Source organism: Streptomyces sp. NPDC042002, assembly GCF_055588305.1.
The window spans coordinates 1-54,883 of record NZ_JBVJCT010000039.1 but is presented as its reverse complement, the minus strand read 5'-3'; the positions used below and the strand labels follow the sequence as shown (position 1 = coordinate 54,883).

The window sequence follows — 54,883 nt, the reverse complement described above, 5'->3', positions numbered from 1 at the left end:
GCCGGCCATGTAGCGCGGGGAGACCATGACCCGGTCGTCGGGTGCGTACGGGCTCACCGGCGTGCTCCCTGCGCCGCGGCCAGTTTGGCGGAGGCTTTCGCAGGTGTCGCGGCCGTGGCGGTGGGGCGCGGCTTAGCCAGGGCCTGTCGGCCTTGCTCAGTGACGGTGATCTTCTGTCCGTGGAACAGGGAGGTGCTGGTGTCCCGGTCAACGTACCCGCGCTTTTCCAGGGCCCGGAAGGTGGCGATGGAGACGCGGGTGCCGTCGTCGGTGGCGACGCGGGTGACCCCCAGACCTCGCTGGGAACTCTCGTACAGCAGCCCTCCGTCGCGTGCGAAGGACTTGAGGGCGTCGTACTGGGTGCTGGTCAGTGCAGTGCCGGCAGCCCGCCGCGCGGAGACTGCTCGATCGTTCGTGGCGGCCAGGTCGCGGGTGATACCGGTGGCGACGTAGTGGCATCCAGTCGCACTCAGCTCGAGCCGGTCGGCGGCAGCGGCGAGGTGGCCGGTCATCTTGGGGATGGCCTCGGCGTGGCGAGCGCTGCGCATCGAAGCGTCGTCCGCGGGATAGCCGGGGAACGGCGCACCTTCGTAGGGGTTGGCGTACAGCGCGCCGGCGAGGTCGTTGCCGGCCAGCGAGGAGGCGACCACGACCGAGGCCAGGCAGTCCAGGCTGGCGCGGCTGCCGGCGATGCTGGTGTACGCGCTGGAGTCGAGTGCGCCCAGGCGGACGAGGACGGTTGCCGTCAGGTCCTGGGTCTTGAGCAGGAGCGGGCTGATCCGGCACAGCGCGTCGGTTCCGGGGGTGTAGGAGACGCCCCGAACGCGGGCGTGCAGGGCCTCGAAGTCGCGCGCCAGAGAGCGGAGTTGCTGTACTTGTTCCGCCAGGTCGAGCAGGGGCATGGGGTCGTGTGGCTCCGGGAGGATCGGTCAGCGGCTTTGGGCGGCTGCCTTGGCGGGGGCGGGGGCGGGGGTGGGCGCGGGTGTTGTACTGGGTGCGGTGGTGGCGGGCGGGCGGCTGATGCGGGCGGCCAGGGCGGTGGTGCCGGCGGCGGTGAGACGGACTCGGTCTTGAAGCGGTCCGCCCACGTAGGCGGAGGGCGCGGAGTTCGGGACGCGCTCGGCCAGACCGTCCGCCTCCAGCGACCGCAGCGTGCCGATGAGCACGCGCTCGTCGCGGTAGTGGACGTACTGCCGTCCCAGGGAGTTGGTGGCCACGACGTGCCCGCAGGCGATCTCCCACAGGGCGGTGTGCTGCGTGGCGGTCAGCTGGTGCTGGTGTTCTGGAGCGCCGGTGGTGTTCCAGCGTCGGCGTCGGATCTCGTGGGCGACGCTGTCGGCGCAGCCCATGGCGGCTTCGGGGGCCAGGGCGGTCAGCGTGGCCGGCGCTCTGGCCGAGGGTCTCGGCGGGCGGGAGGTCGCCGATGTTCGGGGCGATCTGGTATTCGACATCGGCAGCCATGCGGGCGGCCAGGTGGCAGAGCAGGCCGATGTGGCGTGTGGCGTTGAACAGGCCGGTGCTGTCCGCGGTGATGTGGTGGTCGCGGATGTCCGCGGTCACGGCGTCTACGGCTCGGCGCGGGGACATGTCGTCGAGGTCGGTGGGTTCGTAGGTGTGCAGGGCGACTCCAGGTGTGTGGTGCAGGGGGCTTGCCACAGGAAGCGGGCGACGTGGTCGTTGCGGTGGCCGGCCCGCGGGCGGGACGGGGTGTGCCATCCGGCCCGGGGAGGGCGGCTGGCGATCAGGTGCCATCCCGCGCCGCGCAGGGACGCGCCGCTCTCGCCCTCCTGGGTGAAGGTGATCAGGCGCCGGTAACCGAGGGCCTTCGTCGCGCGCCACGATGCCTCGTACAGAAGCGAGTTGGCGTTGCGTGCGCCGTCGCTGGCGGTCCGGGTGACTTCGAGGGTGGCGCCGTCGTCGAGGTGGCGGGCCACCGGCCGGCCGACAATCGCCACGGCGCGCAACGTGCCGGTCTCGTCGGCGGCTCCGACGGCGAAGATCTGACCTGCGGGCGGCGGGTGGTGACGGTGCCAGGCGCGCACGAAAGTCCTTCGCCTCACGTGAGCGGACCGGCACCAGGTGCAGCCGGACGTCGCTTACACGGCCTTCCCGACGTCGGACTGGGTCGGCGCGTGCTTCTCCACGGCGCGGGCGGTGATCGCCTTGGACGCGCGGGCGGACGCCGCGGACAGCTCCTCGGCTCCGGGCTCTAGGTACCACGGGCGCAGGTCGAGCATGGCGGCCCGCATGCCGGTGGCGAAGCAGAGCGCGGTGCCCTTGGGGAGGGCGCGGATGGCGTCGGCGGGCAGGATCCGCTCCTGCCGCATGCTGACCGAGGTCGACTTGCCGGACTCGGAGTGCGAGATGGACGTGGTCTCGACGTCGTGGTCGCCGATCAAACGGCTGAGCTTGTCCGCGAAGTCCGGGTCGTCGATACCGGAGCCGATGACCTTGACGGTCGAGGCGGACCACATGGCGTCCATGCCGGCGTCCGACCAGACCTTCTGGCCCTGGCGGTAGGACTGCAGGATGGTGATCGGGATGATCCCGCGCGACCCGAGGTGCGAGTACAGGTCCGGCAGGTCCGAGATCTTGCAGACGTTGGCGGCCTCGTCGAGGATCGCGAGCATGGGCGGGTCCAGGCGTCCGCCGGCGCGCTCGGCCTGCGCGGTCGCGGCCCGCATCACCGAGTCCGCGCACGCCGCGATCAGTGCGGAGGCGCCGCCGCCGCCGTCCTTGCTGAGCAGATACAGCGTGTCGGTGGAGGTCACGAACGTCGGCGGCCTGAACTCGGCGGTGTCCTTCTGTGGGGTGACCCAGGCGGCGATCTCGCTGTTCAGCAGCGCGGAGGCGTACTGGCGGGCGGTCTCGTAGATGCCGTCCCGGGTTTCCGGCGGTCCTTCCACCGTTCCCTTGAGCTGGGCGGCGACGGCGGCGAATTGGTGGTCGCGGAGGATGTCGAGCGGGGTGCGGTCGGCGGGGAAGGCCAGCCACTGCATGACGTCGGTGATCGGCCGTTCGTCGAGGGCTGCGGCGAGGAAGAGCTGGGAGAGGATGTTGGATCCGGCCTTGGACCAGAAGTCGCCCTGCTGGGAGGCGTCGACGCTCGCGGCGAGGAAGTGGCCGGCCAACCGTCCGGCACCGTCCAGGGTTTTGGCGTCCGCCAAGGGGTTCCACCACATCTCGCGTGCGGCGTGCGCGATCTGCTGCGGGTCCATCGCCCACACCTGTCCGACGCGGGCACGGGCGTCGTAGGTGGCGGTGAAGGCGTCGCCGGCTGCTTTGTTCGAGGTCAGCAGGACCGGGCCGGGTGCGGCGAGGATGGAGGGGATGGCGAGGGAGGTGGTCTTGCCCGAGCGGGGCGCCATGATGGCGACGGCCACGTCCTCGTAGCCCATGCGTACCTCGTGACGGGTGCCCTGCAGGTTGCCGAGCAGGACGCCGGTGTCGCGGGCCTCGATGTGCTTGGCGTCCTTCAGGCTCGGGCGCAGGGAACGGGCCTTTTCGGTGATCGCCTTGGCCATCAGCGGTTGGATGTCCCGGGCCTTGGCCATGCCGGTGATCTTCTTCCGGCCGCCGCTGCGGTTCTTGTACCGGGCCCACAGGATGCCCGCGGCCGTCCCGAGGACAAGGAGGAGGAGAACGGGAACGATGCGTGCGCCGATCAGCAGGGACGTCGCTCCTGCGTCGGGCCAGACCTGCTCGGGGTGGAGCAGGGCGGTGGTCGGCTGGTAGGGGGCCCAGCGGGCGCCGGTGAGGTAGGCGGTGATGTTGCCGGACAGCCAGGCGAGGTGGGCCAGGGGGACGACGACGGCGAGCACGCCAATCAGGAGGCGCAGGACGAGGTCGTACCCGTCGGTGGAACTGGAGGAGGAAGGGGGCAAAGGGCTACCTGCTTCCGGGCGGGGACGGAGGGATCAGCGGCTGCGGCTGCTCTTGGCCGCCGAAGCCTGTCGTGGGGGGCTCGGTTTCGTGGGCGGGGTGGTGCGGCGGGCGGCGAGGGAGCGGACGCGTTCGTCCAGAGCGGAGGCGATGTGTACGGCGTGCACGTCCCGCGACTGGCGGGTGACGACGTCCGGGTCGCGGGTCGGAAAACTGTGCAGGCCGCCCGTGCGCTGGACGGGAGCCGGATCGGCGAGTGCGGTGGTGAACGCGGCGACCAGGCGTGCAGGAGTGTGCCCGTCGAAGATGGCTTGCCACACTGGCCGGTTCAGGCCGAGTGTGGCACTGACGAACCAGAGGCCTGGATCGTCTACGCCCACCGAACGTTGGAGGTACGCGGTGTCGTCCGGCGACGCGAGGCTGCCTTTCCCGTAGACATTCGACCAGCCGATCTGTCGGAGCGGGCCGTACGGGTCGGACGGTGCGCTCGATGCTGGGGCCGGGTCGGTGAGGGCGTCGGTGACGGCGCCGATGAGTTCGACCGGGGTGCGGGCGCCGAAGCTCGCGTACCAGGCGGGCCGGTCCGGTTCTGCAGCGTGGTGCAGTGTCCACCACTGTCCGTCGGGTTCGGGCTCCAGGCGCAGGAGGGCTTTCCGGTCGGGGCTGGAGAGCAGGACGCGGGGCATCAGGGGATCGTTGCCGTGGGTCCAGCCGCAGGCGCGGTGGAGGGGAACGGTGATCCAGGCGGGGTCACCGCCGCCGGCCAGGTGGCGCGGGGCGATGAAGTCGACCTCTACGGTCTCGGGAGCCGGGGGCATGGTCACTTCCGTGCAGGGGTTCGCCGGTCGGCTGGGGCCGGCGCCGTGGTCGGTGGCGGGGCCAGTGGCGAAGGGGCTTTTCGGGCGGCGGTGTTGATCTCGCGGAGGGCCTGGCCGTGGGTGGCCCAGTCGTCGAGGTAGCTCCACGACTGGGCGTGGTATTCGGCGAGGGCGTCATCGAAGGCCGGGGTGCCGGGCTGGGCGTTGGCGGGGAGGCTGTCGCGGGTCTCCAGCCACTGCTCGGTGAGTTCGTCGAGCCGGTCGATCGCGGCCCGCAGGACGCTCAAGTGGTAGACCCAGCGGTGTTGCACCGCGGCGGTGGGGAGGCTTGTGAGCTGCACGTCGGCCGTGGCCAGCAGGTGGCGGGCGCCGGTGCTGATGTTCTCGAACGCTTCGGCGGTGTCGGCATCTCGCTGACTTGCGCGTATGCCGTAGGCGTGGTCGTCGTAGGGCCAGCCGTCGAGGTCGGTGTGCTCTTCGGAGTAGGCGTCCCAGGCGTCGAGGATCTTCTTGCTGTCGCTCAGGTAGCCGTCGAGGTGGCGGAGGAACTCGCGGTGGGTGGTGTGATCGGCGGAGATGAGGGGTCCTGTCGGTTCAGCGGCGAGCGGCCGGCTGCGCGGTGCCGGCCGGTGCCGGTGCTGGGGCCGTCGCGGGTTTGGTCTGCTGCTTCCGGGCGGCGCGTGCTCTCGCGCGGAGGGCGTCGATGCGGGTGGTGTGCGCGTCGGCCACCTGCTGGGGGCGCAGCGGGCTGGGTTCCTGTGCGGCGTTGTAGTGGGCGGTGCGTTCGTACATGCCGCGTTGCAGCGGGGCGGGATCAGCGAGCCCGATGGCGAACGCGGTCACGAGGCGGGAGGGCGTGTGAGCGTCGAACCAGGCGTGCCAGATCCGGGGGCCCACAGGGTGTCCGTATCCGGGTTCGCGAGTCTCGATGTGCCAGGACGCTGTGTCGCGGTCGTCGATGTGGCGCCGTTCGGTGTGGCACATCGCGTCTGGGGACTGGGCCGTGTCCGGCGCGTTGAGCTGCCAGCCCGCCGAGGTCAACACATCGCAGGGGTTGGGCTGTTCATGTGACTGCTGGGTGAGGAGGGCGTCGGTGACATGGCTGAGGATCTCGGCGGGGACGAGTTCACCGAACTCGGCGTACCAGCCTGTCTCGCTGTCGGTGGGCTCGGCCCGTAGCCGCCACCATGCGGACGTGGCGGACTGCGGGTCGAACTGGAGCCGGTAGCGAAGGTCGGGACTGCGCAGGACGATCTCGGCACTGAGTGGATCGGAGGTGGAGGTCCATCCGGCTGCGGCCAAGCCGTGGGTGACGTGGCGGGCGTCTCCGGGGCCGGCGAGGTGGCGGGGGCTGGTGTCGAACGGGATCTGCCGGGCGAGCTTGTCGGCGAAGGCGGCGAGCTGCCGTTCGCTCAGAGGCACTGGCGGCACCCCTTCTTGCTTGCGGAGGCGTTCCCGTAGGGGTCGCGGAGATCGTCCGGGACGTAGTGGAGGGGGTGCTGGTCGGCCTGCTTCCACGCGGCGAGGCGCAACCTGGTGCTCCGGAGGTCGACCTGTGCGGCGCGCGGAGTGTCCGGGTGTTCCTGTACTGCGCGGGCGCGGGCGCGCAGGGTGTCGGTGATCGGGACGGGCATGCCGGTGCGTTCGTCGAGGAGGGGTTCGGCGAGGGCGAGCACGGCTTGCGGGTCGGGGTTCTCGCGCAGGTAGTCGATGAAGTCGGACGGGGTTTCGGTCGGGGTGCGGATGGTGTCTGGGGTGAGTGCGAGTGCGGGCATCAGGCTCCTCGGGACGGGGACGTCGGGGTCAGCGGCGGGTCCGTGCTCCGCCGGCGGGGGCGTGAGGGCGGGCGGCGACGCCTGGGCGGGTGCTTCGGGCGCTGTTGTGGGCCCAGGCGGCGGCTCGGGCGGCCGTGATCCGGGCTTGCTGCCACGCACTGAGCTGGGAGGGTTTGACAGAGACGGACCAGGTACGGATCTGCGCGCTCAGCGGCACGCGTCCGCGCGGGCGCATGACGGGATCGGGGCTGGCGAGTTCGGCCGAGAAGGCTTGCACCAGGTGCATCGGCGTGTTCGACGTGAAGCTGGCCGTCCAGCCATTGCCCTCCTGGTCTCTCGCTCCGGTCCACCACAGCGCCTCGCCGTCGGGGCTCTGGTGGTACTGCATCCATGCGCTGCCATCGGGGTTGGTCGCCTGGTAGTTCTGGCCTTCGAAGCGCATGTCCCAGTTCTGTTCCTCCAAGGGAGCCCAGACGTTGGGGGCGTGGGCGGAGCGGGGACGGGTGAGGGTGTCGGTCAGACCGGCGACGATCTCCACCGGGACCTGCCGGCCCAGGTGAGCTGACCACTCGCCGGTAAGGCCGTCCGCTCTGCTGTGGATGGTCCACCCGCCGGGAAGGACGTACGGGTCGTAGGCGACACGGACGGAACGGTCCGGGCTCTCCATAAACAAGGGGCCGCCCGTTTTGGACTTGTCCCGCCATCCCGTGGCGCGCAGGAATTCGGAGACGTGGTGGACGTCGCCGCCGCCGACGAGGGCGCGGGGGCCCGACAAGGTAGTGCTGCTCGGGCTGCTCGCCCGTTCCCCAGCCCTGCCGTTGCTGCTTCACCGGCGTCGCCGGACTACGAGCGGTGCGGGTGTCGGCGCCGTCGCCGCGGTCGTGGCGGGCTGAGTTCCGACGTGCTGCAGGGTGTCCTTGTGTTCGTCCAGGTCGAGGCTGATGTCGTGGAGTTCGTTCGAGGCGCGGCCCAGGGCGAGCCACACCTCCGGCGGGAGGGCTCCTCGTTCGGCCTGGTCCTTGGCGAACACGCTGCCGGTGACGACGAGGTGGGTGATGCCGCCGAGGACTCCGGTCTCCGGGTCCAGAACGCGGGCGATGACCTGCGCGGCCTGGGGCGGGGGAAGCTGGGCGAGGTGGTCGGCGAGCTGACCGAGCTGGCGGGTGATCTCGTCGGCCAGCCTCACGGGGTAGGGGGCGGGATGGGACATGCTCCTCCGAGGCGGTGGACGGTCAATGGTGGTGGCGGTGCCCGACGCGTTGCGTCTCGGTGAGGGCGTCCTCGGGGCGGGCGCCGACCGGCGGGGAGACGCGGTCACGGACAGTGGGGATGCAGGCCTGCAGATAGCGGCGGAACAGGGCTGTCGCGAGTCGGGGCTTGAGCCGGTGGGTGATCGGTGGTGGTGTGCGGGGCGCTACGGGGTCTCTCCGATGGATCGAACGGGGCGTCTGGTGGCCCGGCTTCTAGGGCGCCCGTCGGCGCGCACTCAGGCGGAAGGCGACAAGGCCAACGTTGCCCGATGCGGCGCTGTACTTGGGGTATGTCGTCGACCAGCGCATGTGGCCGCTGCCAGCCGACGGCCTTGGTACTCAGTTCAGGTTGAACGCGTAGAGATGCACCTGGCCCCTTGCTTTGCCGGCACCGGCCCACGCATCCTCAGGACATCGAGAGGAGCAACGTTGACCAACCCCGCTGACGACGCATTCGCCGTAGCAGCAGCTCAGACCCGCAACGCCCGCCAGGACTGGGAGGACCAGCAACGGCGACTGGCCGAACGCAAACAGGCCGACAATCCCGTGGCAGACGGCCTGCTCCGCCGCTTTGCTGAACGCATGCGGGGCACCGAGTCGACCGACATCATCGTCGGCGATGGGCCAGCCACGCTCACCTACCGCAAAGACGGCCTGTTCAAGCGCACCCCGGTCTACGAGTACCTCACGCCGGACAAGGTTCGCGGCTGGGTCTTCGCTACGGGCCGCAGCCAACCCCAATACGGCACGCAGATCAGCCGCTACGGCTCCGGGAGCTGGAATGATCCCCCGGACTCAACGGTGTACAAGGTTCTGGCGGTGGATACGTTCGGCCAGCTGTATTTGGTCCGCTGCTGGAAGCAGCCGAAGGCTTTCGGTCTGGTGCCGATTTCGAGCGTCAATGCTCGGGGGAACGCAAATCAGGACTATGGCGCGTCTGACGGCCCGTGGAATGGGGAAGGCCTAGAAGTACTGCATTGGTGCGGCCAGTCAGGAGGTGGGCACACGCTTTTGGAGGCGAACCTGGAGCGCCGCCGGCAACTGGAAGACTTGAATGCAGCCTTGTACAGCGACGCGCGGGAGATCGACAAGTTCCTCGCGCCGGGCCTTGCAGCTGCCCTGGAGCAGATGGGCCGCTGACTCGCCCCTCCCGGAGGGTCCTCCGGGTATGAATTGTCCGTGCCATAGGAGCCAGAACGCTCTCGCCAGTCACGGTGACCGCCCGGCTCCTGCGCCCCGATCGGTCCGTACCCGACGCAGCGCGGCCGCGTAGACCAAGCCGCACTCCACCTCACCGCCCTCAGACGGTCCTGGCTGAGCTGTTCCAGCAGGTCGTGGAGCCTGCCATCGGCGCCGGTGGGGGTGTCGGCATGGATGGTGGTACTCAGGGCCTTGGCGTAGATCTCGACGTCCGTGCCGTATTCGTCGGCCAGGTTGGCCATGAATGTCTCTCCGGGTTCAACGGCGTCGGGCGGCCGACGCGCGGGCGTCGGCCGGGGCAGGCGGCATAGTGGCTGGGGCGGAGGTGGGCGCGGTCCGGTCTGCGGGGTGCTGGAGGGCGGTGCCGATGCCGATGGCGTCGAGCTGGGGGCCGATCTCGCGCAGGGCGCGGGCCTGCGCTCTGGTGTCGTCGCTGCTGAGGCGATAGATGCCGCTCTGCGGGTCCTGGATGAAGCCGTGCGCTTCGAGGACGGCGCCAGCCCCATCGCCGATGGGGGCGGTGGCGACGCTGCCGTCCTGCTGCCAGATTAGGACGACCCGGTCCGGCTGGACGGGCTGGATGCCGCCCAGGGCGCTGTGCCGGACCTGGGCGAGCGCGCTGTCGTAGCGGGCGAGCAGGTCGCCGGCGACCTGCGCGGCGCCCAGGAACGGGTCGTCCGCGAGAGCGATGCCGTTGGGCTCAGGGACGGCGCGATATGCCTTGTCGGGCAGGGCGCGCGGGGCGACGGCGGCGATGAGGAATCCCTCGCGTTCGTCGTGCCGGTGAAGGATGACGAGCTGGGCGCCGTCCGGGCGGCTCAGGACGGCGGCCTGCTGCAGCGGGTGCTCGGCGAGGGAGGCGGTGACCAGGTCGAGGTCCCAGATGCGGTCGGCGAGTTCGGCAAGGTCGTCCTTGGCGTCCGGCGGGAGGTGGGAGCTGGTCCAGGTGTCGGGGAGTTCGCCGGCGAGGACGTCGGCGTACGAGGCGAGGCGCTCGGAGTGTTCGTGGTCGTGCATGGTGTCCTTGGGCGAGGTGAGGGTCAGTGGCGCAGTCCGGCGGCCACCGGGGGCGGCGGAGCCGGGAGCGTGCGGGGCGCAGGCGGGCAGGCGCACACCGCGGAACGCTCGCGTTCGGTAGCGGGGACCTCCCCGGTGCAGGTGCTGCGGCCGGGGTGTGGGGCGTGCCGGTCGGCGAGCCTGTTGCGGGTGTCGGCGAGGTCGGTGCGGATGACGCGAAGGTGCTCATCGGCGAGGTAGCGCAGCCGCCGGGCTATATAGGGGTCGGCCGCCTGGCCGAGCCCGTCGTGGAAGTCGGCGGCGGCGGTGAGGACTTCGTCCAACGCGGCGAGAATGCCGTCGTGGGCGGCGGTCAGCTCTGTCAGCGCGTCGGCTGCCTCCTCCGTGGTGGTGGCGTCGCGAATGCGCTCGGCGAGGCGGGTGACGGAGGAGCCCAGCGGCAGGTACCTGGCCGGACGGGCGTCGGTGTCGAAATCCTCGTCGCAGTCGACGTGATACCCGGCGACCCGGAGGCGGGCGACGGCTTCGGTAGCGAGACGGGACTCGTCGTCCTCGGCGAGGCCCGTGGGGGCGCGGTGATAGGTCTCGTGGACGCGGACGACGGCGACGAACCCGGCACGTTGGAGGATGCTGTGTGCCTCGGAGTCCCCGCCGCGGGCGAGGAGCTCGTCGGAGTGCGGGTCACGGCGGATGTCCAGGAAACGGTCGGAACGGGGCAACGAGACGTCTCTCCTACGGCGATCGAGGGGTGGTGCGCCGGACGGCGGCCGGGAAGGCGGCGACCCGGGGCTGGACCAGGTGCGCGGCGGTGCTGTCGAGGTCCTGCTGGATGGCGTGGAGGCGGCGGGCGATCAGCTCCAGGCGGTGCGCCGATTCGGCGGCGCCGGCCTGGTGGGCGATCCGGTGCGCGGTGTCCTCGACGAGTCCGCGGACTGCGGCCAGCGGGCCGGTCTGCTCGTCGGCGAGCTGTGTGAGGACGCTCGCGAGCTGGGCCGATGCCGTGGGCGCCGTGCGGAGGGCGGGCCGCGCCGTGGGCCCGGTGTGTACGGGGATCAGGCGGAGGTCCTGCTCGATGCGGCGCGCCTCGTCCGCAAGGCGCCGCACGATGTCTGCGGGCGGTGCGTGCCACGCGCCGTCGAGGTGGATCAGGTTGGCGATCAGGTCGAGGCGCCGGGGCTGCGCCTGCACAGCGATCCACCGGCAGCCGTGCTCCTTGCCGGGAATCTCGATACCGGCGGCCCGCGCGAGCCGGAAGGCGGCCTCGGCCCACTCGGAGCCGGTCAGCTCCCGGTCGTCCGGGTGAAGTTGGACGTCGACGTGGAGGATCGCCCGCCGGTCATCATCCGGGCCGGCGGCGAACGGATGCTCCAGGTACGGGTCTTCGAGGTGCTCGGCCCACTGGACGGACGTCCAGGTCCTCTGCTCGTCGTCCAGGGTGAAGTAGTCCAGGCCCGGCCAGTGGGCGACGACCGTATACTCCGTCAGGCCCTCGTTCGGCGAGACCGGCCGCCCCAGCGCCTCGGCGAGCCGGTCGTGCGGGGTGTGGGTCCGCTCATGGAGCCAGGGAATCACCTGCCGCCCCGGATGTCGGCGATGTGTACGAGCTGGTTGAGGACGGTGGTGGTGTACCAGCCGCAGTCGATCAGCTCGTCACGGCCGGCGAACCGCGGAAGAAGAACGTCCTCCATGGCCCGCAGGTGGATCAGGCAGTCCGGGCAGCGCCGCGAGAGATGCACGAGATAGCGGGGGTGGGCGGTGACGTAGGACTGGGCGCCGCCGGTCGCATCACGCAGCCGCCATCCGTCCTCGTCGGTCGGGGTGTGCCAGGACGGGGCGACGACACGCATCGCGTCTCCCCACAGTTCCCCGCCGGTCACCCCCTTGAGGACGACGACGCTGTCACCGGCCTGGAAGTGCTGGTGCGTGATGTCCCGGTGGGGGGTGAGCGGGTCGGGCATAGGCGCGAACGCCCAAGTGGGCGGGGGCTGGGACATGCGGTTCCTTCCACGCAATCGGTGGCGGGGCGGGAGGAACAATGGTCCGGAGGAACGCCGGTTTGGCTAACCGGCGATCACCGGCTATGTTCCGCCGCCGTCAGCGGAACGGGTTCTCCGTCCCGCGGTCCGCCTCGGTGGCCGCGTCGAGGAGTTCGAGCACGTCGGTGCCCTCTGCGTCCCGCTGGTCGATCCACCACCCGGCGCGGGAGACGGCACGGGCCTTCTCCTCCAGCTCCGCCCAGTCCGCCTCGTCCCAACTGCCCTCGACGACCAGCGCGGTGTGCGCGGCCGTCATCAGCTGGTGGCGGGATCGCTCACCCCAGTCCAGGGCCTTCTCCGGCCCCTCCAACTGCGGCATGTCGAACTGCTTCGCCCACGCGAGGGCCGCCTCCTGCTCCGCGGCGCGCTTGCCTGCGAGCCACTCCTCCTTGGACTCGGTGTCGGCGTCGCGCGCCGCCTTCCAGCAGTCGGTGCAGTCCTTGGCCGCGAGCCAGCGGGCGAAACCGGCCCGCTTGTCGGCGGGACGGTTGGACAGGTCATGGACGACCTGGTGGGAGCAGGAATGCTCGACGGTCCACTGTGTGCGGACGGCCATATGGGAACTCCTTAATAGGGTTGGAAAGTGGGTGGGGCTGCGCCCCTGATCAGGGCGTTTGTTGAACCTCGGGACGGACGATGGTGTCGGCCGTACTGGTCCAGGTGTCCGGCTGGACCGAAGCGTCGGCGCGGCGGGGCCACGAGAGCGAAGGCCGCGACGGCTGCGGGAGCGCACGCCGACCCGGGCTGCAACCAGGGACCGGTGCCTTCTCGGTGCTCAGCGATGGCGGGAGGGCGTGCTGGCGAGAGGCGGCGGCGTGGGGGGTGCGGTGTCCACGGCGGAGCGCGGGCGGGCCCGCAGCACGGGGGTGCGGTGGGGAGGCAGGACAGCGACGGTCGCGCCGAGGTCCTCAGCCGCTTCTTCGACTTCGCGGGTGAGGAACTCGACCTGCCGGCCGAGCGCGGTGAGACGGGCGGCGATCTGCCGGCCCTTCACGGTCTCCAGCGCGTCGGCGAACTGGCCGCTGGTTTGCAGGAGTTCCTGGAGGCGGACCATCGGCCCTGCGGCGTATCCGCGCTGGGTAGCGCTGAGGAGAGCGTTGGACGCGTCACCGGCGTGCTGGGCATCCACGACATCCCGGATGAGTTCCTGGAGCGAGATTTCAGGGGCGAGCTCGGGCCGGTTTAACCCTGAGACATCGGCGCGCAGCACACCTGGCGGGACCGGGGCTGGTAGTGCCTTCCCCGCCTCGTATTCGTGGGCGTAGTGCCCGATCACTTGCCAGCCCGGTGCGTCCGGGTCGCCTCGCAGCGCGACCAGCGTCGAGTCGTCGTCCTCGATCAGATGGGCGAGGGTGATCGGCTGTCCGTCGGCGGCGTACCACGACTCGGTCAGCTCCAGTTCGCCGCGCCTCTTCGCGGCCTGCGCCCTCTCGGTCCACCTCCGCTGGTCCTCTCCAGTCAGCGGGGCCTTGTGGTGCTGGCCATCGCTCTGGTCGGCGAGGTTGCTGACGATGAAGCTGTGATCCGCCCAGGCGGCAAAGTGTGGCCACAGGACCGCGTGCTGCATGGGTTCGGCTGCCGAGCCGGGGCTGGCCGGCCGGTCCAGCGCCCGGCGGATCTCGGCGGCGGAGACGGCCAGGCCGTCCAGCACTGCCCGCCACCCCGCCACGTGCCGGGCAGGTGGCAGCTCGTCGAGCGCGCGGCGGGCGGCATCGAGCAGAGAGTCGGCGTGCGGGGCGAGGTGGGTGGTGTATGCCTTCACGGCCGCTGTGCTGCGGTGGGCTCGTGCGGCTGCCGCGGCGCCTTCGTGAACGGTGCGGCCGTAGCGGTCGCGCGTGAGGTCGAGCGCGGCCTCGGTCTCGCGGTCGATGACCGCCATGCGCAGCCGGAAGTCGCGTGCACCGTCAGCGGGTTCGGGGGCAGCCGACAGGGCGCCGTCGGGGGCCGGGTTGCTTGCGGACGTCATCGAGGCCGCCCGCCGCCCCGGGGCCTCAGGTGGACGGTCGGTGCGTAAGCGGGCTCCGGTGGGACCGGCCGGCCCGACGGCGGGGAGGTGGTGGGCGGTGTGGCGCGCTGCGTGGTTCGGCCGGCGGCGGCCTGGGCGAGACGGCCGTGGCGCCCGTGGACTCTGTTCGGCTGGACCGGGTGTGGTGGGCTGGCGGAGACGGCCGGGTCGAGGCGAATGTCGGCCTGCACGGTGCAGCCTTGGCGACGGAGATCGTGGACGGCCTGGCGCGTGCGGCGTTGACCGTCGCGCTCGGGCTCGCTGAGCCGGTACAGGCCAGCTTCACCCGGGACGGGCTCGAACTGCTCGCGCTGCAGGTACCAGTGGGCGAGGTGCGTGGGCATGGCGGAGGTGAAGGAGGCGACGAATCCGTGCGTGTCGTGGGCGCCGAAGGCGAAGTGGGTGCCGGGTTGCAAGGGGGCGGTGTTCTCCTCACGTTGTCGGTGCGGAGCTGTCAGTGGCCGCGGTGCGCGGGACGGGCCGCGGCAAGGGAGCGGACCGGCGCGGAGACGGGGAGGACCGGGCGTCGGCGGGGTGCGCTCACGCGGGCTTGGCGCAGGAAGATCTCGCCGTCGGTGAGCCAGGTCTCGATGGCCGGCCATGCCCGGCTATTGCGCTCCTGCGACGGAAGGGGGCTGCCGTGGACGACGTCGTCCAGCAGGGACTCGGCGTCGGTCACAGCATCGGTCAGGCGGGACAGCGCTGCGGCGTCGTCGGGCCACGGGCTGCTGGCGGGGTGGCACCGGTCGATCAGTGTCGGTGCGTGGTCGATGACGGTGAGGAAACTGCGCCAGGAGTGGTCGAGGAACTCCTCGGTCGCCGCGCCGAGGACGGCGGCGCTGAGCGGGGTGGCGTCGCTGTAGCGGGCGGAGGCGATCACGGTCTGCCAGGTGTCGCGCTCGGAGCGGATGCTTTCGAGTGCGGCGGCGATGGCTGCGCTTTGGCGGGCGTGGACGGCCTGTTCGTAGGAGGGCAGGTACCGGTCGGCGACCGCCCGGGCTGCCCGTCCGGCGACCGGCGGCAGGACGATACTGCGCGGGGCGTGCGGATCGCCGTAGCCGGTTTCGAGGCTTTCCGGGGCGAAGGCGCCGACCAGATAGTCGAGTTGATGGCCGGGGCGTTCGACGAGCAGCAGCGTGGTGCCGTGCACCGTGTCGGTGAGCGTGGCGGCGTAGGGAATCCGCTCGCTCTGGACGGCACGGCCCAGTTCGCCGCTGTCCCAGATCCAGGGCACGAGGTCTTCCTGCCAGGCGGGGTGGGAGTAGATCTCGACCGACGCGCTCCACTGGCCGGGCAGGAGGCCGGCGAGGTCGCGGGCCGCGTCGCCGATGAAGCGCCGGCTGCTCGCGTGCACGCTGGTGCGGTGTCGTTTCGCGCACGTGACCAGATCGACCACTGTGGCTTCGCTGCCGCCTGCCGGCAGGTGGTAGACGCTCTCGTCGTCCCGGCGGAAGCCGGTCTCCGCGAGGGCGGTGTGCGCCCACGGGTACCGCTCGCCCGCGGCGATGGCGACCAGGCCCGAATCCCGGCTGCGCGACAGGATGATCTGTGCCTCAGCCATGGACCAGGTCCTCGCCGCGGCCCACGACAGCGCGGAGGCTGCGGCCGTACTGCCGGACATCTTCTCGGGCCTCCGCCGCCAGCGGGGTTTGACCGTGGACGAGTGCCGGATTCCGGGCGCAGTCGGCGCCGACCGGGCGGGGCAGAGCAAGAGTGCGGGTGCGGGGGTCCTGCGTGAGAGGGGCCGGCAGGTGGTCGGGTGTGGCACCGTCGAGTGCGATCAGGGCCTCCCACGGCACGGACTGTCGGGTGAGGCTGGTGTGCACGGCGGTCAGGGAGTCGAGCCGGTCTTCGTATAGGCGTCTGGCGATGACGACGGTGATCGGGGGCGTGGTGTGCTGGGGCAGGGGAGGCTCCGGGAAGACGAGGGGAATCTAGCGGCGTGTGGCGGGGCGCGTGGTGCTGGCCTTGGCCGGGGGTGCGGCGGGAACGCTCTGGGGCGGCGTGCTGCGCGGCGCCTGGATGGCCGGCGCGGGGTGGAGGGAGGACCAGGCTGCCGGGTGGTCGCTGAAGGCGGTGCGGGGGTCGGTGGCCCAGTCCACGACTGGTCCGACGTCCTCGTGGAGGAGGCTGATCACCTCGATTCCCTCTTCGCGAAGGATGTAGCCCCACTGCATGTCCTGCTCGTCGGCGGTCTCGTCGGTGACCGTCATGCGTACCGGCGGGAAGCCGTCCGGGGTGATCAGGCGGTCGAGGGTACGGCTGGGCCAGTGCTCGCCGCCGGTCAGTGCGGCCACGAGCGTGGGCGGGGCATCGTCGAGGAGATCGGTGCCCAGCTCGTCCCAGCCGACAGCGACATCGTCGATGAGGTGGCGGGACATGGCCTCCAGGTCGCGTCCGAACCGGTGCTGGTAGGCGGCCAGGAGGAGAGGCAGATGGTGGCTGGGTACGCCGTCGAGTTGGACGTGGATGCCGCTGTACCCCGTTCCGTCGGTGGGGCGGGCGATGAAGGAGCGTGTGGACAGGGAGTTCTCCGGATCGAGTAAGGGGCTGTGGGGGCGTTCGGCCGTCATCGCGGCGGTGTGTGGCTCGTGGGAGGGGACGCGTCTACGCAGGGTTTGACCAGGAGGGGACCGGGGGGCCGGAGGCGTCGGTGCGGGCGCAGGTGTAGCCGATCAGGTGAGACGGCCCGGACTTCGCGGGGACGGTGGCGGCGTCGTTGCACACGAACGTGTACGTGATGGAGGTGCGGGGCACGTCGTGGAGCCAGGTCCGGTCGTCCTTGCCGGGGTTGATCTGGAGTCCGGAGTGCGCGACGGCGTCGGTCTGGGTGTGCGTGTGGGAGAAGAGGATCAGCGCGCCGCCGTCGGTGGTCTTGAGGGCGTAGGCGTCCTTGTAGGGGTTATAGGCGCTGGCGAAGTCGGTGGTTGCCTGGTTGCCGTAGCGGGTGCCGGTCTTGTCGTGGACCTCGATCTGCCGCTTGCTCGCCTTGGTCGGCGCGAAGAGTTTCGTTCCGGTGTTCGTGCCTCCGGTGGCGAAGTTGTCGATTACACCTGTGCGCAGCAGGTCGGCGCCGGCCGCCAGCTGTTTGTTGCCGTTCGAGGCGACGGCCGTCGCGTACCCGTCCCGGTCGAGGGCGATGTCGGGCAGTTTCTGGCTGTCGAGGTCGACGACGGACACCAGCTCCCATCGCTGGTGCTGGGGTCGTTCGGCGAACACCCCCAGACGCGAGGGGGCCTTGCCCTTCTCGTCCGAGAGCGCGGCGGCGAACCAGCGGTCCTGCCCGGCGGCCAGGCGCGGGATGTACAGCTTGGCGTTCACCAAGTCGTAGGACCACGGCTTGTACGGCTTGCGGTCCGCCGCGGAAAGCCCTTCAGTCTCGGTGTAGTCGGAGAGGGACATCGCGTACAGCGGGCCGTCCTCGACGGTGTCGAGCAGGTGCCGGTTACGGTCGGCGTTGGCCTCGTTGTTGATCTTCGAGTAGTGGGTGATCACGTTGCGGGCCTGGGCGGCGCTGAGGCTCGGAGCGGGCTTCGGGGCGGTGCTGGCACTGGGCGTCTGATGGGCGCGGGCGGTGCCGTCGTCCTCAGCGCAGCCGGTGAGGGCCACGGCGAGGACGGTGGCGCCGACGAACAGCGGCAAGGTCGGGCGAGCGATGCGGATGGAGGCTCCAGGATGCGGAGGGGAGGGAATCAGCGTGTATGGCTGGTCGTTGGTGCGGTCTTCGGTGCCGTCGGCGGAAGGGCGGCGCTGGTGGTGGGCGCCTAGTGGCGCAGGTTCACGCCGATGCCCTTGGCCGTGAGCTGTTGGACCACGCCGTGGACGCGAAGGGCGCGACCGCTGTCCCCGTATGAGGTGGGCAGGAGGAACGCTGCTTGGTGCGGGTCGTACTGGAAGCCATGGGCGTACAGCGTCATGCGGGCATCGGCAGGCACGCTCTTGTACGGCGCGCCGAGGGCTCCGTCGCCGTACAGGGTCAGGGTGAGGACCTGGTCGACCTGCGGCGGGCCGGGCCTGTGCGGGGGGTCGGGCTGGTCCGCCGCGTTGGCGAGCACCTGTTGCAGGGCCTGTTCGTAGCGGGGCAGCACGCGCCGGGTGACTCGTGCCGCCGCCCGCGCGGGGTCCTTGGGAACGGCGATGCCGTTGGGTTCCTCGACCGCGGCGAAGTGGTGGGGCTTGATGTGCATGCCGTCTGGGGTGAGCGGGGCGACGACGAACTGGTGCGGGTCGCGGGGCCGGTCGGCCACGTACAGCCGCTGGTCGCCGGGCCCGTGGAGTACGGCGTCGTGGGTGAGGACGTACTGGCTGACGATGTAGTCGACGTAGCCGGTGTCCCAGAGCCGCTCGGTGCGGGGGAATCGGTCCGCATGCTGCGCGTGGCGCTGATACTTGCTGGTCCAAGTGCCGGGCAGACGGGCGGCCAGACCGGCAGCGAAGGCGGACAGGTCGGTGCGGGGTGAGGTCATGTGTTCCTGGAGGTAGGCGGTGGTCCGGAGTCAGTGCGTGTGCCGCGGCTGCGCCACCGGGAGGACTCGCGGGGAAAGGGACGGCGGACGGTCTGGGGCGGACGTGAGCTGAGGGGCGGGCACGAGCCGGGTTAGCGCCCGCATCCGGTCCTCGGCCACGTGCAGGACCTCCCCGAGGGCGCGGATCTCGGCGGCGGCGTCGGCGAGGTCGTGCGACAGATCGAAGCCGTCGACCTGCTCGGCTTCCTTGGCCTTCTTTCCGGCCGCCTCGAAGAAGTCGCTGAGTTGTTCCAGCAGGCCGTTGACCGGGTCCAGGATCTGGTGCAGGAGGGCGGCGGCGTCAGCGTGCGACTCGGTTGCGTTGAGCTGGTCGGTCAGCGCGCAAAGGGCGTCGCCGTAGACGTAGACGGTGGTGCCGTCCGCGGTGTCGCGGGTGTTCGGGGTCTCGGGTGCGTGAGGCGTTGGCGTCGCGGTGGACGCGAGCGCGCTTGCGGTGGGTGGGACGGGATGTGGCAGCAGCCCGAGCTGGGTGAGTCGCTGGTCGATTGCTTCGATCAGGGGCGCGGCGCTGCTGCCGTGCCGCGCCTCGGGGCGCTCAGGGACACTCGGGTCGGCAGAGGGTGCCGAGTCGTAGAACACCTCGAACGGTGCTTGGTCGTCGGGGTGCTCACGGGTTGCGATCCAGCCCTCCGGATTTCCGGGCGGGCGCTCGGAGGGGGGCTCCTGCGGCGGGCCGATGATCAGGTAGCTGTCGTCGGGGAGCGACACGCGCACGATGTAGGCGCTGAGGCCGAACTCGATGTCGCACTCCAGCCCGCGCTCTCGCAGTGGTGTGGTGATGTGCGCATGGCGGCGCCACAGCTCCTGCCACCACGGGGTGTCCACGTTGCGATGATCGGGAAGCGGTGCGAGCGGAGCCACGCGGCGGGCGTCTGGGGTACTTGTCTCGTCAGCGGCCACGGCTCCTCCTGCGGGAGGCCGACGTGGGGTGCGGCGCAGGTGTCTGGTGAGCGGGGTTGGCTTCCTGCTTCGGAACCGGACTGAAATCGAGTTCGGACTGGTCGTAAGTGGCGATCAGGTCGTGTTCCATCTGGGCTTCGCGGTCGGCGATCTGGGCCATGAGGTCGTGCTCTGCTTGGCGCTGTTGGTACGCGGTCCAGTCGGCGTCGCTGAAGTGGGCGGGGCGGTTCAGGGGACTCCTTGAAGGGGTGGGGGTCGGCCCAGGTCAGCGGTGGCGACCGCCCGGCCGGGGCGGCGGCACGGGGCTCTCGCTGTGGGAGGGCGCGGGGAAGAAGCGGTGGAAGTCGAGGTGGTCGTCGAGTTCCTTGGCGGCGTCACGGAGGGATTCCGATGTGCGCCGCAGGTAGGCGCGGGCCGTGGCGTGGTCGATGACCATGCGGTTCTTGAGGTAGCGCTGGTCGGTTGGGCTGGCGGCGCCCGGCAGGACGAGGGAGGCCTCCGCAGTCTCCGCGAAGTGCGATGCCGCGTGGGCCGACATGGTGCTCGCCGTTGCGAGGCGGGCCAGGGTGGCCCGGCCTGCTCGGTTCGTGCTGTGCGGGCTCGCGGCGAAGTCGCCAGTGAGCCGGACAACGTCGCGGGAGAGGTCCTGTGCGCCGGCGGCGTGCTGGAACAGTTCGGTGGAGGAGGGCTTGGCCGGCACGTCTCCGCTCTCGTCCAACAGCTGCCACTGCTGGGCGCTGTCGGCGAACTTGGCCTTCATCGCGTTGAGCGTGCCGATGAGGTGGAGAGTGTCGTTGCGAGGTATCAGTTCGCGCTGGATATCGGGTGTCATGAGCCTCTTGCGGTTCAGTGCATGCGAGCGTCGGTGTCGAAGAGCGCCAGCTCGTGCGCGTGCAGGAGGTGCTGCACGATGAAAGATCGTCCGGCGACCTTCCACAGGCCACGCCCTCGGTTGAGGTGGGCGATGGCATCCATTTCGACGGAGGTCAGGCCGAGCAGCGAGGCTGCGGCGTGGAGTTGGTCGGTCTCCTGGCGGTAGACGATGCGAGTGGAGCAGTCTGCGAGAAGCCCCTCGGCCAGGGCGCGCCCCTGCGATCCGGCGTCGCCGGCGGTGAGCAGGTCACTGAGCCGGTGGATCACCATGAGGTTCGCGATGCCGAGCCCGCGGCTCAGCTTCCACTGGGCCTGCATGCGCTGCAGCAGACCGACGTGTCTCATCAACCGCCATGCCTCGTCGTACACGATCCAGCGCCGGCCGCCGTTCGGGTCGGAGAGGGCGGATTCCATCCAGGCGGAGGCGCAGGTCATCGCCAGGACGAGGGCGGTGTCGTCGCCGGAGCCGCCGAGCTGGGACAGGTCGATGGTGAGCATCGGCGCGCGGGGATCGAATGTGACGGTGGAGGGGGCGTCGAACATGCCGGCCAGGTCACCGTGGACGAGGCGGCGCATCGCGTGGGCGAGGTCGCGGGCGGCGTCGCCGAGTCGGCCCGACATCATCGCGGCGGCCTCGTCGAGCGCGCCGGGGTTGTTGAGGGTGGCGGCGATGTCGCCGAGGAGCGGGGTGCGGCCGGCGTTGACGGCGCGGGTGACGACGCTGTCCAGGGCGACGTCCAGGGCGGTGTGCTCCATGGGCATCAAGTCCCGGCCCAGCACGGTCCGGGCCAGCGAGCCGAGCAGGAGCAGGCGCCGTTTGCGGATCTCGCCGACCCAGTCGGCCTCGGAGACGCTCTCCGGGCGCGGGGCCGCGTCCAGCGGGTTCAGCCTGCCGGGAAGTCCCGGGCCGAGGGCGACGGACCGGCCGCCGAGGGCTTCCGCCACCGGCGTCCACTCACCCTTCGGATCGCACGGCACGTAGACGCGGTATCCGAAGGCCACCGAACGCAGGGCGAAGCTCTTGGCGAGCGCGCTCTTGCCCTGGCCGATCACTCCGGCGAGCAAGAGGTTCGGGTTGGTGAAGCCTTCGATCTTGCCGTACAGGGCGAACGGATCGAAGACGAACGACGCCTCGGCGTGGACGTCGCGCCCGATGTAGATGCCCTCGGCGCCGAGTCCGCCTTCGGCCAGGAAGGGGTAGGCGCCGGCGGCCACGGCGGTCGTCATGCGGTGGGCGGGCAGCTTCAGCCGGTTCTGGCGGGCGGAGGCGGGACCGGGACGTCCGCTCGGAGGGTAGAGCGCGGCGGGCATCTTATGCTCGGTGGAGGTGCTTTCGGCCTGGTGGGCGCTGGCTTTCGCGCGGGCCGTGACGGTGGCTTCGGCGAGCCGGCGGCGGGCGGCCTTGCGGCTGGCACGGTCGGTGCCGTGGGGGGTGAAGAGCGGGCTGGCGGAGGCGCGTCGGGGGCCGTCGTTTCTGCGGGTGGTGCTCATCGCACGCAGGCCGTGGTGTGCGGGCGGAGGTCGGCGGGGGTGGTCTTGCGACGGATGATGTGCCCGGCGGCGAGGTGACGCTGGCAGATCGTCAGCACGGGCAGCCCCTCGGGCAGCCGCTCGGGATGGCATGCGCTCAGCTCGGCTTCTGCTGCGATGTCGCTGGGTAGCAGGTGGAAGGCGGAGTGGACCTCGCTGGTGGCCTGCCAGAGGCGGGTGTGCGCGGTGGCGAGGCGGCGGCCGGCGGCGGGATGCTCAGGCCGGGTGTTCTCGGCGAGCCGATCCAGGAGCTGGAGCAGGGCGCTGAGGTGGGCGTGCAGCACGTCAAGGTGCAGGCGGTCCGCCGACCGCGGCGGGTTCACTTCCGACGGCGCCAGTGCCCGCGTGTGGTGGCGGACTCCGGCGCTCGCGGCGCGGAGGTAGGGGTGCGCGTCGCCCGGACGCGTGCGAGAGGTCAAAGGTGGCTGGTCCTTCCTGCCCGGAGGCAGGGGCGGCGACGAGTGTTTCGTCGCGGATGATCGAAGAACGGTGCGCGGGCCCGGGTCACAGCGCGGTGCGGGCGAGCGGGAGCGCGGCGAGGGCGAAGGCGTCGGGCTGCTGGTAGTTGAGCCGTCGCAGGTCGACGCCCGAGGTGACGGCATGGGTCTCGATCTGCGCGCAAGCGGCGTCCAGGAGGGCGTCGGTCTCGGCCGTGACGGTGACCAGGCCCGTCAGGGCCACGTCCGCGTGCCCGGCGATGAGCTGGCGCTCACGCGTCTTGACGTCGGCGTACTCGACGGAATCCTCTTCGGAGTCGACCTGCCCCCGGCGGGCGCGTTCGTTGGCGTCGGCGATGATCGCGGCCTTCTTCCGCTGGACGTCCCGCAGCGCGGACTCCAGTCCCTGCGGCACGTAGATGAGGGAGAGGCTGCGGCGCACGCCGGCCGTGAACATGATCCCGTGCAGGAACCCGGCTCCCATTTCGGTGCGCGGCCAGTTCTCCACCCAGTACGTCGCGTGCCGTGCGCTGTCCGTGGCGAGGCGGTCGTACTCCTCGAACTGGACGACAGGCCCGGCGGCGGCGGGGTCGGCCTCGGCGCGACCGGTCTCGGACCACTGCTGGAGCGCGGCGAGCGCCTTCGGGTCGTAGGCGGTGCGGATGACGGCGGCGATCTCCCGCGCGGTCAGCCAGCCCGTGACCATAAGTCCGGCGTTGCGGGCGGCCTGGGCGACGGACGCGGTGGTCTGCACCATGACGGTGAACGCCCCGGGCAGCCCTCCGCCGGCCTGCGAGATCAGGCGCCGGGCGGCCTTCAGGTCGAGGGAGATGGCGAGGTAGCTCTCGTGCGGGGCTGCGGCAGGTCCTGCGGAGGCGACCAGTTCGGAGTAGATCTGTCCGGCGACCGGGGTCTGGGGCTGCCCGTTGTGGGTCCAGTGTCGGATGAGGGTGTCGCCGCTGTCGGGGACGGTACGTTCCAGCACCTGCACGGTGGCGATGTGCCCGGTGCGGGCGATGCCCGCCAGGGCCCGTCCCCAGCTGGCGACGTTGTGGTTCTGGGTGGCTGGGTCGAGGAGGGCGAACGCGCGGGAGGTGACGCGTGCGACGGCGGTCAGGGTCTGCCGGTGCGGGTCGTGCACGGCCCCGGCCTGGTTGGCGGAGTCGCCGGGGGTGACCACCTTGAGGGAGACGGCGGTGCCGGGCAGGTGCAGGACACCGTCCTGCCGGGGCCGGGTGACGGGCCGGGCGAGCCAGAGGCTCTGGCCGGTACGGCGGCGGTGTGCGTAGCGGGCGACGATCGGAGCCCAGTCGATGAGAGAACGGCCGTGCCGCCGGATCGCGACGAGCGCACCGGATGCCGCCCACAGCGGTGTCAGGGCGACGGCGCCGAGCAGCCCGGTGGAGATCACCGTCATCAGCAACAGCGTCAACATGCCGGACGAAAGGACGAGTTGGGGCAGAGAGAGACCGAGGAGGATGCCACGGCGGGACCGGTGCGGGAACTTCACCGTGACCGGGGCGACGGAGAAATCAGTCAAGGGGCGGGTCCTGGAGACGCGGGCGGAACCCGGGGGCGGGAGGCAGCGTGCACGTCCCGCCCCCGGGAGTCGGGCAGGGGATCAGCGACCGGTCGGTGGCAGCGGCGGTGAGGCCGACCCGCTGGACGTGGCGTTCTGCGAGCCGGAGGGCGGCGGTGCACCCTGCGGTGGCGGGGTTGTGGTCGGCGCCGTGGACCGCCATCTGTCACTTTGGCCGGACGCGGCGCTCGCGCCGGATCCGCCCGGCCCCGGGCTGCCGCCCACCTGGCCGCTGGTGTCGTTGGACACGCGCGTCGGCGCGGGCTGGACGGCCCTCTCCAGACCGGAAGAGACGCCCGTTCCACCACCGTGCGAGCCTTCCTTGCCCTCTCCTCCGCCGGTCGGGTTGGCGGCGATGTCGCCGGGAAAGCCGCCCCCGCCACCGGCGTCGGGACCCTGCGGGGCGGCGCCCGCTCCGGCTGCCGCGCCACCGGTTCCGGCGGTGGCCGCAGCCGCGGCGGCCTTACGCGCGGCCTTCTCGGCATGGGCCTTGGCGATCTGCGCTCCGGCGCCGCCGGCCCGGTGGATGGACTCGCCGTCAGTGCCGTCGGCTGCCCAGTGCACGAACTTGAAGACGGCGTACGGGCAGAGCAGCACCAGGACCATGATCACGATGCCGGACATGACGTCGGCCAGAGCGGCGATGCCGTCCTTGGCCTCGGTCTTGCCCATGGCGGCGATGCCGAGTACGAAGATCACGGTCATCAGGAGCTTGGAGACGACGAGGGTGGCGGTGGCCTCGATCCAGCCCTTGCGCCAGCGTCTGGCGACCTCCCAGCCGCCGCCGGCGGACGCGAAGACGGCCAGCGTGACCATGACGAGGATGCCGACCTTGCGGACCATCATGACGCACCAGTAGAGGAAGGCGCCGATGGCGGCGCCGAGGCCGGCGACGACCGGGACGAGCCAGCCCAGGCCGGCCAGTGACCCGATCTGATTGACCTTCACGATGCGGCGTACGGCCGACTCGATGTTCAGGTGCGCCGTCTTGAACAGGCCGTCGGAGACGGCGTCGACCACCTCGACGGCGACCGTGGTGAAGGCGATGGCGCAGAAGGCGAACAGGACGCCGCTCATGGTGCCGGTGAACGCCTGTGCCAGGGCTTGTCCGTCGCGTCTGACGGCGGCCCGGACCAGCTGCGCGCAGAACGTCGCGACCAGCATGGTCAGGCCCAACGGCAACAGCATCTCGTAGTTGTCGACGAACCATGCGGCGTTCAGGTCGACCTTCGTGGTGGTGTCGACCGCCTCGGCAGCCAAGTCGGCTGCGGCGGCTGCCAGTTCACCTGCGGACTTCGCCATCCAGTCACCGATGGCCTTGCCGGGGTCCGAGGCGAAATCCACCGCGTCACCGACCGCACACAGTTTGTCGGCCAGGGGGTAATCACAGAAACCCACGGGGGAGTTACTTCTCCAATCTTGGGTCAGAAGCGGGTCACTGCGTGACGCTCGGAGCGATGGCGGCGAGAGTGCAGTCGTGGTCGGGACGGCACTGCACGGCGAGGGTCACCGCGCGTTCCTCGGCTCCGACGCCGCCCTTCTTCCAGACGATCTGCTGCTTGCCGTTGACGGTGACGACGTAGATGTACGCCTCGGTGATCGCGGACGGGTCGTCGGCCAGGGCCTCCTTGAAAGCCGAGGGGTAGTGGCCCTCGGTGACGCCGGCACTGGCGTGCTGGTCCTGGTCGGCCATCCGCGACCACAGCACCGGATCGGGAACCTGGCCGGAGACGGAGGCCCAGTCGGCGTACCTGGTCTCGCTGGTCATCCAGGCCCGCATGCCGGCGAGCTGCTGGTCGCGGCTGGTGTCGCGGGTGTCGTAGGACCACAGCATCTGGGCCGCCGCCTTGGCGTAGGCGACCGGCTCGGCGATCTGCGGCGGCTTGGGAACCGACCCCGATCTGGTGGCGGACTCCGGCGCGGCCTCGGAGGAGGACGGGCTGTGCGCCGGAGCTGACGCGGCGCTGTCCGGGGCCTGCTGGCTACGTCCGCCGCCGGACAGCAAGGCGACGACGCCGGCGCTGGCGAGCAGGGCGGCGACGATCAGAGCGACGATCGCGATGCGCCGGTTGGCCGACCAGCCCATGCCGTACGAGGACAGCGAGAGGGAGGGGAATCGTGTCCGCATCAGTGGACCTGCGACCCGAGGGCCGAGAAGAAGCTCACGATGCCGTTGGCGGCACCGAGGCCGAGGGCGGCGCCCGCGGCGACGACGGCGCCCTTCTTGCCGTTGGCCTCGGCCTGGTGGCCGCCGGTGTGGTGGCCCCAGGCCCATACGCCGAGCGAGACGGCGAGGGCGCCGACGACGGCGATGATCCCGAACAGGTTGATGCTGTTGACGACGTTCTTCAGCACGGCGAGGCCGGGCAGGCCGCCGCCCTTGGGCGAGATTCCTGGGTCGTAGGCGAGCTGGATGACGCGGTCTGCGAGGGGGAGGGGCATGGCTGTGGCGGGACTCCTTGGTGGCTCGCCCGGAGCGGTGCCGGGCGGGGGCGGCGTCAGAGGACGCGGCGGGCGGCGAGGATGGCCCAGTCCTTGATCGGGGTGATCCGGACCGGCTTGGTGGTGCGTGGCGCCTCGATGACGAGGCCCTCGCCCATGTACATGCCGACGTGCTCGGGACGGGCGGCGCTGCCGCGGCTGAAGATCAGGTCACCGGGCTGGAGTTGGCCGGGCGAGACCGCCTTGCCCTCGTTGACCTGCGTGTACGTGGTGCGGGTGAGGGTGACGTCGGCGTGCGCGTATGCCTGCTGCATCAGGCTGGAGCAGTCGCAGCGGCCCATGGGGTCGGGGCCGTGCGCGTTGGTGCAGGATCCGCCCCACTGGTAGAGCGTGCCGAGCTGGTGCATCGCCCATTCGATGGCCTTGCGTGCCTTCGGGTCGGCGTCCTTGGGGATCGTGTATCCCTTCGGAACGCTCCCTTCGGGGATGCGGCCGAAGCCGGAGCCGTCCTGAGTGCAGGTGGTGCCGGTCACGGGCGGCCTGTCCTGGCTTGGATCCTTGCCGTCCGGGTTGTTGCCGTTGCCGGGGAAGGTCTTGGCGATGGCTTCCTGTAGCGCGGTGGCCAGGTTCTCCCATTGCGCGTACGCGTCCGGCAGCCCGGACTTCTGGACGGCCTGCGCGGCCTGGGTGACGGTCATCTGCTGCCAGCCGTTCACCTTGAGCAGGTGCTTGTAGAACTGCTCGGAGGCGTAGACCGGATCAAGGATCTGCTGGGCGCTGCCCCATCCCTGCGAGGGACGTTGCTGGAACAAGCCGAGGGAGTCGCGGTCGCCGGAGCCGAGGTTGCGCAGCCGGCTCTCCTGCATCGCCGTAGCGAGCGCGATGATCTGGCCCTTCTTGGGGACGTCGAGGCTGATGCCCGTGGCCACGATCGTCTGGGCGTTGGGGACCTGCTCGGCGGGCAGGTCCAGGCCCTCGATGTGGACGTTCTTGCCAGAGGCGCCGTCGAGAATCTTGGTGACCTGCTCGGCGACTTTGTCCGTGTCGATGTCGGTCAGGCAGCTGTTGAAGGAGCTGCTGGTCTTCACGGCTTCGGCGGAGGAGGCCAGCATCATGCCGGTGCTGGCGATCAGGATCGGGGAGAGGAAGACGACGCCGATGCCGGCGGCGAGCGCCTTCAACCGGAGCGGATCACTCGCGGGTCGGCGAATTCGGGCAGCGGTGGGTAGCGAGACGTCATGGACGTGTCCTTCGGGATGCGGTGTCCGGCGTGCCGGGTGCGCGAGGCGGGGTGGAAGGGCGCGGCGGCCGGGGTGGGCGATCGGAACGGGCCGGCGTGGGCGAGTTGCCGCTCGCTCCGCGTGGCCGGACCGTGGGCTAGATGTGCCGGGGCAAGAGGAAACCTCCGGAGGCGTGGCGGGCAGTAGCCGACGGCGGTGTGCGCCGGGCGGTTCAAAAACAGTAGGCGCGGATGGGCGGTTGACCAAAAAGTCGGCGTGAGGTGCCGGAATTCGGCACCTTGGCAACGCACTTCTTGGTCGTCGGCGGATTCGCCTCTACAGTTTTTGGGATCCCCTCGCCCTCCTCGGTCCGCGGCCTCGGGCTTTGGCCCGCCCGAATTTCGGCGCCCGAGGGCTCCTGCGCGAGACAGGTATTCCCTCCACGCTTCCACACTCGAATTGGGGTTTCCTCTTTGCCTTTTTCCCTGCACCAGGGTGACGCACTCAGCGTTCTCGCCGGCCTGCCGGACGACTGCGTCGACTCCGTCATCACCGACCCCCCGTACAACAGCGGGGGCCGGACCGCGAAAGAGCGCACCACCCGGTCCGCGAAGCAGAAGTACACCTCCGCCGACGCCCAGCACGCCCTGCCGGACTTCACCGGCGAGAACATGGACCAGCGCAGCTACGGGTTCTGGCTGACGCAGATCATGACCGAAGCCCACCGCCTGACACGCAGCGGCGGCACCGCGATGCTGTTCACCGACTGGCGCCAGCTCCCCGTCACGACCGACGCGATCCAGGCGGCCGGGTGGCTGTGGCGCGGAGTGCTGGCCTGGCACAAGCCGCAGGCCAGGCCGCAGAAGGGCCGGTTCACCCAGAACTGCGAGTTCATCGTCTGGGCGTCGAAGGGGGCGATCGACGGCTCCAGCAATCCCGTCTACCTGCCCGGCCTCTACAGTGCCTCGCAGCCCTCGGGGGCGAAGCGCCAGCACATCACGCAGAAGCCCGTCGAGGTGATGCGCGAGCTGGTCAAGATCAGCCCCGAGGGCGGCACGGTGCTCGACTTCTGTGCCGGCTCCGGCTCCACGGGCGTCGCCGCCCTGCTGGAAGGCCGCGACTTCATCGGCGTGGAGAAAACGCCGCACTACGCGTCGGTCGCGGCCGACCGGCTCGCGGAGACGATCCGTGAAACCCTCACCCAGGACGACGTGACACTCACCGTCTGAGCCGCAACGGCGCCTGACGTTACGGTGACCGGCACCTGCTGGGGGCCCTTGGCTGCATTCCGCCGGCCGGCCCGTTTGCCGCCGCTTCCGCTTTCCTCTCATTCCGCGTCTCGTAGGAGGCCGTACCTTTTATGCCCGAATCCAAAGAATCCGCGGACGGCGGCGAGTTGGAGCCGGTTCGCATTCCGGACCCGCAACTGGAGGGAATCGAGGCGAGCGTCCGACGACTCATAGAGCAGTCAGCACAGCAGGCCCAGCACCTCGACCATCTCGCCTCCGCACCCATGCCGGGCGCATCGCCGTTCGCCGCGTTCGGTATGCCGGGGCTCGGCGGGCCGTCTCCGACCGCGCCGCCGGAGCCCCGCCCGATCCTGGAACTGGACGGAGAGGAGCGCGAGGACGAACTCGACGCGCTGTCGGACTGGGTCGACGACTTCTTCCTCCCGGTCTACGGGGCGGAGGTCACCACCGCGGCCCCCTGGTGCCTGCAGTGGCAGGAACACGACGACGTCGTGGCCTGGCTCCACGCTCTGTGGCTCGCTTACCAGCAGTACAAGGACCCCGAGGCCGGGCTCTCCGGCCTGTTCGTGTGGCACCGGGACTTCCTCACCCATGCCGTGGCGGCGATCCGCGCGCCGGGCGGCCCGCTGTCGGCCTGCATGACCTCTCCCGATCGGCCCGCGCACCGGCTCCTGCCCGGTCCGCCGCCATCCGTGCGCACAGAGCCGGCGACCACCGGGCCCGCTGAGCCGGACGAGCCGACGTCATGAACGCGGGACAGGCAGAGCCCGCCTTCGGCCTGAGTGCCTGTTCCTGATGCCTGCATGACAAGCGGTCTGAAAAACTCGGTGGACATCGCATGGGCCAGCAGCGAGTGTTGACGGAATGCAGCAGGAGAAGATCTGGGACGCCGATACCGCCCAGCGCTATGACACGCCCGACTCCGGAATGTTCGCGCCCGAGGTCCTGGAACCGACCGTGGACCGTCTCGCCCAGCTCGCAGGTGGCGGAGAAGCGCTTGAGTTCGCCATCGGGACCGGTCGGGTAGCCGTCCAGCTCGCCGGGCGAGGAGTCTCTGTCACCGGCATCGAACTGTCGCTCCCGATGGTGGAGCAACTGTGAACCAAGGCAGATGAAGCAACGATCCCAGTCATCATTGGTGACATGGCGACCGCCGTCGCCCCTGGGAAGTACACCCTCGTCTACCTCGTGTACAACACGATCTCCAACCTGCTCACCCAGGCTGAGCAGGTCGAGTGCTTCCGCAATGCCGCCCGCCACCTCACGCCTGGTGGGCGGTTCGTGATCGAGCTCTCGATACCCGAGCTGCGCAAGCTCCCACCGGGGCAGACGGCCACTGCCTGGCAGTCCGCCCCCGGCTACATCGGCGTGCAGACCTACGACGTCTTGCGTCAGCACGTCGTGTCGCACCACTTCCGGTTCGACGAGACCAAGCAGGCACACCTGTTCCGTAGTCCCCACCGCTACATCTGGCCGGCCGAACTCGACCTGATGGCTCAGCTGGCCGGGTTCGAACTGGAGACCAGGCATGCGGACTGGGCTGGCGCCGAATTCACCGCCGAGTCGCGTTCTCACGTCTCCGTCTACCGAATCCCGTCGGCGCAGTAGCTCCGCATGGCCGGGATCGTTGCCACGTCTGTGACCTTGCCCCATGCGCGCGTCGTGATGAGGCAGGGCCTGTCTCCACACGGTCTTCTTGTGGCGGCCTCGTACGTTGACAGGCCGAAGGACCGCTGAGAGGCCGCCGGGACTCCCGACGGCCTCCGCCCTTTCGTACGGTGTCCGCATGTCCAGGGATAAGGTGCCCCGGCTCAAGCTGGTCGTGGTCATGGACGACGACCCAGGGCCGCGGCTGTGCCGCGGGTGCGGTGGTCAGCTGATGCCGTCGGCGAAGTCGACGGCGGTGTTCTGCTCATCCGCGTGCCGGTCACAGCACTGGCGGCGGATGCGGCGGGCGCGGGCAAGGACCGAGGCGGTCCGGGCCGGTGTGGTCTCCAACTGCCCAGAGTGCGGCGCGTCGTGGACGGTCGGGGTCGAACATCCCGCCTCGGCAACCTACTGCTCTCCCGCCTGCCGCAAACGGGCCTGGCACACGCGGCGCGCGCCCTCCGGCGGGGTGTGAGCCTGCGCGTTCGGTGCTGATGGGGCCGCTTCGGGCGCCGGGCCGTACGCCCTTGGCTGCCGGGCGAGGCGGTCGGAGGGTACGAAGTGACGGGTTTCCAGGGCGTGTTGACGGCACGCGAGGGTGTTGTCCCCGGGGCTCGTGGGGGTGGTGTCCGGATGACCGGGATGGTCGGCAGTGTGACCCGACAGCGCTACGACGAGCTGGTAAGGCTGGGGCGGGACTGGGTCGAGACGATGAGCGGCGTCCAGTGGCAGCTCGGGGACGCCGGCCTGGAGATCGAGCCGATGCGCTCCTACGGGGGTACGAACCCGTCGGGGAGCGAGGAGTTGTTCACGGTCAGTGAGGCGATCCGGATGTTCGCCGAGGACGTCGGCCTGGCCTATTCGACGGTCCGGGACTACCGGTGGGTGGCCTCGCGCTGGCCGAAGGAACGCCGGCGGACGGGCGTCTCCCACACCATCCACAAGATCCTCGCGTCCATCCCCGGCGGGCAGGAGCGGTTCGAGGCGGTCGACAACCCCCCGCCCAACCCGCGCGGCGGGCCCGCACGCTGGACGCACGACAGCGCGAAACGGATCGTCGGCTGGAAGGTCGACACTCCCGAGAGCGTCCAGGAGAAGGTGGACGCGATCCACGACCTGGCTGCCGACGACCAGGTCGCCGCGCGGGTGGCCACCGACTTCCTGCGCCGCCCGGCAGTCGCCTCGAAGGCCATGGCCGACGACACGGCCAGGCATGCCGTGAACGAGGCGCAGTTCGACCAGTTCCGCCAGCAGGTCCAGTACGGGCAGGAGGAGGCGGCTCCGCAGCTGGACCAGCTGCGCCGCATGGAGCACAGCACCCAGTTCATGGACCTGGTCGCGGCCTGCACGCAGTTCACCGTCACGGCCGGAAGGATCGTGCCGAACCTGCGCGGCGAGCCTTACGACGACGCCGAACGCGAGACGATCCTGCGGGGACTGACACGGGTGCGGGCGTCGGCGGACTGGATCGAGAACGCGGTCACCCGCGGCGAGGTCGACCTGGACGAGCAGCTCCAGAAGCTGCTGAAGGGCTCGGGCGAGTAGCGATGGGGCGGGGCGTTCCCGCTCACGTCCACGCCGAAGCCGTCCTGTCCGCCCTGCTGGAGGCCCGTCCCGCCGGTCTGACGATCGTCCAGCTGATGGCGGCCACCGAGCGCACCCGCGCGCAGGTCCACACCGGGCTCGCGCACCTGCGTCAGGTCGCCGCCGCGAAGGGGCTTCCGCCGGTGACCTGGGACAAGACGTGGGGCTACCGGATGCTGGAGGACGCGCCGGAGGTCTGGATCGGCTACGAGCGGGCGTTCTTCGAGTCGGTCCACCACCGGGTGGAGAACTTCATCGCCGGCATTCTCCTGCCGCACCAGAAAAAGAAGCCTGACGACCCCTACATCCGCACGGTCATGGCGCAGATGGGCGCGATCGAGTCCACCCTGCACCTCCTCTCCAACCTGGAGTGAACCCCTGGAAAGGCGACGGGCCGCGACCGCCCCACTCGTTGGCTCCTTTTCAGGTCGCGGCCCGGCACCTGGTCATGTCGCTATCCCGCTACCGCTACCCCTCCGACACCAGCGACCTCGAATGGGCCCTCCTAGAACGGCTCCTGCCCACCCCCGCCTGCCGGACCCTCAAGGGCGGGGCTCCGGAGAAGTGGCCCCGCCGGCGCGTCGTCGACGCCATCCGCTACATCACCGACAACGGGGCGAAATGGCGTGCGCTGCCTGCTGACTTCGGCATTCCGTGGCGCACGGTGTTCGGGTACTTCGCGCGCTGGGCGAAGGCCGGTGTGCTGCGGCACGTCCTCGATCAGCTTCGCCGGCGGTTGCGGCTTCGGCGACGGCGGTGTCCCTGGCCGGTCCGGGTGATCGTGGACTCGCAGTCCGTCAAGGGTGCGGAGACCGTGTCGAAGGCGACGCGCGGCTACGACGCGAACAAACATATAAATGGGAGGAAAAGGCATCTTCTGGTTGACCAGGACGGCCTCCTCGTCGACCTGCTCGTCACGCCGGCCGACGTCCAGGACCGGGACGCCGCCCGCATCCTGCTGACCCGCCTGCACGCCGAGCACCCCGAGATCGTGCTGGTCTGGGCGGACAACGGCTACGGCGGAGACGAGTTCGCCTCCTGGGCCCAGACCACCCTCGGCATCACCGTCAAGGTCGTCTCCCGACCCAAGGACGCCAAAGGCTTCGTCCTGTTGCCCAAGCGCTGGGTGGTGGAACGGTCGAATTCGTGGACGATGCGGGCCCGCCGAAACGCGCGGGACTACGAACGCCTCATGTCCCACGCCGAAGCCCACGTCCAGTGGGCCTTCATCACCCTCATGACCCGCCGCCTAACTCGACGGAGCCGCCGGACCGAGGAGACCCCCACTCCCCTTGCCCCATCCGCCTGACGGACCCTCCGGATGCCGTTCGCTTCGGCGTCCATCGACGCCTAACCGAACGGCAGACCCGATCAACACCCAGCCTCAATCCCTCCCGACCTGCGGAAAGAGGATGTGACACAGGCACTGAGCTTCGACCCCCGTGCCCTGACCGATCTCCTCCAAGCACCGAGCGACATCCGCGACCTTACTCTCGCCTACCTGCAGGAAGTCGTGAACGCGCAGCGCTTCGGGCTCCGTCTGGACGGTGACCTGGAGGGCTATCGCAAGCTGTTCGTGGACTCGCGCAAGGACTGGCGCATCGTCTATGGCGTCCGTCCGGCGCCCGCCGAGTCCGCGCACCGGAGGGAGATTCACGTCGTCGCGGTCCGGCCGCGTGCGGGCAACGACGTCTACGACGAGGTCGGGCGCCGCCTGGGGATGACACACCGGCCGCTGAGCGCCCGCACCCACGCGGCACGCTCCGGCTCCCCGCAGCTGACCCTGCACGGCCGCGTACCGCGGCCCGTCCCGCCGCCCGCCACGCTGCCGGGCCTGCCCCGTCCCGCGCAGAACCCCGCGCACCGTCACACCCGTTGAACGCACGGAGTCCCGCCGTGACCGCCGCCTCCGGCATCCGCATCCCTCACACCGACCTGCAGAAGCCGGAAGCCGCCGGCCTGGGCGCCCGGGATACCGGCCACCCCGTACACGCCAGCCAGCTCGTCGCGCTGACCGACGCCGGACGTGCCGCGCTGTCGGCCACCGGCCGGTCGCCCGCCACGGCCCAGGTACCGAAGTCGCCAGCCAGGCCCGGGCCTTGGGCGTTCACGCCCGCACCCCGGCGCTGATCTCCCCGAAAGGTTCTTGTTGTCCCCCACCGAACCGGCGCGGACCCGGAAGACCATCCCCCAAGTCGATTTCGAACTGGACGACTTCGACGCCGACGAACAGGTCTGCCTCGACTTCTACCGTCAGGTCGCCGTCTCCGAGGACATGCTCGTCCCCCTCGCCGAACACCACACAACCAACGGCGCGCACAGCTACTACGTCCTGCTCGACCGCACCGCCACCTGGGGACACCCCGGGATGCCCCACATGGTCGCCGTACACCTTCAACGAGACCGGGAGAGAAGGACGTTCAGCTTCGAGCACGCCCCGCTGCCGCTGCCGGCGATGGCACAGTCCTGGCTGATCCATCGCGGCTGCCCGCCCGACGCGATCGGTCTGAACCCCGAGCTGGATTCACCGCCGGCGGACGAAGCGACGCGGGCGCTGGAGCAACGCCTCGCAGCCGACGGCGACCACTACTCCATCGGCTACTCCTACACCCGAGACGACCCGGACGACATGGTCACCGTCGTGGTCCTGCGCGCCCTGGATGAGCGAGCCCCCTCTCCGTTCCACGTGGTGATAGAGGAGATCGACACCAAAGCGTGGACCCACACCCTGCGGGAGGGCGGCTTCGCCACAGCCGAGGAGGCCCTGCAATGGTGCGATGACCGGCTCACCGGCGAGGCCGGCCCCCTTCCGTCGGTCCGCCCGGCAGCGGCAGCACCGCGCTCGGCCGCACTGCCGAAGGCCCCTGTTCCCCGCCCGCCTGGCCGCGCACGCTAACCACCAGAGCCGACTGGCGCGCCGGAACATAGCCGACGATCGCCGGTTAGCCAAACCGGCAATTCCCCGGACTCTTATACAGCCGCCGGGACAACTCCCGTGGCGCCATTCCATGCAACTCCTGCGCCTTCACGGAGGGTTCTTCCGCATGCGCTCCACCCGAATCGCCATCTCCACGGCGATGCTTGGCGCGCTCGTTCTGCCGGTGCTGTCCGTCACCGCCGCCAGCGCGGGCACCACTGTGACCGCCTCCTCGGCCAGCAGCTGCTCGTCCCTGCCGGCGCTGCCGTACGAGGTGTACGCCAAGGCTGTGACCATCCGGTCCAAGGCCACCACGAAGTCCACCGCGCTCGGCGTGCTCTACCGCGACCACGGGACTGGGTCTTGGGGAAGTACGTCTACCGCGACTCCCACATGTGCCTGGACTGACAGGCACACAGCAGGTGCCCGTAAGCGGTGAGCCGCCGGGCACAGACGCCCGTTCGTATGCGTCCCGCAGCATCGGCCTTTCCCGAGAAGGAGATTCCCCCTTGTCCGACGGCACATCCGATGGCACTGAGGATGTCGTGGGCGTTCTCACCAAACGGATCGAAGCCCACTTCGGTATGGACATAGCCCAGTTGAAGGCCGCAGTCGCCACCGCGCCGACGGCGAACCCTGACGCCACGGATGTCATCAGGTGGCACGGCCTCCTCGTCGAGGCCCAGTCGGTGCTCGACCGCGCGGAGGACGACCTTCTCACCGCGCTGGAGACGCAGCCCAGCGAGGTCGACGACCCGACGATGGGCCTCGCGCACCGCGTGAACGCGGCCGTCACCGCCCGCGACGGCCGAGCCCTGGTGGTGCGGTGGCTCCTCGACCCGGACGCTCCGGGCAAGAAGGACCTCGCCGCCGAACGGCTGGCCCGCCTTCGCCCCCGAACGGGACCGGCGGTGCAGACCAACCCTCCACACCGACCCACGGGCGCACCCCTGCCGGCGTCGGTGCCGCAAGCGGGAAGGACCGTCCGATGAGCTGGTTCATGAAAGCCCCCGCTTGCCCCACTTCACGTCCACCGAGGTAGCCGGACGGATCGAGGATCTGTACGGGGCGCCGCTCGCCGACCTCGAAGCCCACGCGCAGGACCAGCCGCCCGGCATGCTCTCCGCTCTACTCGGCATGCACGACGATCTCGTCCTCGCCGAGCGCAGCATCGACTTCCACCGCGACCACCTCGCCCGGCTCATCCACCCCGAACGGCACATCGGCCAGCACGAGGTCTCCCACCTCCTTGACGGCGCCCGTCGGCTCGCCGAAGCAGTCGCCGTACGCGACGTACAGGCCAAGTCGCTCACCGTCGTCCTGCAGAGCCTCACCCGTATCCCGGCCCAGGTGCCGTCCCCGCCGGCTCCCTCGCTGCCCGTTCCGGCTCCGCACCGTCCGTCCCAGAGCACGGCCCACAGCCGCTGATCCGCGGGCGATTTCCCTTACGCACCCAGGAGTTCCTCCCTTGGCCATCACCGCTCTGCCCCCTGACACTGACGCCGATGTCGCCCGGGTCACCGAGGCCCTCGCCATGATCACCCCGCGCTGGAACATGCGGATCCTGTTGGCGCTCTCCGGGCCGCCGCTGCGTTACACCGAGCTGGCGGACAAGGTGTCCTGGCTGCAGAACGGCCAGCTCCACCCCAAGCTGCAGTCGCTGTGCGACGCCGGTCTCGTCGAGCGCACCGAACACACCGCACGGCACGTGACCTACGGCCACACCGAGCGTGGCGTGGCCCTGCTGTCGGTCCTGCCGGTGATCGTCACCTGGGCCGAGGAGCATCTAGAGACCGCGGAGCATCCGCTGCCGGCGATCGAGCAGATCGAGGACAGCCTGACCCTGCTCACCCGGCGCCATGCCGCCGCTATCTTGTGGGTGCTCAAGTCCCGCGAGGAGGTCAGCGGCCGGGCCCTGGCCCGGATCGTGATGCCCAGCAGCGACTGGACCAACATCTACCCGCCGCTGCGGCAGCTCGTCGCCGACGGCCTGGTCGACACCGAGGGCATCGGCCAGCCCTACCGGCTGTCCGCGGCGGGCGACGGCCTGGGCCCGATTCTCGGCGCCCTGTCCGCGTGGTCCGCCGGGCAGCCCCTCAACCAGGCGGCCCAACATCCGCTCTGGGGGCACCCGCAGGCGAAGCCGACGCCGAGGCCGTGGGTCAGCAACCAGTCCCGGCCGACTCCCGCGCCGCTCCCGCAGGCACGGACGGGTGAGTCCTCTCCGGCGTGGCACAACCGCGACCTCTTCTCCCACGCCACGACCGCCCGCCCGAAGGCGGCCATCCAGGCAGGAGGCCCGCACCGATGACCAGCCGCTTCACCCCTGCCGAAGTACGCAACGCTGTCGAGCTGCTGGCCTCGCACTCCCTTATCCGCTTGGTCACCGAGATCGACGACAACGGGGCGATACCGCCGCGACGGCTGGCCGGTATCCTCCCGGACCTCTCCGCGCACCAACTGCGCCGCGCCATCGAAGAAGCCCACGCACATGGTCTCGTCCGCACCGTGCCCGGCGCCGGTCTGGAACTCAGCGAGTCCGGCACGGAGTTGGCCGACCTGTACGGCGCGGCTGCTCGCTGGGCCCGGCGCCACGGCTCCCCGGCACCGGTCTGCGAGTTCAGCAGCCGCATCCGACACGTCCTCGACCTCCTGGCGCCTTCGCTCGCTACCGAGCACGCCGACGGCGTCCCCCGCCCGAACGCTGCGGACCACCTGCCCAGCACCGAGGCCGAGGCGGACCTCGCCCGTCCCCGCGCTCTCCTGATCCAGTGGCTGACCAGCAATCCGCAGGTCACTGTGGTGCCTGAGCCCGAGCCGGTCGCGTGAGCACGGCGGTCACACGTCGGCACGCACGCCACACCGGCGAGCTGCTGCGCAGCATCTACCTGCCGCGCGCGGCGGACGCCCTCGCGTTCGCCATGTCCACCTACGGCATCCCGCTTCTGGTCCTGGCCACCACACGCTCCGCAGCGCTAACAGGCGCGGCGTTCGCCATGGAATGGGTGCCCCGTCTGGCAGCGTTCGGATGGGCCGGCACGATCGTCGACCGGCGCGGGGCAGCGCACGTCTTCCACCTTGCATCCCTGGGACGCGCGCTGGCCCTCGCTGCTGGCGCGATCCTTCTCCACCTCCACCCGTCCGGCACCGTAGCGATCACGACCGTGATGACGCTCGCGGCGACCACCGGCGTGCTCACCCAATTCAGCTACATCGCGGCCGAGACCGCGGGCGCCGCCGCCGGCCGCCGAGCAGGAGGGCGGGCTCACCGCGTCCAGGCCGTCCTGCTCGGCATCGACCAGACCGCGATCCTTGCCGGACCGGCGCTCGCCGGAGTGCTCCTGCTCGCCGGCCCGCCGCCGATGCTCGCGGTGATCACCGTGCTCTCGCTTCTCGCCGCGGTGCTCGCACTGCGCACACCACCCTCGCCCGTCGCCCCGGCCCACACGCCGAAGGCGCAGGCCGGTGCCGGGTGGCGCACCATCCGCACTCTGCCTGCGCTCGGCTGGCTCGTGACCGGGTTGGCCCTGTCCAACCTGGCCACCGGACTCCTTCAAGCAGCCGGCCCCGTGATCGTCGTCCAGCACTTCGGGCAGTCCACCACCGCCGTCGGCCTGGTCTGGTCCGCAGCCGCCGGTGCGACGCTCCTCAGCGTCACCCTCTGCCGGTTCGCGATCGACCGCCTGGGCCTGTGGCCGGTCGGCGCCGCCTGCGCGGCCCTCGCCTCGCTCGCCTGTCTCGCTGTCGCCCAGGCACCGGACTACCTGTCCTACCTGGTCCTCGTCGCGGTCCTCACGGCGGCAGATGGCGGCATGACGGTCGTGTTGCGCACGCTGCGCTCCCGCCTGATCCCGCCGGAGAAGTTCGGCAGCACCCTGTCGGCGACCATCCTCATCCTCCTGGTGCCCTTCCCCGTCGCCGGTGTACTGACCGCGCTGACCCCGCCCGACGCGATGGGCCACGTCATCACTGCCTGCGCCGTCCTGCAGGCCCTCGGCCTGCTCCTCGCCTTCACCCGCCTACGCACCGACCCCGCCCTGCGCACGTGACCCGTCCAGCACCCCAGCCTGTGGATCACTCCAGGCCCCTTGCCTGCCCCGGGGCGAGCCGGGAGAGCGGTCGCACCACCACCGAGTGCTTCCACGCCGTAGACGTACACAACCCGCACGTTTACCGCGCCCTGGAACGCATGGCCGCCCGCCGCCTGGCCACCGGTATCGCGCCGCCTGACGGTCCCCGCTCCCGGCCACCGATCGCCCCGTTCGACAGCGAGGTCCCACCGAGCCGCAGACCACGCGTCGATTGCTCGCCGAGCGCCCGCAGTGGCCCTCCACCACCGGGGACGCCGCCGACACAACCCCCGCACCCCCACCCATCCCGAGGAGATTCCTCTTGTCCGACCGTCCTGTCGTTCTGGTCGTCGCCGCAGCTGACATGGAGGCCGAGGCGTACCGCAGGTATTGCCTTCAGTCCGTGGCCGCCGCCTATGACGTTGTCCTGATTACCAGCGAAGAGCCCTCGTGGGAGGTGCCCTACCTGCGGGACTGCGTGGTCGTGTCCGACCCGACCGATCAGGCGGCGCTCTCCGCCGCAGGCCGTGCGCTTGCCGCCCGCTACGACCTGGCCGGGGTGTTCACCTGGACCGAGTGGTACCTCGTCCCGGTCGCCCGCCTCGCCCGCCAGCTCGGCCTGCCCGCCAACGCCGCGGAAGCCATGCAGGCATGCCGCAACAAGGCCACGTCCCGTGCGCTGTTCGCACGGCACGGGGTGCCGTCGGCTGCCTCGGTGAGCGTGCGCACCCTGGCCGAGGCCGGGGCGGCGGCCCGGCAGATCGGCTACCCGGTCGTGCTGAAGCCCGCCGCGCACGCGGCCAGCATCGGAGTGATCCGCGCCGACACCCCCGAACAGCTCGCCACTGCCTTCAGGTTCGCCGACCAGGCGGCCGGGCTCGGTCGGGAGTCCACCAGCGTGCTGGTGGAGGAGTATCTCGACGGGCCCGAGGTATCGGTCGAGTGCGTCACCTACCGCGGCGAGACCACCGTGGTCGCGGTCACCCGCAAGACGGTCAGCGCTCCGCCGTACTTCGAGGAACTGGCCCACTGCGTGGACGCCGCCGACCCGCTGCCCGACGTAGTCACCCCCGTGGCATCGGCCGCGATCCGCGCCGTAGGGATCACCAACGGCGTCAGTCACGTCGAAATGCGGCTGGTCGACGGCCGACCGCGGCTCGTCGAGGTCAACGGCCGGATCGCCGGCGACATGATCGGCCACCTCGTCCAGCTCGCCACAGGCATCGACCTGCCGCGCGCCGCCGCCGACATCGCCTGCGACCGTGCCCCCGACCTCACCCCGACCTGGTCCTCGGCCGCCGCGATCCAGCTGATGTACCCGGATACCTCCGGCACCCTGCACCGTCTCGCCTTCGACGGCGTCAACCCCGGCTGGCTGGAGCGCGTGTACTTCCAGCACCAGGTCGGCGACCAACTGCTTCTCCCGGCCGACGGCGGCAACATGTGGACCGCGCGGATCGGCTACCTGATCACCACCGCGCCTAACGCAGAACTCGCCCAGGCCCGCGCCGAGCAGGCTGTCCGCCGCATCCGGATCGACGTCGCACCCCGTACGGCCGACGAGCCTGTTATTGAGGGGCCCCTCGCATGAGCTCCGATGTTTCCGTCCGCCGCAGCCGTGCCCTGCTGACGGGTTATTTCCTCGGCCTGGGCGTGGTGATGGCTGTCTGGGGCGCCCGGATGCCGGCCGTCCAGCACGCCGCCCACCTCACGACCGGCAGCCTGTCTCTCGTCCTGCTCGCTGCCGCCCTCGGCATGGTCGCCGGACTGCAGGCCGGCGGCCGACTCGTCCGGCCCGAACGGCTCCCTTTGCTCCTGATCGGCGGAGCTGTCGCACTGGCGGCAGCCCTCGCCCTGCTGGGGCAGTGCCGGACGCTGGCCTCGCTGCTCGCGGCGGCGCTGGCTTTCGGCGCCGCGCACGGTGTGCTGGACGTTGCCGCGAACACTGCGGCGGTCCGCTGCCAGAACGCCATCGGCCGACCGGTCATGTCCTCCTTGCATGCCGCGTACTCGATCGGCGCGCTGGGCGGCGCCGCCCTGGCCGCCGCCACTGCCGGCCAAGCCCACAGCACCCTGTTCCTTGCGGTCGGCGTCGTACTGACGGCGAGCGTACTCGTGGCCGGCCCGCGCACCCTCGCTCTGAGCGGCGCCGACCACTCCACGACCTCCGGGCCCCAGCGGTCCGGTCCGGGCCGAGCGGCTGGAAGGGTATGGCTGCTCGGTGTGCTGGCGGCTGCGAGCCTGCTGGGGGAGGGGGCGGCAGCCGACTGGGCCGCCGTGCACGTCCATGCCCTACACGCCGGCGCGGCCGTCGCCGCCAGTGCCTTCGCCCTCTACAGCACAGGCATGGCGATCGGCCGGCTGACCGGTGACCGGCTCACCACCCGCTTCGGTGCCCCCGCCGTGGTCCGCACCGGCGCGGTGCTCGCCGCCGCCGCACTGGCCACCGGCATCCTGGCCGACAACGTGCCGGCGGCGCTGGCCGGCTGGGCGATCTTCGGGCTCGGCCTGTCCGGCACCGTCCCTTCCCTGATCACCGCCGCCGGGAGACACGGCCCGAGGGCCGTCGCCACGGTTTCCGTCACCGGCTACCTCGGCCTGCTCGCCGGACCGGCCCTCATCGGCGCCCTCGCCAGCGCCACCACCCTGCCCACGGCACTGCTGCTGCCCGCCCTCCTCGCAGTCGCCCTCGCCGCCCTCGCCCCTCGCGCCCTGGAGAACACCACCCCTTGACCCTCCCCACCAGCCCTGACGCCGTCATCCTCGACTACAACGGCGTCATCGGACTGCAGCCCACCCGAGCCCACTGGCTTCGCCTGGCCCGCACCGCCTCCTGGCCCGACCACGATCTCGCAGGCTTCCAGCGCGCCTTCTGGAACGCCCGCGACCTCTACGACGCCGGCCAGCTCAGCGACCTGGCGTACTGGGCCCGCGTCCTCGGCGCCCACCCCGGCTCCCGCCTGCTGCGCGAACTCCTCGCCGCTGACACAGCTATGTGGACCGAGACCGACGAGAGCGTCCTGGCCGTCCTACGCCGCGCCCACGCCACCGGGCTGCCGATGGTGCTGCTGTCCAACGCACCGGCCCACCTCAGTACCGTGCTCGACACCCACGAGTGGCGCCGCACGATGATCCAGGCGTTGTACTCGGCCCGCCTGGAGCTGTGCAAGCCCGACCCGGCCGCCTACCACCACGCGCTGCAGGCCACCGGGATCGGTGATCCACAACGGGTCCTGTTCGTGGACGACCGTGCCGACAACTGCCAGGCCGCCGCCCGCTTGGGCCTACGGACGCTGCACCACACCGGCTCCAGCGATGCCCTCCACGAAGCCCTGCTGCCTGCTCATTGACCCGTCCGCCTTGACCACCAAGGAACCTGTGACCCCTCACGACGACCTGCACGCGATGGACGGAGACGTCTTCGTTTCTCCGCGCCACCTCGCCTCCACCACCGGCATCGGTGACCCCGCCCTCGCCCCGCTCCTCGAGCTCGGCTGGGACCTCCAGCACGATGACCTCGGCAACGCCTACCTCAACGCCCCCGACCGGCGCGTGCGCCTGGGCTACCTGCCTGAAGGCGAGGACGACGGGCTCTGGCGCATCAACGCCTACCGCGATCCGTTCGGGCCGCCCACCTGGGGCGTCTGTTTCAACGACCGTGTCCCCACCGAGCTCGTGGCCGCCTTCACCACCGTTCTCGCCACGGCCTACGAGCAGGGGCCGGACGCCTACCTCGCCAGGCCCTCAGCCGGGATCGACGAGCACGACCCCTTCCTCGCCGTCGTCCCGCTCCTGAAACAGGGCTGGGAAATCGACCGCCCGCGCTGGGGCGTCTTCGCGGTCCAGTCCCCGGACGGCCTTGCCGGCCTGGAGTTCACCACCGGCGACCTCGATCCGGAGGCCGAGCTGACGACGTGCGACGCCCGCTGGCAACTGTGGGCGGGCACGTCCATCGATCGGCCCGTCTGGTACGCCACGGCCAGCACCGACATCCCCGTCGCCCTGCTCACCGCCGTCACCCAGTGCGTCGCAGATCCGGCTCCGCTGCCACGGTGGCGCGAGGACACCTTCAGCTACATCGAGGGCATGGCCCAGCTCACCCCCGTCCTCCCGCCCAGGTCGCCGGCCCCCACCCCGCTCGATGTGCGGAAGGCCGCCGCATCACGCCGCCCGGCCGCGCTCCCCGCGGCCAGCGTCCCGCGCTGGAGCACCACCAGCCGACCGGCCCTGCCCAGCTCCCGCCGATAGCACCGGCCCCGATCCCGATCGGAGACTCCTTGTCCCTGCAGGCACCCGAGTTCTTCGCCGAACTGTGCCTCCCCTTCCACGACAGCACCGTCGTGGGCAACACCTACTACGCTGCCCCGGTTCCGGGCACGCCCCTGCGGCTGCGGATCGACTTCAGCCGCACCATCTACGCGGACACCTACGGCGGGCTGCGCCTGGCCGTCGTCCACCCGGACCGCGGGGAGATCGACGCTGTCGCCCTCAGCTTCGTGGACCACGGAACCTTCCACCGCCGCGACGAAGCCCACAACACCAACCCCAACACCAGCGGGTACGGCACGTTCGGGAAATACCACCGTCCCGACCGGCCACCGTGGGACGGCGCCGTCACCACCGGGCTACGTGATGCCATCGAGCAGTACACCGCCGTCTGGTTCCCCGCCGCCTGGACCGCGTCCGCGTCGAGCCGCATGGCGGGCCGAACCCCGCACACGTTTCCCGCTGTGCCGGTCACCCGTAGCAGCGCACGCGCACGCTGAGCCGCGCCCACACCCTCCAGCCCCGGTGTTCCGCGCTTCCCGCAGGAGCCCTGCCCTGATGACCCACCCCTTGGAGAACCTCGACCCGGCTCAGACCGTGAGGCACCGCCTCACTGATCTCCATCGAGCCGTCCAGGACATTCCCGTCCACACCCGCCGCGCCATCTATGTCACAACCACGACAGCCAAGCAGTCACCCGGCAACACACCTGCAGCCCCGCAGCCTCCTGCCCCGGTCTCTGGCCGAACCCGATGACCTTCCCCGCCCCTTGATCAAGGAGCCCCTCTTCTCGTGCATCTCCGTTTCGTCCGCCGCACCGTTCGATCCGCTGCCGTCGCCGCCGCGGTAACCAGTACCCTCACCTGGGCGCCGGCCGCGACGGCGCAGCCGTCCGAGCCGGCGCCTTCGGCCTCCGTCGCTCCCGCAGAAACACCGGTCCCAGACGCGGGCAGCGTCGCGATTACCGCGAAGGACCCGGCCGGGGACGTGCTCCCCGGCGCCGGGTTCCTGCTGCTCGACTCCGCAGGCCAGGAGGCCGGACGAGGTAAGACCGACGCGCAGGGCAAGCTGGCCTTCCCCGACCTCGCGCCAGGCGTCTACCGGCTCAAGGAGACGGCCTCCGGCAGCCCGTTCCACGAGGTTGTCGTCGACCAGGACGTCATCGTCACGCCAGGCGGGACCACACGGCTGACAATTACCGACCCGTTCAAGGCCGCTAAGGTCCTCCTGCAGGTCAAGGACGATAGGACCGGCAAGCTCCTGCCTGGCGCGACTGTGAACATCGGTACCGGCGACTCGACGCTGCTCACCCTGACCACCAGCGCCAAGGGCACGGCCTCCGGAGAACTGCCTGTGGCGAGCCGGAAGGCGCAGTTCTGGGTCAAGGAGATCAAGGCCCCAGTCGGCTACGACCTTTACAAGCCGTCCAAGTCGTTCAGCGCGGGCCCCGGCGCCCCGGTGACCGTGACCGTCACCAACGCCAAGACCGCGACCGACCCGAAACCCGACCCCTCGGACAAGCCGACGCACAAGCCCACCGGAACCCCGTCCACCTCTGCGGACAAGCCGAGCAGCGGGGCCGGCGGGGCCAAACCCGCCTCGCCGGGCACCGGCACACCGGATGCCGACTTCTCGTCCACCGCCGCCGCGACCCCGGTCGGCGATTCCACGCCAAAGGTACCGGCGGGCTCCCTCGCCCATACTGGCGCTGGCGTCACACCATGGATTGCCGCGGGTGCAGGCCTCCTCGTCGCTGGCGGCGTCATCACTCTGGTCGTCGTCCGCCGTCGCACGGAGGACGGGTCCGAGCCCGACGACAGCGGCACGGCCAGCTAACCGAAGAGCAACCACCGTCAGCATGCCCCCGGGACACACTCCCATGGGCATGCTCGCGTCTCTCTACGCCGACCCGCTGGTCAGGCTTCGGCGCCAGCGGCGGGAGCGCTGCTGCTATCCGTACCCCTGGCCGAGTTCGAGCGCCGGGACGAGCATGGCCGCCGCATCCCAGTCGGTGCAGGCACGCGGCCCGTCCCGCATCAGCGCGTCCACGGCCTCCTGCGTGCCCAGCTCCGTCCCGCCGCCCGCGGAGTGACGGCACGTGGCGTCGTGCACGACCGTCCGCCCAGCGCCCGGGCGCGGGGCGGACGACCCAACCGGGGGCCAGCCATGGCGGAGGGCCGGGCAGACGGCGGGTCGGCACGCCGGAGAGATCCACACCCTCGATGGGCGTCAGCTGCCGATCGGTCACCCAGACCGTGTACTCGGCTACCTCGCCCCCGTCCGAGCACGAGACCCAGGACGGGACGCCCACGAGGTAATGCCACGGGCGCGGACCGGCTACCTCCCGCCGCTCGTGGAGCCGGACCCGCACGGTCTGCCCGTCAGGCAGCGTCAGCGCTATCTCGGCCGGAAAGCAATCGGCCGCCCGCCGGCCACCGTGCGGGCTAGTCACCTACCCGGCCCCGGGTTCCAGCTTCCGCGCCGAGGAGCGCAGCGTCGCCCGCTGCCCGGTCCCGATTTGCCGCCAGTAGGGGTGCCACCACACCTGAACCGACAGCTCCAGCAGACGCCGCCGCAGGACTGTCGTCCGCTGCCGGTTGGCCGTGTCGGCAAGACTCCGATAGGTCCGCTCCCAGGCGCACTGCGCGGCAACCAGATCCTCGGGAATAGCAGAGCAACGCATACCAGCTATTGCGTCATGTGTTCGATTTATGGAGCATCCTTGCAGGTAGGAGGCGTCAGTGCGCCTGGGGCGTAGCGCGATAGTTGGCCCTTGAGCGAGATGGATAGCCCAAAGAGAGCAGTCGGAACGTCCGGTCGGCGCCGTCGTGATCGTGCTGGTCTGTGCAGACGGCCGACTTCTTTGGGGGTTCTGAACCTGTGGCGTGACGTTGTTGGAGCCCCTCTCGTTGGGAGCCGGAGGTCGGTTCTCAGGGGGTGCCGCTCTGTGGCCGGTCGTTGCACAGGTCTCGGAGCAAGAGGTGAAAAGTGAGGGCTTTCTCGGTTCGGATGCCGTCGGGAACGCGGTACTGGACGGTCATCGATGACGGGTTGGACGTGGTGCGGCCAGCGGATCATTGGCTGCGCCATCTCCGCTTCGGTCAGCACCGCGCGGAGCTGACCACGAAGGCGTATGCCGGTGACGTCGCCCTGTACCTGAGTTGGTGCCGACGGACCGCGCGGGACTGGCGGGTAGCGGCCCAGGATCTGGGCCTGTTCATGGTGTGGCTGAAGTACACGCCGGTACAGGCCGACGGGTCGGTGGGCGCTGTGGTGTCCGGGCCTGGAGCGGTGCCGGTTCGGGGCGAGCGGCGGGTCAACCGCGTCCTGACCGGGGTGCGCGGCTTGCTGGCTCATGCGATCCGGATCGGCGAGGTGCCGCCGTGGGTGCTCGGTCAGATCTACGAGCTGGCCGACACCCGGGATCTGCCGCATGAGGCCCATGTCGAGGGTGCCGGGCTGGAGTACCGGCTGAAGGCACGGCACAGGCTGCAGGAGCCGAAGTCACAGGTGGACCGGGCCAGCGACGAAGCAGTGGTCGCGATGTTCCAGGCGTGCCGCAACGCACGGGACCGGCTGATCGTGCTGCTTCTGGCCCGGGTCGGGCTACGCCGGGGCCAAGTGGCCGGGTTGCGCCGCGAGGACTGCCACCTGCTGATGGACTCCCGCGCGCTGGGCTGTGATGTGGAAGGCGCTCACCTTCATGTCGTGCGGCGGCAGAACCCCAACGGGGCGTGGTCGAAGTCCCGCCGCACCTGGGCGATGCCGGTGGACTTCCTGGTCGTACAGGCTTTCGATCAGTACGCCGCTGAACGGCACGAGCGGCTGGGCGCCGGTGGCGGCGACTTCTTGCTGGTCAACCTCTTCCGCCCGCCGCTAGGGTCGCCGGTCACGCCGGACGCGATCGGCGATCTGATCGAGGCCCTGGCCCGGCGGGCCGGAGTGCAGGAGCATGTGGCGCCGCACCGGATGCGCCATGGCTTTGCCAGCAACGTCGCGGACGCCGACGGCACGCTCGATGAGATTCAGAACCTGCTGGGGCAGTCACAGCCGACGTCGGCCCAGCCATATCTACACCCCTCTCCTGGGCGTCTGCGTGCGGCGATCGAGCGGGTGCCGACGCCGCGCGAGCTGGTCGACGGGGTGGGCCGGTGATGATCAGCCTGCCAACGCCCCTGTTGCCCGAGACGGACGAGTTTGACGCGGTCACCGCAGAGCTGTGGGCGGCTGTCGATACGGACTTCCTGGCGCTGCTCGGCTGGGAGCCGCAGATGCGGGTGCTGTACTTCCCGCACGACCACCTCTACCTGGGTGTGAAGGCCTGCATCCTCTACCTGGGTGTGAACGCCTGCATCGTTCCGGCCTGCTACCGCGCCAGTACCTACGCCTGCGGGCTGTGCTCCGGCTGCCGGAGCCGCTGGAAACGACAATGGCAAGACCTCAGTCCCGAGGAGTTCGCCGCGTCGCCCGCGGCCCAGGCCGGGCGGTATCTCGGCATCGAGAACTGCGTGATCACCGACTGTCCGCGGCCCTGGAAGGGTGCACAGGTCCGGTTGTGCGCGGCGCACAACTACCAGCGGACGGTCACGCTGAAGCTGCCCATGGAGGACTTCCTCCTCCACCCCGACGTGAGAGCACTGAAGTCGTATGGGTTGTGTCAGACCGCGGCCTGCGTGCGGCAGCGGCCGGGGAAGACCTCGCCCTACTGCGAGGCCCACAAGGCCCGGCTGCGTGCCCTTCGACGCCGCGTCAGGGACTTCGACGAAGACCACTGGCGGCGCACGGTGACGCCGATCGACGAGGCCAACGAGGTCAACCTGCGCGGCCTGCCCGACCGTGTCGTCACCGAAGTCCTGTACGGCCTGCAGGAGCGGATCCGGGACTGCGTGCGGACCCCGTACTACAAACTGCGCCCATTCTGCGACCTGCTGCGCCAGCGGCAGGTCTCCTCGATCGAGGAACTGGAGCTGACCGACCAGAGCAGCGGACTGCATCGGCAACTGCGCGACGCCTTTTGCCGGTACGCCAACCGCCGAGGACTGTCCCCCGAAACCGAGCGCCACAAGGACCTGTGGGATCTCCAGGCGTTCGGCCACACCAAGTGGCTGCGGTTCACCGGCATCACCCAACCCTGGCTGCGGCAGGCCGCGAAGATGTGGGCGTGGGACGACCTGCCCCGGCGCCGCGGCGACAACGTCGGCGACACGGTGCAGTCCCAGGTCAACGCGCTGGAGAAGCTCTCCGAGAGCCTGCGCCTGCAAGGCCCGGACCATGGCGACCACCCGGCCGCTCTGGGCCGCGGGGACATCGTCGCGTTCGGAAACCGCCTGGCCTTCCTCGAACAACGCGGCGACATCACGCTGCGGAGCCGCCACGACAACTGCACCTACGTGCGCCGGGTCCTGATCCGGATGCGGGCGATGGGGCTGACCCGGCCGGGCCAGCCCTTGCATGGACTCCCGGACGACTTCGCCATGGGGTTGGAGGACGTGCCCGCCTTGCCCGACGAAGATGAGGCGGGCCACGACCTGCCCCCCCGAGGTCATGGAGGTCCTCTGCGCCAACCTGCCGCAGCTGGAGGAGGCCCACAACCGGGAAGCCCGCCTCGCCATCGAGCTCCTTATCGATACCGGCCGACGCCCCGTCGAGATCTGCAAACTGGCCTGGGACTGCCTCCAGCGGGACGGCGACGGCAAGCCGGTCCTGATCTACGACAACTACAAGTCGCACCGCTACGGGCGCCGCCTTCCGATCCCGGAAGCGACCGCCGGACTCATCACCCAGGAGCAGGAACGCGTCCGCGCCCAGTACCCGGATACGCCGCAGAACCGGCTCAAACTGCTGCCGACGACCTACCGATGCGTGGATGGCACCCGCTCTATCAGCCCCGCTTGGGTCTCCGGCAGACACCGGATGTGGGTGGACTCGTTGCCCGACATCCACGTCGCGGCCAAGGTCGAGATCGAGGGGCAGCCCGTCACGAAGATGCTGCCATTCGACAAGTCCAAGATCTTCCCCTACGCCTACCGGCACACCTACGCGCAACGCCACGCGGACGCCGGAGTCCCCGTGGACGTCCTGCAACTGCTCATGGACCATGAGCAGTTGGTCACCAGGCAGCAGTACTACCGCGTTGGAGAACAGCGCCGCCGGGAGGCTGTCGAGCGGGTCACCCAGATGCAGTTTGACCGTCACGGCAGCCGCGTCTGGAGGCAGGCCAAGGCACTTCTGGACACCGAACACCTCCGGCGAGCCGTCGGTGAAGTCGCCGTCCCCTACGGGGTCTGCAGCGAACCGTCCAACGTCGCCGCGAACGGCCAGGACTGCCCCGTCCGCTTCCGCTGCGTCGGCTGCGGCCACTTCCGCACCGACGTCTCCTACCTGCCCGACCTGGAGACCTACCTCGCCGATCTGCTCCGCAACCGCGAGCGGCTCCTGGCCACGGTTGACGCCGACGACTGGGCGAAAGCCGAGGCCCTGCCCTCCGACGAGGAGATCAGCCGAGTCCGCCGCCTGATCCGCCGCGTTAAAGACTCCGTCGACGATCTCTCCGACGAAGAACGCGCCGAGATCGACCAAGCCACAACCCTGGTCCGACGTGCCCGCAACAGCGTCGTCCACCTCGGCCTGCCCCGCGTCCGCCAGCCCCTGCCCGACATTCGACCGAACCGGACCGCATGAACACCAACCCCCTGATCGAAGGCCGCAAGGCCGACTCAGCCCGCCGCCGACAGCGCGTCATCAAGGCGATCAACACGGCCAGGCGAGCCGGCACGACCATCAGCGTCTCGGGCATCGCACGGCAGGCCGGAGTCGACCGCGCCTTTCTTTACCGCCACAAGGACCTGCTCGCCCAAGTCCACGCCGCCAGCGCCGAACCGCCCGGTGACGACACCGGTCCCCTCGTCAGCCGGGCCTCCCTGCAGGCTGACCTGGCAAACGCCCTGGACCGCAGCAACCGCCTCACCGCCCGTGTGCGACACCTGGAGACCAAGCTCTCCGAACTCCTCGGCGAGCAGGCATGGCGAGAGTCCGGCCTCGGAGCCCCCGACGACATTGAACAGCTCAAGAGCCGAATCACCGTGCTGGAACAACAGGCCATCGACCTGACCGGACAACTCGAAGAACGCGACCAGGAACTCCAGGCCGCACGGGCGGCTAACCGCCAGCTGTTCAGTCGACTCAACACCGTACGGTCCGCGGAAGCGTGAGGGGAGGAGCCAAGGACACTTCTTGTCCATCGCTCCAGGCGTCGATCCGCTGACACGCAGGCTAACCCGACTATCGGGTAGGTGGGCAGGGTCACCCTGCGCGCTTACTGCTGGTCAGTGGATCGGGTTCGGGATGTAGGGAGACTCCGTCGAGTAGTCCGGAAGATCGCACTGCACGAGCCCGGAAGCGTTGTCCTGGAGCTTCTCGGCTCGTTCGAGGATGCTCGGCTGGAACTCCAGGAACGGGCAGTCCGTGATCAGGCCGCCGGGGGACGACTTGAAGTACCACACCACGCCACCGTGATGGCTGCACGCTCCGCTACGGCCGATCGACGGCGAACCCCATCCATCTCGACAGGTCGCTTCGTACGGCTGCCACAGGATGGCTGTCTTGGTCGGGGCCGGTGATGCGGAGGGCTTCGGCGCCGGGTCCTTGTCGTGGCTCCAGACGAATGCGCCCATGAACAATAGCCACGCCCACAGCCCTACGAAGCTGACGAAAACAAGACCGAACACTCCTCCCGCAGTCCAGACGACGATCTTCCTCATGGCCCGGGCAGCCCGCCGCCAGCGGCTCTGTAGAGCGCTCATCAGCGAACGGTCCGGGTTCTTCCTCGCCCGCGCGGAGGGTCAGGCAGCGGCTCGACTCGCGCGGCGACGGCACGCTGCCAGGTGTCGCCGACGGCGTCCCGGCACACCAGGCTGAGCTGAATGTTCGTGCGGTGCGTGTGGTAGTCCAGATCAACGTAGACGTCGTGTGTCCCGCCGGCGGCTATCGGCCCGATGTTGAGGTCCTGCTCAGGGCGGTACTCCGAGTAGCCGTGGTCGGGGTCGTACGCGCCCCGCATGCCCTCCACCCCGGTGCCGGTCGCACTGACAATGACCGAGCTCAGCGGCGGTCCGGAGTCCTGCTTGACCACCAGCTTCCCGCGCGGCACGTTCACGTCGGATTCGTCGATGTGAGCCGCTTCGATACTGAACTGCGGTCCGCGGGCCTCGAAGCGGTCCGCCTCCTCCCCCTCAATCTGCCGGAGCAACAGTGCTACCTGGGCCTCGGCAGCCCGGGCGGCGCCCTTGGCGATGTGCGCCTGTATGGCGGCGTAGCCGGTGGCGACCGCGCTCACCCCCGTCGCGACGATCGCGGTGATCAGCTCCCCGTGCACGGTTCCTCTTTCCTCCGCCCGCCCCCGTCTGGGGCGCCCGCCAGCCAGGGGCAGAACGGGAGGATAACGGTCAGCGCGAACGCCCGCTAGGCCGGGGTGCTGTGGCGGCTCGGGTGGTATCGCGAGCAGGGATGCAATGCACCGTTCCGGCTGGCGCGCAGACCTGCTGAGTAACCGGCAAGCCCGCTCGCCGAGACCTAACGGGGGGCCAGCCGAGGTACGGCCGGAAGGGATAGCGGAGTCTCCGAAGTAGCCGTGATCAGCGGGGATGGCGGGGTTGGAGGTGTACGGATAACCCCCGGTCACCGTACAGATCACCGGACGCCTCAAACGAGACGGCGCCGAGGCTGGTCACGGTCTCCCGAGGCTGAAGATCGCCTCCGTGCGGTGGGGGATCCCCCTACGAACAGCCCCGACCGGACATCAAGAAACACTGCCATCCCTTCCGGCCGTATCTCGGCCGCCCCCCAATTCGGCGTAGGCCGGGGCAGCGCAAGCGAAGCAGAAGTGCACACTGGCGTGGAGCCCGTCATCAGGGGCCAGATCCGCGACCCGGATGGCGTGCCGGACGATGGTGACGGACTGGCCGCACGTGGTGCAGGGCTCCACCGTGTCGTTGAAGAGGCCGCTGAGCTGTATGGCGATGTAGTCGGCCGCGATTTCTGTGGCTGACCATACGCCCTGGCAGAAGTGGCACTTGGCCACACCGGCCTGCACGCTGTCGTCGTTGGCGACCAAGGCGCCCTGGAAGCAGCGTGGGCAGGACAGCGTACGGTCCTCAAGCCCGCGCAGCTCGGGCGCCAGCCGCTGCATGCGCTGGTCTACGTAGCTCTCGATGCGGTTGAGGCCAGCCCTGACATGCAGCATGTGGCCGTGGGCCAGCTCCTGGTCATGTTCGTCTAGTTGTGGGAGCAGCTCCGCATCGAGGAACAAGACCAGGAAGTCCAGCACCTTGGCGATGCGTGCCTCGACCATGGGGCGGGTGTCGGTCGTGCCGTGGTGCTGGAGCTTGTTGCGTAGCTTCGCCAGCTCCGTCAGAGCGGCGGACTCGGCCGGGGCGATCGTGAGGCCCAGCTCCCTCAGCCGTTTCACCGCCTCCTTGGTACCGCAGCTCTTGAAGTCGCCCGCCAGGAACTCCTCCGTGGTGACCTTCACGGCGTCCTGGCACACCAGAGTCCAGTCCTCGATCCGCAAGCGAGCCTTTAGGAACACTTCGGCGGCGGCATCGAGGTGGAGGACTGCGTACTTGAGGTCTCGGGGCCCGGGTGCTTCCCCCAGCTCATCGTCAATCAGACGGTCCACCACGCTGGCGAGGTAGTCCAGGCCGTTGGCGAGGGGCGGGAAGTGCATGTCGGCCCCCGGCGTCTTGTCAGGGAGCCACCTCGGAACGCCGTAGGGATCCAGCGGGATCCCCTCCCGGTACGCAGCGAACCGATCCGCCCGCCGCAGCCGCTCCTCGGACTCCTGTTCAGTCATCTGATCCCCCTCCGCCGACGTACCGGTTGAGAGGCAGTATCACCGACGGCACCCGGAGCTGCAGGGCGTCGGCTGACCCAGCCCACCCCCCCCGCCCGAACTCCGTACGGTGACCGGGGGCTATCCGTACACCTCCACCCCGCCATCCCCGCTGATCACGGCTACTTCGGAGACTCTGCTATCCCTTCCGGCCGTACCTCAGCTGGCCCCCTAACGGAGCCGGCTATCGGGCTGAAGGCCCGAAGTAGCAGAGCTGGAGTGTCTCTCCGACGGTGAACTGGTCACCTGGGATCTTCACGGTGCGGCTCGGGATGGTGCCCTTGGGGCAGCTGACACCTTCGATGACGTAAGAGCCGGTCAGGTCCGGAATCGCGTCTCGAAGCTCTGAAGTGTCCAGCGGCGTCGCGGGGGCTCCCGCTGGCCCAGCTGGGCCTGCAGGGCCCTGCGGACCCGCAGACCCGGGCTCGCCATGCAGTGGAAGCAGGAAGACCGCCGCCGCAAGGGTGGTGGCCGAGCCGAGGAGGCCGCCGAGAAGCGCGGCTATCAGAAGGCCGGGACGAACACGATCGCTCATGACGGGAATCGTACGGCTCGTTTGAATCCCCCCGATCGCCCTGGAAGCAGGGACGAGACGGGAGCCTTCAGCACGGACCCGCGGCCAGATGCTGTGCTTGCCCGCCCGAACCGCCAGCCGGTGCTTGCGACCGCAGCAGCGCCGGGTATCTGGCGCCTCCTGAGGACCAGGGCCCGGCCAGCCAAGGGACAAATTCGACAGGTTGGTGCCTTCGGCACAGTCAACCGACGACTTCTGACGCCACGAAGGAGGGGAACAAGGTGACATGCCTTGCACCACACATGTTGCGATCAATATGGTGCTCAACCATAGCCACTGAGCTGCTAGGACTCCGTCGAGAGTCCGCCTCAGGGTCGGCGACCTCCAGAGAACTGGACGTGGACGCGCGTTGCCAAAGGGACGGAAAATCCGTCCGCATGAACGCCCCTCGATAGGCTCGCCAGGCGTGATCGATCTACACACGGGAGGTTGGGATGGACGCAGCGATAGCCGGTCTCGTCGGAGCGCTCGGCGGCGCGGTAGTCGGCGCGGGCGGCGCATGGGGCGCGGCACGCATCGCCCTCAAAGGCGCCATGTACCAGGCGGACAAGCAGGCATCCAGTGCGCACGAACAATGGCTCCGGCAGGTCCGACGTGAGGTCTACACCACCTTCCTCAATGATGCTCGCGTTCTCGCCGACGACATGGCGGACCTCACGTTGCGCGCCGCCACCATCGACTCTTCTGTTACTGACGACGAACGCCGGGACTCCCGAGAACGGTTCAGCAGCGCAATTCTGCGGCTCGAAAAGCAGGCTCTGGACATTGCTTTGGAGTCGCCGCGCGACATGAGCGCCCTCGCCCAAGGTGCGGTCTGGCACCTCAAGGAGCTGAACCGGGCGCTCGCTCGAACTGCCCATGGGAATGGATTTCCGCAGGCGACGAACGTGTACCAGCGACTCGACGACCTGACCGAGAAAGCTGCAGCCCATCTTCAGCAGCCAGCCCCCGGCCCGGTAGTTCGGACCGGCGGTCTGTCGCCGCGCCGCCTCTTTCGCAGACGACGCCGGGCGCTGTCCCCGCAGGCTGGCGATGCGTGAGGCCAGTCGCTAACGGTCGCTATCTGACCTTGAATCTGCATCGAAGTTGTCTAGCCTCGCTGTTTCAGTTGAGGATGATGGCTGGCTGCGCGGGGTCGTTTGGAGCGGTGTCGGTCGGTGGGCGTGGTGAGGGCCCGGCGCGGTGGGCCGGGTTCT

Annotated in this window: 62 protein-coding genes and 3 pseudogenes (1 of these 65 cut by a window edge); 25 read left to right on the top strand and 40 right to left on the bottom strand. The window is 70.1% G+C overall.

The features are described from left to right. From ACZ6KY_RS35400 to ACZ6KY_RS35350, 11 genes and pseudogenes are all read right to left on the bottom strand, one after another. A protein-coding gene (locus ACZ6KY_RS35400) for an SPDY domain-containing protein (protein ID WP_469314352.1) crosses the window boundary here: on the bottom strand, positions 1-57 show its 5' end (the start). Its footprint begins 666 nt before the window's first position; 57 of the gene's 723 nt are visible here — the first part of the coding sequence; it begins with the start codon at positions 55-57; its stop codon lies beyond the left edge, outside the window. Continuing rightward, positions 54-902 (bottom strand): hypothetical protein, encoded by an 849-nt coding sequence (locus ACZ6KY_RS35395; protein ID WP_469314351.1) that lies wholly within the window; start codon positions 900-902, stop codon positions 54-56. Before ACZ6KY_RS35395 ends, ACZ6KY_RS35400 begins: the two co-directional genes overlap by 4 nt. Before the next feature lie 27 nt (positions 903-929). Further along, on the bottom strand, positions 930-1,451 hold the full coding sequence (locus tag ACZ6KY_RS35390) for a hypothetical protein (RefSeq protein WP_469314350.1): 522 nt from the start codon (positions 1,449-1,451) through the stop codon (positions 930-932). A gap of 114 nt (positions 1,452-1,565) precedes the next feature. Further along, positions 1,566-2,042, bottom strand: a complete 477-nt coding sequence (locus ACZ6KY_RS35385) for an XF1762 family protein (RefSeq protein WP_469314349.1) — start codon at positions 2,040-2,042, stop codon at positions 1,566-1,568. A 54-nt stretch (positions 2,043-2,096) separates the two neighbouring features. Further along, the gene (locus ACZ6KY_RS35380; protein WP_469314348.1) at positions 2,097-3,884 is read right to left on the bottom strand and encodes a type IV secretory system conjugative DNA transfer family protein; all 1,788 of its coding nucleotides are present in this window, start codon (positions 3,882-3,884) and stop codon (positions 2,097-2,099) included. Positions 3,885-3,917: 33 nt separating this feature from the next. Beyond that, positions 3,918-4,700 carry an SPDY domain-containing protein gene (locus ACZ6KY_RS35375; protein ID WP_469314347.1) on the bottom strand — a complete coding sequence of 261 codons (783 nt, stop codon included), beginning with the start codon at positions 4,698-4,700 and terminating at the stop codon, positions 3,918-3,920. Between the two features lie 2 nt (positions 4,701-4,702). Next, positions 4,703-5,041, bottom strand: coding sequence for a hypothetical protein (locus ACZ6KY_RS35370; protein ID WP_469314346.1), 339 nt, complete (start codon positions 5,039-5,041; stop codon positions 4,703-4,705). Between the two features lie 253 nt (positions 5,042-5,294). After that, complete coding sequence (locus ACZ6KY_RS35365; protein ID WP_469314345.1) at positions 5,295-6,122, bottom strand: SPDY domain-containing protein; 828 nt, start codon at positions 6,120-6,122, stop codon at positions 5,295-5,297. Further along, complete coding sequence (locus tag ACZ6KY_RS35360; protein WP_469314344.1) at positions 6,113-6,475, bottom strand: hypothetical protein; 363 nt, start codon at positions 6,473-6,475, stop codon at positions 6,113-6,115. The genes ACZ6KY_RS35365 and ACZ6KY_RS35360 overlap by 10 nt, the downstream gene beginning before the upstream one ends. Positions 6,476-6,503: 28 nt before the next feature. After that, positions 6,504-7,305 (bottom strand): annotated as a pseudogene (locus ACZ6KY_RS35355) (SPDY domain-containing protein). Beyond that, positions 7,302-7,685, bottom strand: a complete 384-nt coding sequence (locus tag ACZ6KY_RS35350; RefSeq protein ID WP_469314343.1) for a hypothetical protein — start codon at positions 7,683-7,685, stop codon at positions 7,302-7,304. The pseudogene ACZ6KY_RS35355 and the gene ACZ6KY_RS35350 overlap by 4 nt, the downstream one beginning before the upstream one ends. Before the next feature lie 469 nt (positions 7,686-8,154). Here ACZ6KY_RS35350 and ACZ6KY_RS35345 point away from each other — a divergent pair, with 469 nt between their 5' ends. Next, a complete protein-coding gene (locus ACZ6KY_RS35345) occupies positions 8,155-8,865 on the top strand; it encodes a hypothetical protein (protein WP_469314342.1) in 711 nt (236 codons plus the stop codon). Between the two features lie 318 nt (positions 8,866-9,183). Here ACZ6KY_RS35345 and ACZ6KY_RS35340 read toward each other — a convergent pair whose 3' ends face one another. From ACZ6KY_RS35340 to ACZ6KY_RS35235, 22 genes are all read right to left on the bottom strand, one after another. Further along, positions 9,184-9,942 carry a hypothetical protein gene (locus tag ACZ6KY_RS35340; RefSeq protein WP_469314341.1) on the bottom strand — a complete coding sequence of 253 codons (759 nt, stop codon included), beginning with the start codon at positions 9,940-9,942 and terminating at the stop codon, positions 9,184-9,186. Positions 9,943-9,965: 23 nt separating this feature from the next. Further along, positions 9,966-10,661 (bottom strand): hypothetical protein, encoded by a 696-nt coding sequence (locus tag ACZ6KY_RS35335; protein ID WP_469314340.1) that lies wholly within the window; start codon positions 10,659-10,661, stop codon positions 9,966-9,968. 13 nt (positions 10,662-10,674) lie between these two features. Next, positions 10,675-11,514, bottom strand: a complete 840-nt coding sequence (locus ACZ6KY_RS35330) for a relaxase/mobilization nuclease (RefSeq protein ID WP_469314339.1) — start codon at positions 11,512-11,514, stop codon at positions 10,675-10,677. Beyond that, a complete protein-coding gene (locus ACZ6KY_RS35325) occupies positions 11,511-11,936 on the bottom strand; it encodes a hypothetical protein (protein ID WP_469314338.1) in 426 nt (141 codons plus the stop codon). Before ACZ6KY_RS35325 ends, ACZ6KY_RS35330 begins: the two co-directional genes overlap by 4 nt. Positions 11,937-12,036: 100 nt before the next feature. Then, positions 12,037-12,534 carry a hypothetical protein gene (locus ACZ6KY_RS35320; protein WP_469314337.1) on the bottom strand — a complete coding sequence of 166 codons (498 nt, stop codon included), beginning with the start codon at positions 12,532-12,534 and terminating at the stop codon, positions 12,037-12,039. Positions 12,535-12,753: 219 nt separating this feature from the next. Next, positions 12,754-13,944: a hypothetical protein gene (locus ACZ6KY_RS35315; RefSeq protein WP_469314336.1), complete on the bottom strand. Its 1,191-nt coding sequence runs from the start codon at positions 13,942-13,944 to the stop codon at positions 12,754-12,756. Next, positions 13,941-14,399, bottom strand: coding sequence for a hypothetical protein (locus ACZ6KY_RS35310; RefSeq protein ID WP_469314335.1), 459 nt, complete (start codon positions 14,397-14,399; stop codon positions 13,941-13,943). The genes ACZ6KY_RS35315 and ACZ6KY_RS35310 overlap by 4 nt, the downstream gene beginning before the upstream one ends. 38 nt (positions 14,400-14,437) lie before the next feature. Beyond that, on the bottom strand, positions 14,438-15,544 hold the full coding sequence (locus tag ACZ6KY_RS35305; RefSeq protein ID WP_469314334.1) for a hypothetical protein: 1,107 nt from the start codon (positions 15,542-15,544) through the stop codon (positions 14,438-14,440). Then, positions 15,537-15,809, bottom strand: a complete 273-nt coding sequence (locus ACZ6KY_RS35300) for a hypothetical protein (protein WP_469314333.1) — start codon at positions 15,807-15,809, stop codon at positions 15,537-15,539. The genes ACZ6KY_RS35305 and ACZ6KY_RS35300 overlap by 8 nt, the downstream gene beginning before the upstream one ends. Before the next feature lie 108 nt (positions 15,810-15,917). Beyond that, positions 15,918-16,556, bottom strand: coding sequence for a hypothetical protein (locus ACZ6KY_RS35295; protein ID WP_469314332.1), 639 nt, complete (start codon positions 16,554-16,556; stop codon positions 15,918-15,920). A 34-nt stretch (positions 16,557-16,590) separates the two neighbouring features. Continuing rightward, complete coding sequence (locus tag ACZ6KY_RS35290; protein WP_469314331.1) at positions 16,591-17,625, bottom strand: DUF8094 domain-containing protein; 1,035 nt, start codon at positions 17,623-17,625, stop codon at positions 16,591-16,593. Between the two features lie 122 nt (positions 17,626-17,747). Beyond that, on the bottom strand, positions 17,748-18,449 hold the full coding sequence (locus tag ACZ6KY_RS35285; RefSeq protein ID WP_469314330.1) for a hypothetical protein: 702 nt from the start codon (positions 18,447-18,449) through the stop codon (positions 17,748-17,750). 30 nt (positions 18,450-18,479) lie between these two features. Further along, positions 18,480-19,334, bottom strand: a complete 855-nt coding sequence (locus tag ACZ6KY_RS35280; RefSeq protein WP_469314329.1) for a hypothetical protein — start codon at positions 19,332-19,334, stop codon at positions 18,480-18,482. Between the two features lie 64 nt (positions 19,335-19,398). Then, on the bottom strand, positions 19,399-19,569 hold the full coding sequence (locus ACZ6KY_RS35275; protein ID WP_469314328.1) for a hypothetical protein: 171 nt from the start codon (positions 19,567-19,569) through the stop codon (positions 19,399-19,401). Between the two features lie 105 nt (positions 19,570-19,674). Beyond that, positions 19,675-20,241 (bottom strand): hypothetical protein, encoded by a 567-nt coding sequence (locus ACZ6KY_RS35270; RefSeq protein WP_469314327.1) that lies wholly within the window; start codon positions 20,239-20,241, stop codon positions 19,675-19,677. A 14-nt stretch (positions 20,242-20,255) separates the two neighbouring features. Next, entirely contained in the window at positions 20,256-21,773 is a 1,518-nt protein-coding gene (locus ACZ6KY_RS35265; RefSeq protein ID WP_469314326.1) for a VirB4 family type IV secretion system protein, read from the bottom strand. After that, a complete protein-coding gene (locus ACZ6KY_RS35260) occupies positions 21,770-22,231 on the bottom strand; it encodes a DUF6238 family protein (protein WP_469314325.1) in 462 nt (153 codons plus the stop codon). The genes ACZ6KY_RS35265 and ACZ6KY_RS35260 overlap by 4 nt, the downstream gene beginning before the upstream one ends. A gap of 85 nt (positions 22,232-22,316) precedes the next feature. Then, a complete protein-coding gene (locus ACZ6KY_RS35255; protein WP_469314324.1) occupies positions 22,317-23,789 on the bottom strand; it encodes an SCO6880 family protein in 1,473 nt (490 codons plus the stop codon). Positions 23,790-23,870: 81 nt separating this feature from the next. Further along, positions 23,871-25,226, bottom strand: a complete 1,356-nt coding sequence (locus tag ACZ6KY_RS35250; RefSeq protein WP_469314323.1) for an SCO6881 family protein — start codon at positions 25,224-25,226, stop codon at positions 23,871-23,873. A 37-nt stretch (positions 25,227-25,263) separates the two neighbouring features. Further along, positions 25,264-25,956 carry a hypothetical protein gene (locus ACZ6KY_RS35245; protein ID WP_469314322.1) on the bottom strand — a complete coding sequence of 231 codons (693 nt, stop codon included), beginning with the start codon at positions 25,954-25,956 and terminating at the stop codon, positions 25,264-25,266. Next, positions 25,956-26,270, bottom strand: a complete 315-nt coding sequence (locus ACZ6KY_RS35240) for a DUF6112 family protein (protein WP_469314321.1) — start codon at positions 26,268-26,270, stop codon at positions 25,956-25,958. Before ACZ6KY_RS35240 ends, ACZ6KY_RS35245 begins: the two co-directional genes overlap by 1 nt. 56 nt (positions 26,271-26,326) lie before the next feature. Beyond that, positions 26,327-27,451 carry a C40 family peptidase gene (locus tag ACZ6KY_RS35235; RefSeq protein WP_469314320.1) on the bottom strand — a complete coding sequence of 375 codons (1,125 nt, stop codon included), beginning with the start codon at positions 27,449-27,451 and terminating at the stop codon, positions 26,327-26,329. 512 nt (positions 27,452-27,963) lie between these two features. Between ACZ6KY_RS35235 and ACZ6KY_RS35230 the strand changes: the two genes are divergently transcribed. The 3 genes and pseudogenes from ACZ6KY_RS35230 to ACZ6KY_RS35220 all read left to right on the top strand — a co-directional run bounded on the left by ACZ6KY_RS35230 (position 27,964) and on the right by ACZ6KY_RS35220 (position 30,348). Beyond that, a complete protein-coding gene (locus ACZ6KY_RS35230) occupies positions 27,964-28,719 on the top strand; it encodes a DNA-methyltransferase (protein ID WP_389092012.1) in 756 nt (251 codons plus the stop codon). 230 nt (positions 28,720-28,949) lie between these two features. Further along, the gene (locus tag ACZ6KY_RS35225) at positions 28,950-29,489 is read left to right on the top strand and encodes a DUF4913 domain-containing protein (RefSeq protein WP_469314368.1); all 540 of its coding nucleotides are present in this window, start codon (positions 28,950-28,952) and stop codon (positions 29,487-29,489) included. A gap of 115 nt (positions 29,490-29,604) precedes the next feature. After that, a pseudogene (locus tag ACZ6KY_RS35220) lies at positions 29,605-30,348 on the top strand (class I SAM-dependent methyltransferase). Between the two features lie 264 nt (positions 30,349-30,612). Here the strand turns inward: ACZ6KY_RS35220 and ACZ6KY_RS35215 are convergent. Beyond that, entirely contained in the window at positions 30,613-30,738 is a 126-nt protein-coding gene (locus tag ACZ6KY_RS35215; RefSeq protein ID WP_469314319.1) for a hypothetical protein, read from the bottom strand. Between the two features lie 282 nt (positions 30,739-31,020). Between ACZ6KY_RS35215 and ACZ6KY_RS35210 the strand changes: the two genes are divergently transcribed. The 6 genes and pseudogenes from ACZ6KY_RS35210 to ACZ6KY_RS35185 all read left to right on the top strand — a co-directional run bounded on the left by ACZ6KY_RS35210 (position 31,021) and on the right by ACZ6KY_RS35185 (position 34,867). Next, on the top strand, positions 31,021-31,932 hold the full coding sequence (locus ACZ6KY_RS35210; protein WP_382013688.1) for a DUF6192 family protein: 912 nt from the start codon (positions 31,021-31,023) through the stop codon (positions 31,930-31,932). A gap of 2 nt (positions 31,933-31,934) precedes the next feature. Further along, a complete protein-coding gene (locus ACZ6KY_RS35205) occupies positions 31,935-32,345 on the top strand; it encodes a RacP protein (RefSeq protein ID WP_469314318.1) in 411 nt (136 codons plus the stop codon). 74 nt (positions 32,346-32,419) lie between these two features. Then, positions 32,420-33,229: pseudogene (locus ACZ6KY_RS35200) on the top strand (IS5 family transposase); the annotation flags it as partial. A 156-nt stretch (positions 33,230-33,385) separates the two neighbouring features. After that, a complete protein-coding gene (locus tag ACZ6KY_RS35195; protein ID WP_469314317.1) occupies positions 33,386-33,850 on the top strand; it encodes a hypothetical protein in 465 nt (154 codons plus the stop codon). Between the two features lie 17 nt (positions 33,851-33,867). Further along, positions 33,868-34,101, top strand: a complete 234-nt coding sequence (locus ACZ6KY_RS35190) for a hypothetical protein (protein WP_469314316.1) — start codon at positions 33,868-33,870, stop codon at positions 34,099-34,101. Between the two features lie 16 nt (positions 34,102-34,117). Further along, positions 34,118-34,867, top strand: a complete 750-nt coding sequence (locus ACZ6KY_RS35185; protein ID WP_469314315.1) for a hypothetical protein — start codon at positions 34,118-34,120, stop codon at positions 34,865-34,867. Between the two features lie 129 nt (positions 34,868-34,996). On the opposite strand, the gene ACZ6KY_RS35180 is transcribed toward ACZ6KY_RS35185, so the two are convergent. Further along, entirely contained in the window at positions 34,997-35,185 is a 189-nt protein-coding gene (locus ACZ6KY_RS35180; RefSeq protein WP_469314314.1) for a hypothetical protein, read from the bottom strand. A 212-nt stretch (positions 35,186-35,397) separates the two neighbouring features. Between ACZ6KY_RS35180 and ACZ6KY_RS35175 the strand changes: the two genes are divergently transcribed. The 11 genes from ACZ6KY_RS35175 to ACZ6KY_RS35125 all read left to right on the top strand — a co-directional run bounded on the left by ACZ6KY_RS35175 (position 35,398) and on the right by ACZ6KY_RS35125 (position 45,060). Next, positions 35,398-35,880 carry a hypothetical protein gene (locus ACZ6KY_RS35175; protein WP_469314313.1) on the top strand — a complete coding sequence of 161 codons (483 nt, stop codon included), beginning with the start codon at positions 35,398-35,400 and terminating at the stop codon, positions 35,878-35,880. A 22-nt stretch (positions 35,881-35,902) separates the two neighbouring features. Continuing rightward, positions 35,903-36,316 (top strand): hypothetical protein, encoded by a 414-nt coding sequence (locus ACZ6KY_RS35170; protein WP_469314312.1) that lies wholly within the window; start codon positions 35,903-35,905, stop codon positions 36,314-36,316. Between the two features lie 40 nt (positions 36,317-36,356). Beyond that, entirely contained in the window at positions 36,357-37,199 is an 843-nt protein-coding gene (locus ACZ6KY_RS35165) for a winged helix-turn-helix transcriptional regulator (protein ID WP_469314311.1), read from the top strand. Then, complete coding sequence (locus ACZ6KY_RS35160; RefSeq protein ID WP_469314310.1) at positions 37,196-37,717, top strand: regulator; 522 nt, start codon at positions 37,196-37,198, stop codon at positions 37,715-37,717. The genes ACZ6KY_RS35165 and ACZ6KY_RS35160 overlap by 4 nt, the downstream gene beginning before the upstream one ends. After that, entirely contained in the window at positions 37,714-38,937 is a 1,224-nt protein-coding gene (locus ACZ6KY_RS35155) for an MFS transporter (RefSeq protein WP_469314309.1), read from the top strand. Before ACZ6KY_RS35160 ends, ACZ6KY_RS35155 begins: the two co-directional genes overlap by 4 nt. 385 nt (positions 38,938-39,322) lie before the next feature. Next, positions 39,323-40,549 (top strand): ATP-grasp domain-containing protein, encoded by a 1,227-nt coding sequence (locus tag ACZ6KY_RS35150; RefSeq protein ID WP_469314367.1) that lies wholly within the window; start codon positions 39,323-39,325, stop codon positions 40,547-40,549. Beyond that, complete coding sequence (locus ACZ6KY_RS35145) at positions 40,546-41,691, top strand: MFS transporter (protein ID WP_469314308.1); 1,146 nt, start codon at positions 40,546-40,548, stop codon at positions 41,689-41,691. Before ACZ6KY_RS35150 ends, ACZ6KY_RS35145 begins: the two co-directional genes overlap by 4 nt. Beyond that, the gene (locus tag ACZ6KY_RS35140) at positions 41,688-42,308 is read left to right on the top strand and encodes an HAD family hydrolase (protein ID WP_469314307.1); all 621 of its coding nucleotides are present in this window, start codon (positions 41,688-41,690) and stop codon (positions 42,306-42,308) included. Before ACZ6KY_RS35145 ends, ACZ6KY_RS35140 begins: the two co-directional genes overlap by 4 nt. Positions 42,309-42,363: 55 nt before the next feature. Beyond that, complete coding sequence (locus tag ACZ6KY_RS35135; RefSeq protein WP_469314366.1) at positions 42,364-43,206, top strand: SPDY domain-containing protein; 843 nt, start codon at positions 42,364-42,366, stop codon at positions 43,204-43,206. A 29-nt stretch (positions 43,207-43,235) separates the two neighbouring features. Further along, entirely contained in the window at positions 43,236-43,724 is a 489-nt protein-coding gene (locus tag ACZ6KY_RS35130; protein ID WP_469314306.1) for a hypothetical protein, read from the top strand. A 292-nt stretch (positions 43,725-44,016) separates the two neighbouring features. After that, complete coding sequence (locus ACZ6KY_RS35125; protein ID WP_469314305.1) at positions 44,017-45,060, top strand: MSCRAMM family protein; 1,044 nt, start codon at positions 44,017-44,019, stop codon at positions 45,058-45,060. Between the two features lie 114 nt (positions 45,061-45,174). Here the strand turns inward: ACZ6KY_RS35125 and ACZ6KY_RS35120 are convergent, their stop codons facing one another. Then, complete coding sequence (locus ACZ6KY_RS35120; protein ID WP_469314304.1) at positions 45,175-45,441, bottom strand: DUF6233 domain-containing protein; 267 nt, start codon at positions 45,439-45,441, stop codon at positions 45,175-45,177. A gap of 235 nt (positions 45,442-45,676) precedes the next feature. After that, complete coding sequence (locus tag ACZ6KY_RS35115) at positions 45,677-45,907, bottom strand: hypothetical protein (RefSeq protein WP_469314303.1); 231 nt, start codon at positions 45,905-45,907, stop codon at positions 45,677-45,679. Positions 45,908-46,212: 305 nt separating this feature from the next. Between ACZ6KY_RS35115 and ACZ6KY_RS35110 the strand changes: the two genes are divergently transcribed. The 3 genes from ACZ6KY_RS35110 to ACZ6KY_RS35100 all read left to right on the top strand — a co-directional run bounded on the left by ACZ6KY_RS35110 (position 46,213) and on the right by ACZ6KY_RS35100 (position 50,435). Continuing rightward, positions 46,213-47,379 carry a tyrosine-type recombinase/integrase gene (locus ACZ6KY_RS35110; protein WP_469314302.1) on the top strand — a complete coding sequence of 389 codons (1,167 nt, stop codon included), beginning with the start codon at positions 46,213-46,215 and terminating at the stop codon, positions 47,377-47,379. 1,389 nt (positions 47,380-48,768) lie between these two features. Continuing rightward, positions 48,769-49,905, top strand: coding sequence for a hypothetical protein (locus tag ACZ6KY_RS35105; protein ID WP_469314301.1), 1,137 nt, complete (start codon positions 48,769-48,771; stop codon positions 49,903-49,905). Continuing rightward, a complete protein-coding gene (locus ACZ6KY_RS35100; protein WP_469314300.1) occupies positions 49,902-50,435 on the top strand; it encodes a DUF6262 family protein in 534 nt (177 codons plus the stop codon). Before ACZ6KY_RS35105 ends, ACZ6KY_RS35100 begins: the two co-directional genes overlap by 4 nt. Before the next feature lie 114 nt (positions 50,436-50,549). Here ACZ6KY_RS35100 and ACZ6KY_RS35095 read toward each other — a convergent pair whose 3' ends face one another. The 3 genes from ACZ6KY_RS35095 to ACZ6KY_RS35085 all read right to left on the bottom strand — a co-directional run bounded on the left by ACZ6KY_RS35095 (position 50,550) and on the right by ACZ6KY_RS35085 (position 53,074). Further along, complete coding sequence (locus ACZ6KY_RS35095) at positions 50,550-50,897, bottom strand: hypothetical protein (RefSeq protein WP_469314299.1); 348 nt, start codon at positions 50,895-50,897, stop codon at positions 50,550-50,552. 128 nt (positions 50,898-51,025) lie between these two features. Continuing rightward, a complete protein-coding gene (locus tag ACZ6KY_RS35090) occupies positions 51,026-51,598 on the bottom strand; it encodes a hypothetical protein (protein WP_469314298.1) in 573 nt (190 codons plus the stop codon). Between the two features lie 423 nt (positions 51,599-52,021). Then, positions 52,022-53,074, bottom strand: a complete 1,053-nt coding sequence (locus tag ACZ6KY_RS35085; RefSeq protein ID WP_469314297.1) for a hypothetical protein — start codon at positions 53,072-53,074, stop codon at positions 52,022-52,024. Positions 53,075-54,121: 1,047 nt separating this feature from the next. Between ACZ6KY_RS35085 and ACZ6KY_RS35080 the strand changes: the two genes are divergently transcribed. Further along, positions 54,122-54,727: a hypothetical protein gene (locus ACZ6KY_RS35080; RefSeq protein ID WP_469314296.1), complete on the top strand. Its 606-nt coding sequence runs from the start codon at positions 54,122-54,124 to the stop codon at positions 54,725-54,727. The last annotated feature ends 156 nt before the right edge of the window (positions 54,728-54,883 follow it).

Bases quoted from the DNA above. Each gene is read 5' to 3' on its own strand.
- ACZ6KY_RS35395 (WP_469314351.1), bottom strand. From the start codon at position 902: ATGCCCCTGCTCGACCTGGCGGAACAAGTACAGCAACTCCGCTCTCTG.
- ACZ6KY_RS35390 (WP_469314350.1), bottom strand. From the start codon at position 1,451: ATGTCGAATACCAGATCGCCCCGAACATCGGCGACCTCCCGCCCGCCG.
- ACZ6KY_RS35375 (WP_469314347.1), bottom strand. From the start codon at position 4,700: ATGCCCCCGGCTCCCGAGACCGTAGAGGTCGACTTCATCGCCCCGCGC.
- ACZ6KY_RS35360 (WP_469314344.1), bottom strand. From the start codon at position 6,475: ATGCCCGCACTCGCACTCACCCCAGACACCATCCGCACCCCGACCGAA.
- ACZ6KY_RS35350 (WP_469314343.1), bottom strand. From the start codon at position 7,685: ATGTCCCATCCCGCCCCCTACCCCGTGAGGCTGGCCGACGAGATCACC.
- ACZ6KY_RS35340 (WP_469314341.1), bottom strand. From the start codon at position 9,942: ATGCACGACCACGAACACTCCGAGCGCCTCGCCTCGTACGCCGACGTC.
- ACZ6KY_RS35325 (WP_469314338.1), bottom strand. From the start codon at position 11,936: ATGTCCCAGCCCCCGCCCACTTGGGCGTTCGCGCCTATGCCCGACCCG.
- ACZ6KY_RS35320 (WP_469314337.1), bottom strand. From the start codon at position 12,534: ATGGCCGTCCGCACACAGTGGACCGTCGAGCATTCCTGCTCCCACCAG.
- ACZ6KY_RS35315 (WP_469314336.1), bottom strand. From the start codon at position 13,944: ATGACGTCCGCAAGCAACCCGGCCCCCGACGGCGCCCTGTCGGCTGCC.
- ACZ6KY_RS35305 (WP_469314334.1), bottom strand. From the start codon at position 15,544: ATGGCTGAGGCACAGATCATCCTGTCGCGCAGCCGGGATTCGGGCCTG.
- ACZ6KY_RS35295 (WP_469314332.1), bottom strand. From the start codon at position 16,556: ATGACGGCCGAACGCCCCCACAGCCCCTTACTCGATCCGGAGAACTCC.
- ACZ6KY_RS35285 (WP_469314330.1), bottom strand. From the start codon at position 18,449: ATGACCTCACCCCGCACCGACCTGTCCGCCTTCGCTGCCGGTCTGGCC.
- ACZ6KY_RS35275 (WP_469314328.1), bottom strand. From the start codon at position 19,569: ATGGCCCAGATCGCCGACCGCGAAGCCCAGATGGAACACGACCTGATC.
- ACZ6KY_RS35270 (WP_469314327.1), bottom strand. From the start codon at position 20,241: ATGACACCCGATATCCAGCGCGAACTGATACCTCGCAACGACACTCTC.
- ACZ6KY_RS35265 (WP_469314326.1), bottom strand. From the start codon at position 21,773: ATGAGCACCACCCGCAGAAACGACGGCCCCCGACGCGCCTCCGCCAGC.
- ACZ6KY_RS35245 (WP_469314322.1), bottom strand. From the start codon at position 25,956: ATGCGGACACGATTCCCCTCCCTCTCGCTGTCCTCGTACGGCATGGGC.
- ACZ6KY_RS35240 (WP_469314321.1), bottom strand. From the start codon at position 26,270: ATGCCCCTCCCCCTCGCAGACCGCGTCATCCAGCTCGCCTACGACCCA.
- ACZ6KY_RS35210 (WP_382013688.1), top strand. From the start codon at position 31,021: ATGACCGGGATGGTCGGCAGTGTGACCCGACAGCGCTACGACGAGCTG.
- ACZ6KY_RS35205 (WP_469314318.1), top strand. From the start codon at position 31,935: ATGGGGCGGGGCGTTCCCGCTCACGTCCACGCCGAAGCCGTCCTGTCC.
- ACZ6KY_RS35180 (WP_469314314.1), bottom strand. From the start codon at position 35,185: ATGGTCACAGCCTTGGCGTACACCTCGTACGGCAGCGCCGGCAGGGAC.
- ACZ6KY_RS35160 (WP_469314310.1), top strand. From the start codon at position 37,196: ATGACCAGCCGCTTCACCCCTGCCGAAGTACGCAACGCTGTCGAGCTG.
- ACZ6KY_RS35150 (WP_469314367.1), top strand. From the start codon at position 39,323: ATGGAGGCCGAGGCGTACCGCAGGTATTGCCTTCAGTCCGTGGCCGCC.
- ACZ6KY_RS35145 (WP_469314308.1), top strand. From the start codon at position 40,546: ATGAGCTCCGATGTTTCCGTCCGCCGCAGCCGTGCCCTGCTGACGGGT.
- ACZ6KY_RS35135 (WP_469314366.1), top strand. From the start codon at position 42,364: ATGGACGGAGACGTCTTCGTTTCTCCGCGCCACCTCGCCTCCACCACC.
- ACZ6KY_RS35115 (WP_469314303.1), bottom strand. From the start codon at position 45,907: ATGCGTTGCTCTGCTATTCCCGAGGATCTGGTTGCCGCGCAGTGCGCC.
- ACZ6KY_RS35105 (WP_469314301.1), top strand. From the start codon at position 48,769: ATGGAGGTCCTCTGCGCCAACCTGCCGCAGCTGGAGGAGGCCCACAAC.
- ACZ6KY_RS35100 (WP_469314300.1), top strand. From the start codon at position 49,902: ATGAACACCAACCCCCTGATCGAAGGCCGCAAGGCCGACTCAGCCCGC.
- ACZ6KY_RS35095 (WP_469314299.1), bottom strand. From the start codon at position 50,897: ATGGGCGCATTCGTCTGGAGCCACGACAAGGACCCGGCGCCGAAGCCC.
- ACZ6KY_RS35085 (WP_469314297.1), bottom strand. From the start codon at position 53,074: ATGACTGAACAGGAGTCCGAGGAGCGGCTGCGGCGGGCGGATCGGTTC.
- ACZ6KY_RS35080 (WP_469314296.1), top strand. From the start codon at position 54,122: ATGGACGCAGCGATAGCCGGTCTCGTCGGAGCGCTCGGCGGCGCGGTA.